General features: G+C 65.5%; 53 protein-coding genes, 1 pseudogene and 1 riboswitch (2 of these 55 cut by a window edge). Of the genes and pseudogenes, 21 read left to right on the top strand and 33 right to left on the bottom strand.

Annotation, left to right across the window (positions count from 1 at the left end):
• From rplM to erpA, 3 genes are all read left to right on the top strand, one after another.
• Positions 1-163, top strand: the 3' end of a protein-coding gene (gene rplM / locus HDG32_RS11335; protein WP_013090508.1) for a 50S ribosomal protein L13. The gene continues 266 nt to the left of window position 1, outside the view; the window shows 163 of its 429 coding nt (coding positions 267-429); the start codon falls outside the window, past its left edge; it ends in the stop codon at positions 161-163.
• A gap of 11 nt (positions 164-174) precedes the next feature.
• The gene (gene rpsI / locus HDG32_RS11330) at positions 175-567 is read left to right on the top strand and encodes a 30S ribosomal protein S9 (RefSeq protein ID WP_184066716.1); all 393 of its coding nucleotides are present in this window, start codon (positions 175-177) and stop codon (positions 565-567) included.
• Positions 568-801: 234 nt separating this feature from the next.
• Positions 802-1167: an iron-sulfur cluster insertion protein ErpA gene (erpA, locus tag HDG32_RS11325; protein ID WP_027198818.1), complete on the top strand. Its 366-nt coding sequence runs from the start codon at positions 802-804 to the stop codon at positions 1165-1167.
• 121 nt (positions 1168-1288) lie between these two features.
• On the opposite strand, the gene HDG32_RS11320 is transcribed toward erpA, so the two are convergent.
• Positions 1289-2419, bottom strand: coding sequence for an anhydro-N-acetylmuramic acid kinase (locus HDG32_RS11320; protein ID WP_184051084.1), 1131 nt, complete (start codon positions 2417-2419; stop codon positions 1289-1291).
• Between the two features lie 179 nt (positions 2420-2598).
• Between HDG32_RS11320 and tyrS the strand changes: the two genes are divergently transcribed.
• From tyrS to HDG32_RS11305, 3 genes are all read left to right on the top strand, one after another.
• On the top strand, positions 2599-3849 hold the full coding sequence (gene tyrS / locus HDG32_RS11315; RefSeq protein ID WP_184066713.1) for a tyrosine--tRNA ligase: 1251 nt from the start codon (positions 2599-2601) through the stop codon (positions 3847-3849).
• Entirely contained in the window at positions 3846-4304 is a 459-nt protein-coding gene (gene dtd / locus HDG32_RS11310; protein WP_184066710.1) for a D-aminoacyl-tRNA deacylase, read from the top strand. Before tyrS ends, dtd begins: the two co-directional genes overlap by 4 nt.
• 102 nt (positions 4305-4406) lie before the next feature.
• Positions 4407-5075: a histidine phosphatase family protein gene (locus HDG32_RS11305; protein WP_184066707.1), complete on the top strand. Its 669-nt coding sequence runs from the start codon at positions 4407-4409 to the stop codon at positions 5073-5075.
• A gap of 36 nt (positions 5076-5111) precedes the next feature.
• Here HDG32_RS11305 and HDG32_RS11300 read toward each other — a convergent pair whose 3' ends face one another.
• The 4 genes from HDG32_RS11300 to ruvC all read right to left on the bottom strand — a co-directional run bounded on the left by HDG32_RS11300 (position 5112) and on the right by ruvC (position 8405).
• Positions 5112-6089, bottom strand: a complete 978-nt coding sequence (locus HDG32_RS11300) for an oxygenase MpaB family protein (RefSeq protein WP_184066704.1) — start codon at positions 6087-6089, stop codon at positions 5112-5114.
• 23 nt (positions 6090-6112) lie between these two features.
• A complete protein-coding gene (ruvB, locus tag HDG32_RS11295; RefSeq protein WP_184066701.1) occupies positions 6113-7174 on the bottom strand; it encodes a Holliday junction branch migration DNA helicase RuvB in 1062 nt (353 codons plus the stop codon).
• Positions 7175-7204: 30 nt separating this feature from the next.
• A complete protein-coding gene (gene ruvA / locus HDG32_RS11290; RefSeq protein ID WP_184066698.1) occupies positions 7205-7786 on the bottom strand; it encodes a Holliday junction branch migration protein RuvA in 582 nt (193 codons plus the stop codon).
• A gap of 76 nt (positions 7787-7862) precedes the next feature.
• Positions 7863-8405: a crossover junction endodeoxyribonuclease RuvC gene (ruvC, locus tag HDG32_RS11285; RefSeq protein WP_184006515.1), complete on the bottom strand. Its 543-nt coding sequence runs from the start codon at positions 8403-8405 to the stop codon at positions 7863-7865.
• A gap of 131 nt (positions 8406-8536) precedes the next feature.
• On the opposite strand from ruvC, the gene HDG32_RS11280 reads away from it, so the two are divergent.
• The gene (locus HDG32_RS11280) at positions 8537-8776 is read left to right on the top strand and encodes a hypothetical protein (protein WP_018421774.1); all 240 of its coding nucleotides are present in this window, start codon (positions 8537-8539) and stop codon (positions 8774-8776) included.
• Between the two features lie 74 nt (positions 8777-8850).
• On the opposite strand, the gene purH is transcribed toward HDG32_RS11280, so the two are convergent.
• The 5 genes from purH to HDG32_RS11255 form a co-directional block, all read right to left on the bottom strand.
• A complete protein-coding gene (gene purH / locus HDG32_RS11275; protein ID WP_184066695.1) occupies positions 8851-10416 on the bottom strand; it encodes a bifunctional phosphoribosylaminoimidazolecarboxamide formyltransferase/IMP cyclohydrolase in 1566 nt (521 codons plus the stop codon).
• 55 nt (positions 10417-10471) lie between these two features.
• Positions 10472-10705 (bottom strand): Fis family transcriptional regulator, encoded by a 234-nt coding sequence (locus HDG32_RS11270; RefSeq protein ID WP_008919619.1) that lies wholly within the window; start codon positions 10703-10705, stop codon positions 10472-10474.
• Complete coding sequence (dusB, locus tag HDG32_RS11265) at positions 10702-11778, bottom strand: tRNA dihydrouridine synthase DusB (protein ID WP_184066692.1); 1077 nt, start codon at positions 11776-11778, stop codon at positions 10702-10704. The genes HDG32_RS11270 and dusB overlap by 4 nt, the downstream gene beginning before the upstream one ends.
• Positions 11779-11966: 188 nt before the next feature.
• The gene (locus HDG32_RS11260; RefSeq protein WP_184066688.1) at positions 11967-13238 is read right to left on the bottom strand and encodes a UbiH/UbiF/VisC/COQ6 family ubiquinone biosynthesis hydroxylase; all 1272 of its coding nucleotides are present in this window, start codon (positions 13236-13238) and stop codon (positions 11967-11969) included.
• Positions 13239-13244: 6 nt separating this feature from the next.
• Positions 13245-14663 (bottom strand): aminopeptidase P N-terminal domain-containing protein, encoded by a 1419-nt coding sequence (locus HDG32_RS11255; RefSeq protein ID WP_184066685.1) that lies wholly within the window; start codon positions 14661-14663, stop codon positions 13245-13247.
• A 211-nt stretch (positions 14664-14874) separates the two neighbouring features.
• Between HDG32_RS11255 and HDG32_RS11250 the strand changes: the two genes are divergently transcribed.
• Positions 14875-15489 (top strand): glutathione S-transferase C-terminal domain-containing protein, encoded by a 615-nt coding sequence (locus HDG32_RS11250; RefSeq protein ID WP_184022950.1) that lies wholly within the window; start codon positions 14875-14877, stop codon positions 15487-15489.
• An 83-nt stretch (positions 15490-15572) separates the two neighbouring features.
• Here HDG32_RS11250 and lnt read toward each other — a convergent pair whose 3' ends face one another.
• The 7 genes from lnt to HDG32_RS11215 all read right to left on the bottom strand — a co-directional run bounded on the left by lnt (position 15573) and on the right by HDG32_RS11215 (position 23441).
• On the bottom strand, positions 15573-17330 hold the full coding sequence (lnt, locus tag HDG32_RS11245; RefSeq protein WP_184066682.1) for an apolipoprotein N-acyltransferase: 1758 nt from the start codon (positions 17328-17330) through the stop codon (positions 15573-15575).
• A 131-nt stretch (positions 17331-17461) separates the two neighbouring features.
• Complete coding sequence (locus tag HDG32_RS11240) at positions 17462-18367, bottom strand: HlyC/CorC family transporter (protein WP_090801803.1); 906 nt, start codon at positions 18365-18367, stop codon at positions 17462-17464.
• A 218-nt stretch (positions 18368-18585) separates the two neighbouring features.
• Positions 18586-19245 carry a gamma-glutamylcyclotransferase gene (locus HDG32_RS11235; RefSeq protein WP_184066679.1) on the bottom strand — a complete coding sequence of 220 codons (660 nt, stop codon included), beginning with the start codon at positions 19243-19245 and terminating at the stop codon, positions 18586-18588.
• Between the two features lie 41 nt (positions 19246-19286).
• Positions 19287-19748, bottom strand: coding sequence for an rRNA maturation RNase YbeY (gene ybeY, locus HDG32_RS11230; protein ID WP_184066676.1), 462 nt, complete (start codon positions 19746-19748; stop codon positions 19287-19289).
• Positions 19749-19831: 83 nt separating this feature from the next.
• A complete protein-coding gene (locus HDG32_RS11225; protein WP_184066673.1) occupies positions 19832-20914 on the bottom strand; it encodes a PhoH family protein in 1083 nt (360 codons plus the stop codon).
• Positions 20915-20957: 43 nt separating this feature from the next.
• Complete coding sequence (gene miaB, locus HDG32_RS11220; RefSeq protein ID WP_184066669.1) at positions 20958-22343, bottom strand: tRNA (N6-isopentenyl adenosine(37)-C2)-methylthiotransferase MiaB; 1386 nt, start codon at positions 22341-22343, stop codon at positions 20958-20960.
• 132 nt (positions 22344-22475) lie between these two features.
• Entirely contained in the window at positions 22476-23441 is a 966-nt protein-coding gene (locus tag HDG32_RS11215; protein WP_184066666.1) for a LysR family transcriptional regulator, read from the bottom strand.
• Between the two features lie 110 nt (positions 23442-23551).
• Here HDG32_RS11215 and HDG32_RS11210 point away from each other — a divergent pair.
• The 4 genes and pseudogenes from HDG32_RS11210 (at position 23552) to ribB (ending at position 27179) form a co-directional block, all read left to right on the top strand.
• Positions 23552-23959 (top strand): annotated as a pseudogene (locus HDG32_RS11210) (VOC family protein).
• Positions 23960-23985: 26 nt separating this feature from the next.
• Positions 23986-25152 carry an MFS transporter gene (locus HDG32_RS11205; protein WP_184066663.1) on the top strand — a complete coding sequence of 389 codons (1167 nt, stop codon included), beginning with the start codon at positions 23986-23988 and terminating at the stop codon, positions 25150-25152.
• Between the two features lie 130 nt (positions 25153-25282).
• On the top strand, positions 25283-25990 hold the full coding sequence (locus HDG32_RS11200) for a helix-turn-helix domain-containing protein (protein WP_184066660.1): 708 nt from the start codon (positions 25283-25285) through the stop codon (positions 25988-25990).
• A gap of 138 nt (positions 25991-26128) precedes the next feature.
• Positions 26129-26312, top strand: a riboswitch (FMN riboswitch).
• A gap of 147 nt (positions 26313-26459) precedes the next feature.
• Positions 26460-27179 carry a 3,4-dihydroxy-2-butanone-4-phosphate synthase gene (ribB, locus tag HDG32_RS11195; protein ID WP_184066657.1) on the top strand — a complete coding sequence of 240 codons (720 nt, stop codon included), beginning with the start codon at positions 26460-26462 and terminating at the stop codon, positions 27177-27179.
• A 95-nt stretch (positions 27180-27274) separates the two neighbouring features.
• Here ribB and HDG32_RS11190 read toward each other — a convergent pair whose 3' ends face one another.
• The 3 genes from HDG32_RS11190 to glpD all read right to left on the bottom strand — a co-directional run bounded on the left by HDG32_RS11190 (position 27275) and on the right by glpD (position 31372).
• Positions 27275-27961, bottom strand: a complete 687-nt coding sequence (locus HDG32_RS11190) for an HAD family phosphatase (protein ID WP_184058398.1) — start codon at positions 27959-27961, stop codon at positions 27275-27277.
• Between the two features lie 123 nt (positions 27962-28084).
• Positions 28085-29584, bottom strand: a complete 1500-nt coding sequence (gene glpK, locus HDG32_RS11185; protein WP_184066654.1) for a glycerol kinase GlpK — start codon at positions 29582-29584, stop codon at positions 28085-28087.
• Between the two features lie 258 nt (positions 29585-29842).
• On the bottom strand, positions 29843-31372 hold the full coding sequence (gene glpD / locus HDG32_RS11180) for a glycerol-3-phosphate dehydrogenase (RefSeq protein ID WP_184066652.1): 1530 nt from the start codon (positions 31370-31372) through the stop codon (positions 29843-29845).
• A gap of 199 nt (positions 31373-31571) precedes the next feature.
• Here glpD and HDG32_RS11175 point away from each other — a divergent pair, with 199 nt between their 5' ends.
• Positions 31572-31946 (top strand): hypothetical protein, encoded by a 375-nt coding sequence (locus HDG32_RS11175; RefSeq protein ID WP_184050855.1) that lies wholly within the window; start codon positions 31572-31574, stop codon positions 31944-31946.
• 28 nt (positions 31947-31974) lie between these two features.
• Here the strand turns inward: HDG32_RS11175 and HDG32_RS11170 are convergent, their stop codons facing one another.
• The 3 genes from HDG32_RS11170 to HDG32_RS11160 form a co-directional block, all read right to left on the bottom strand.
• Complete coding sequence (locus HDG32_RS11170) at positions 31975-32628, bottom strand: TetR/AcrR family transcriptional regulator (protein ID WP_184066650.1); 654 nt, start codon at positions 32626-32628, stop codon at positions 31975-31977.
• A gap of 193 nt (positions 32629-32821) precedes the next feature.
• Complete coding sequence (locus HDG32_RS11165; protein ID WP_167368606.1) at positions 32822-33019, bottom strand: hypothetical protein; 198 nt, start codon at positions 33017-33019, stop codon at positions 32822-32824.
• Between the two features lie 306 nt (positions 33020-33325).
• Entirely contained in the window at positions 33326-34105 is a 780-nt protein-coding gene (locus tag HDG32_RS11160; RefSeq protein WP_184066648.1) for a DeoR/GlpR family DNA-binding transcription regulator, read from the bottom strand.
• Between the two features lie 326 nt (positions 34106-34431).
• Here HDG32_RS11160 and HDG32_RS11155 point away from each other — a divergent pair, with 326 nt between their 5' ends.
• From HDG32_RS11155 to HDG32_RS11140, 4 genes are all read left to right on the top strand, one after another.
• The gene (locus HDG32_RS11155) at positions 34432-36072 is read left to right on the top strand and encodes a gamma-glutamyltransferase family protein (protein WP_184066646.1); all 1641 of its coding nucleotides are present in this window, start codon (positions 34432-34434) and stop codon (positions 36070-36072) included.
• 184 nt (positions 36073-36256) lie between these two features.
• On the top strand, positions 36257-37627 hold the full coding sequence (locus HDG32_RS11150) for an MFS transporter (RefSeq protein WP_184066644.1): 1371 nt from the start codon (positions 36257-36259) through the stop codon (positions 37625-37627).
• Positions 37628-38020: 393 nt separating this feature from the next.
• The gene (locus tag HDG32_RS11145; protein WP_026226031.1) at positions 38021-38848 is read left to right on the top strand and encodes a ferritin-like domain-containing protein; all 828 of its coding nucleotides are present in this window, start codon (positions 38021-38023) and stop codon (positions 38846-38848) included.
• A gap of 138 nt (positions 38849-38986) precedes the next feature.
• Complete coding sequence (locus tag HDG32_RS11140) at positions 38987-39520, top strand: hypothetical protein (RefSeq protein WP_184066641.1); 534 nt, start codon at positions 38987-38989, stop codon at positions 39518-39520.
• 59 nt (positions 39521-39579) lie between these two features.
• Here the strand turns inward: HDG32_RS11140 and HDG32_RS11135 are convergent, their stop codons facing one another.
• The 4 genes from HDG32_RS11135 to HDG32_RS11120 all read right to left on the bottom strand — a co-directional run bounded on the left by HDG32_RS11135 (position 39580) and on the right by HDG32_RS11120 (position 44193).
• Positions 39580-41160, bottom strand: a complete 1581-nt coding sequence (locus HDG32_RS11135) for a DEAD/DEAH box helicase (protein WP_184066638.1) — start codon at positions 41158-41160, stop codon at positions 39580-39582.
• Between the two features lie 225 nt (positions 41161-41385).
• Positions 41386-42006 (bottom strand): PAQR family membrane homeostasis protein TrhA, encoded by a 621-nt coding sequence (trhA, locus tag HDG32_RS11130; RefSeq protein ID WP_184066635.1) that lies wholly within the window; start codon positions 42004-42006, stop codon positions 41386-41388.
• 132 nt (positions 42007-42138) lie between these two features.
• The gene (locus HDG32_RS11125) at positions 42139-43440 is read right to left on the bottom strand and encodes a cytochrome c (RefSeq protein WP_184066632.1); all 1302 of its coding nucleotides are present in this window, start codon (positions 43438-43440) and stop codon (positions 42139-42141) included.
• 21 nt (positions 43441-43461) lie between these two features.
• A complete protein-coding gene (locus HDG32_RS11120; protein ID WP_184022971.1) occupies positions 43462-44193 on the bottom strand; it encodes a c-type cytochrome in 732 nt (243 codons plus the stop codon).
• 394 nt (positions 44194-44587) lie between these two features.
• On the opposite strand from HDG32_RS11120, the gene copC reads away from it, so the two are divergent.
• Together copC and HDG32_RS11110 are read left to right on the top strand one after the other, a co-directional pair.
• Complete coding sequence (gene copC, locus HDG32_RS11115) at positions 44588-44965, top strand: copper homeostasis periplasmic binding protein CopC (protein ID WP_090801770.1); 378 nt, start codon at positions 44588-44590, stop codon at positions 44963-44965.
• Complete coding sequence (locus tag HDG32_RS11110) at positions 44962-45891, top strand: CopD family protein (RefSeq protein ID WP_184066629.1); 930 nt, start codon at positions 44962-44964, stop codon at positions 45889-45891. Before copC ends, HDG32_RS11110 begins: the two co-directional genes overlap by 4 nt.
• Before the next feature lie 133 nt (positions 45892-46024).
• Here HDG32_RS11110 and HDG32_RS11105 read toward each other — a convergent pair whose 3' ends face one another.
• On the bottom strand, positions 46025-46327 hold the full coding sequence (locus HDG32_RS11105; RefSeq protein ID WP_184066626.1) for a hypothetical protein: 303 nt from the start codon (positions 46325-46327) through the stop codon (positions 46025-46027).
• 247 nt (positions 46328-46574) lie between these two features.
• Positions 46575-47723: a galactonate dehydratase gene (gene dgoD / locus HDG32_RS11100; RefSeq protein ID WP_090801766.1), complete on the bottom strand. Its 1149-nt coding sequence runs from the start codon at positions 47721-47723 to the stop codon at positions 46575-46577.
• A gap of 180 nt (positions 47724-47903) precedes the next feature.
• Here dgoD and HDG32_RS11095 point away from each other — a divergent pair, with 180 nt between their 5' ends.
• Positions 47904-48617 (top strand): FadR/GntR family transcriptional regulator, encoded by a 714-nt coding sequence (locus HDG32_RS11095; protein ID WP_184022974.1) that lies wholly within the window; start codon positions 47904-47906, stop codon positions 48615-48617.
• Between the two features lie 23 nt (positions 48618-48640).
• On the opposite strand, the gene HDG32_RS11090 is transcribed toward HDG32_RS11095, so the two are convergent.
• Positions 48641-50110: a DHA2 family efflux MFS transporter permease subunit gene (locus tag HDG32_RS11090; protein WP_260336435.1), complete on the bottom strand. Its 1470-nt coding sequence runs from the start codon at positions 50108-50110 to the stop codon at positions 48641-48643.
• A gap of 205 nt (positions 50111-50315) precedes the next feature.
• On the opposite strand from HDG32_RS11090, the gene HDG32_RS11085 reads away from it, so the two are divergent.
• Positions 50316-50759 carry a MarR family winged helix-turn-helix transcriptional regulator gene (locus HDG32_RS11085; protein WP_184066623.1) on the top strand — a complete coding sequence of 148 codons (444 nt, stop codon included), beginning with the start codon at positions 50316-50318 and terminating at the stop codon, positions 50757-50759.
• A gap of 76 nt (positions 50760-50835) precedes the next feature.
• Here HDG32_RS11085 and HDG32_RS11080 read toward each other — a convergent pair whose 3' ends face one another.
• The 3 genes from HDG32_RS11080 to uca form a co-directional block, all read right to left on the bottom strand.
• Positions 50836-51174: a hypothetical protein gene (locus HDG32_RS11080; protein ID WP_184066583.1), complete on the bottom strand. Its 339-nt coding sequence runs from the start codon at positions 51172-51174 to the stop codon at positions 50836-50838.
• Positions 51175-51288: 114 nt separating this feature from the next.
• Entirely contained in the window at positions 51289-53121 is a 1833-nt protein-coding gene (gene atzF / locus HDG32_RS11075; RefSeq protein WP_184066580.1) for an allophanate hydrolase, read from the bottom strand.
• 17 nt (positions 53122-53138) lie between these two features.
• A protein-coding gene (uca, locus tag HDG32_RS11070) for an urea carboxylase (RefSeq protein WP_184066577.1) crosses the window boundary here: on the bottom strand, positions 53139-55396 show its 3' portion. It continues 1342 nt past the right edge of the window; only the last 2258 of its 3600 coding nucleotides appear in the window; its start codon lies beyond the right edge, outside the window — the gene reads right to left on this strand; the stop codon is at positions 53139-53141.

Below are 55396 nucleotides of genomic sequence, written 5' to 3'. Positions count from 1 at the left end.
CGGCAAGATGCAGGAACGCTTCCCGGGCCGTGCGCTCGAGAAAGCGGTCAAGGGCATGCTGCCGAAGGGTCCGCTCGGCTACGCGATGATCAAGAAGCTGAAGGTCTACGCTGACGCAACGCATCCGCATTCGGCACAACAGCCGAAGGCGCTCGAGATCTAAGGGGAGCCCACATGATCGGTAACTGGAATTACGGCACGGGCCGCCGCAAGAGTGCCGTCGCTCGCGTGTTCATCAAGGCAGGCAAGGGCGACATCGTTGTGAACGGCAAGCCCATCGCCGACTACTTCTCGCGCGAAACGTCGCTGATGATCGTGCGTCAACCGCTGGAGCTCACGAACCACGGTGTCACGTTCGACATCAAGGTCAACGTGACCGGCGGCGGTGAAACGGGGCAAGCCGGTGCGGTTCGCCACGGCATCACCCGCGCGCTGATGGACTACGACGCAACGCTGAAGCCGCAACTGTCGAAGGCTGGCTTCGTCACGCGTGACGCTCGTGAAGTCGAACGTAAGAAGGTCGGCTTCCACAAGGCGCGTCGCCGCAAGCAATTCTCGAAGCGTTAATCGTTTCGGGCGCGAACCGGCCTTCACGCCGGTTTGCAGCAAAAGCCGCCAACGCCACGCGCGAAGGCGGCTTTTTTTATGGTTCGCCGGGGTTCGCGGGCCGGTCTCGTTCGCCCAAGCGGCATCGGCTCGCCTTGCATCGACCTTGCAGCAAGAACCCATTGATTTTGTGGGCTTCAGCACGATATCCGGAACAGCCCTACAATATCGGCTAAAGCTATTTGGAGAGTTCGAATGAACGCAGTCACCGACACCCCCGTGACCGAGATGCCGGCCCCCTTCGTCTTCACCGACGCAGCGGCTGACAAGGTCAAGCAACTGATCGATGAGGAAGGTAACCCGGAGCTCAAGCTGCGCGTGTTCGTGCAGGGCGGCGGCTGCTCGGGCTTCCAGTACGGCTTCACGTTTGATGAAGCGATCAACGAAGACGACACCGTGATGAACAAGAGCGGCGTCCAGCTGCTGATCGACTCGATGAGCTACCAGTACCTGGTCGGCGCAGAGATCGACTACAAGGACGACATCAACGGCGCGCAGTTCGTCATCAAAAACCCGAACGCGAGCACGACCTGCGGTTGCGGTTCGTCGTTCTCGGTCTGAGCGGACAGGCTCTTCGTGCCACAGTGAAAACGGTGCCTCGGCGCCGTTTTTTTATTGTTTTCGCGCCGCAGAGGCAACCCGCGACATCAAGAGGCGTGGGTTTGTTCGCATCTGCCTTTTCTCAGCGCGGATAAATAGCCCCCAACACCCGCTCCGCGGATGCCCCGGTCACGCTTGGCAGACTGCCCGGCAGACGCGCGATGCAGCGCATCGCGAGCCACGCGAACGCGAGCGGCTCGACCTGGCTCGGCGGCACGCCGAGCGCGTCGGTCGTCATCACGGGCACGCCGCTTACGCCGCTGTCTTCGAGCGCCTGCTGCAACGCCTTCATGATCTCCGGATTGCGCGCGCCGCCGCCGCACACGTACACGGCCCGCGCATCGGATGCATGCCGCTCAATCTCGCGCGCGACCGTCACCGCGGTCAGCGCGACGAGCGTCGCCTGTACGTCGGCTGGTGCGAGCGCGGAGAACGGCTCGAGCTTCGCATCGAGCCATGCGGTGTTGAACAGATCGCGGCCGGTGCTCTTGGGCGGCTGCTCCGCGAAGAATGGTTCGTCGAGCAACGCGTTCAGCAGCTTGCGATCGACCTGGCCACTCGCCGCGAAATGACCGTTTTCGTCGAATGGCTTGCCGAGCTGGCGCTCGGCCCACGCGTCGAGCAGCGCGTTCGCCGGCCCGCAGTCGAAGCCGCGCACGCCGCCGGTCGCGTTCAGGATCGTGATGTTGCTGATTCCGCCAAGATTGCAGACGACGCGCGTTTCGTCCTTCGCACCGAAGATTGTCGCGTGAAAAGCGGGCACGAGCGGCGCACCCTGGCCGCCTGCCGCGACGTCGCGGCTGCGGAAATCGGCGACCACGTCGATATGGAGCATTTCCGCGAGCAGCGCCGGGTTGTTGATCTGTCGCGTATACCCCTTTTCCGGCCGATGCCGCACGGTCTGCCCATGCACGCCGATCGCACGGACGTCATCGGCCGATACGCGGCTGTCGCGCAGCAGATCGTGGCAGCACACCGTGTAGCGCGTCGCGAGCGCGTTGGCGGCGAGCGCCTCGCGCTCGATCTCGTTGTCCCCCGGCTGTTGCAGCGCGAACAGCGCTTCGCGGATGCCGGCCGAAAAGCCGACGAACGCCTCGGCCAGCACCTCGGGCGGCTTCCCATTGGCAAACCGGACGGCCACGCCGTCCACACCGTCCATGCTGGTTCCCGACATCAGTCCGAAATAGATGCCGTCTGCGGGATCTTGCGCCACGTCGCTGCTCCTGTCGATGTTCATTCCGATTCGTTGTAGCAGATTATCGGCGCAAACGGCGAAGGTGACGCGAGCCGCAACGAATTGGCCCGTCGCGGGGCCGTGCGGGGCGCGTGAGTGGGCGCGGCGGCGCGCATCTATGGGACAATCCTGTTTTTTCGCGACTTCACGTTTCCAGCATGAGCACCGAGTCCACCCAGCCCAATCCCGCTTCCGCCTTCCCGATCACCGACGAAGTCCGTCACGCGCTCGCCGTGACCAGGCGCGGCGTCGACGAACTGCTGATCGAAGACGAATTCGCGCAAAAGCTCGCGCGCAGCGCGGCGACGGCCAAGCCGCTGCGCATCAAGCTCGGGCTCGATCCGACTGCACCCGACATCCACATCGGCCACACGGTCGTGCTGAACAAGATGCGCCAGTTGCAGGACCTCGGCCACACGGTGATTTTCCTGATCGGCGACTTCACGTCGCTGATCGGCGACCCGTCCGGGCGCAACGCGACCCGCCCGCCGCTCACGCGCGAGCAGATCGAATCGAACGCGAAGACCTATTTCGAGCAAGCCGCGCTCGTGCTCGATCGCGACAAGACCGAGATTCGCTACAACAGTGAATGGTCGATGCCGCTAGGCGCCGACGGCATGATCAAGCTTGCGTCGCGCTACACGGTCGCTCGCATTCTCGAGCGCGAGGACTTCACGAAGCGCTTCCAGGGCGGCGTGCCGATCTCGATCCACGAATTCCTGTACCCGCTGATGCAGGGCTACGACTCGGTCGCGCTGAACGCGGACCTGGAGCTCGGCGGCACGGATCAGAAGTTCAACCTGCTGGTTGGTCGCGAGTTGCAGAAGCAGTACGGCCAGGAGCAGCAGTGCATCCTGACGATGCCGCTGCTCGAAGGGCTCGACGGCGTCGAGAAGATGTCGAAGTCGAAGAACAACTACATCGGCATCAGCGAAAAGCCGACCGACATGTTCGGCAAGCTGATGAGCATCTCCGACACGCTGATGTGGCGGTACTTCGAACTGCTGTCGTTCCGTCCGATGGACGAAATCGCCGGCTTCAGGCGCGAGGCCGACGCGGGCCGTAATCCGCGCGATTTCAAGGTGATGCTCGGCCAGGAGATCGTCGCGCGTTTCCACTCGCAGGCGGACGCCGAACGCGCGCTCGAGGACTTCAACCATCGCGCGAAGGGCGGCGTGCCCGACGACATCCCGGCCGTGACGCTCGCGGGCGCACCGCTCGCGATCGGCCAGTTGCTGAAGCAGGCGAACCTCGTACCGTCGACGAGCGAGGCGCTGCGCAACATCGAGCAAGGCGGCGTGAAGATCGACGGCGCCGCGGTGTCCGACAAGGGCCTGAAGGTCGAAGCGGGCGAGTACGTCGTGCAGGTCGGCAAGCGCCGTTTCGCGCGCGTGACGCTGACGGCGTGATCGCGCTGATCCAACGCGTGCGGCGCGCCGAAGTGCGCGTCGCCGATCGCGTGACCGGCGCGATCGACGCGGGCCTGCTCGCGCTCGTCTGCGCGGAGCGCGGCGACACCGAGGCCACGGCCGACAAGCTGCTCGCCAAGGTGCTCGGTTACCGCGTGTTCAGCGACGCGGCCGGCAAGATGAACCTGTCGGTGCAGAATCTCGACGGCGCCGGACGCGCGGGCGGCCTGCTGCTCGTGTCGCAGTTCACGCTCGCGGCCGATACCAACAGCGGCCTGCGCCCGAGCTTCACGCCAGCCGCGCCGCCCGACGAGGGCAAGCGCCTGTTCGGCTACTTCGTCGCGGCCGCGCGCGCGAAGCATCCGATCGTCGAGACTGGCGAGTTCGGCGCGGATATGCAGGTGTCGCTCGTCAACGACGGGCCGGTCACGTTCTGGTTGCAGACCAACGCGTAAAAGAACGCAAACGTTCGAGCATGCCGTCGCCGCAGGCGAGCCGTGCCGCTGCTTTTTGCGACAATAGTCGCTCGACACAACCGCGAACGGCACCTCTCTCTCATGACGACGCAGATCCTGTTTATCCGGCACGGCGAGACCGACTGGAACCGCATCAAGCGCATTCAAGGCCACATCGACATTCCGCTTGCGACGACCGGCGTCGCGCAGGCGCGACGTCTCGCGCAGCGCCTCGCCGACGAGGCGAAGCAGGGCGCGCGGCTCGACGCGATCTATTCGAGCGACTTGCAGCGCGCGCAGCAGACCGCGCAGCCGATCGGCGAGGCGCTTGGCCTGCCGCTGCAGTCGCGCGAGAACTTGCGCGAGCGCTCGTACGGCGCGTTCCAGGGCCATGACAGCGACGAGATCGCGCTGCGTTTCCCCGACGAATACGCGCAGTGGCAAACCCGCGATCCCGGCTTCGCGCCGCCCGAGGGCGAGTCGCATCGCGTGTTCTACCACCGCATCGTGCATGCGATCGAGCCGCTCGTCGCCGCGCATCCGGGCGGGCGCATCGCCTGTGTCACGCATGGCGGCGTGCTCGACTGCGTGCGCCGCTTTGCAACCGGCATGCGGCTCGACGCACCGCGCGACTACCCGCTGCTGAACACCAGCCTGAACGTCGTCGATTACGGGGACGGTCGCGCGACGATCGTGTCATGGGCGGACGTAGCGCATCTCGACGCGGGCAGCGCCGACGATGATGGTTTCAGGAAGGGACCGGGGCGGTAAGCAAAGCCGGGCAATGGCCCGAGACGCGTGGCGCAATCAATCCTGCTCCCGCACCGCCGCCGCCGCGCGCCGCCGAGCCCGCTTCGATACTCCATTGACCAGCGCCCAGCGGATCACCGGCGCGACGACCCGCACGGCAGGCCGCGCGAAGATTCGACGCAGCGCCGCGTGGCGATTCAAGCCGAGCATCGTCTGCGCCCAGTCGGGCAACAGATCGACCCCCGCGTTGAGCATCAGCGTGCCGGCGGGTCGCATCGCGAAGCTCGGTGCCGGCGCGTTCATCAGAATCCTCACGACTTCGCGCGTGCGCTCGCTCGCGACGAGCGCGGGCCGCATCGCGAGCAGGTACGCCTCGATCTCGGCGCGCGAGCGCGGAATATCGACGGCGCCGAGCATTTCCGCGATGCGTGCGGTTTCCGCGAAGTATTGATCCTGCGCCGCGACGGACAGCACCGGATTCACATAGCGCAGATGCGCGGTCATGAAGCTCGACACTTCCGCGACGTGCACCCACGTCAGCAGCGCGGGCTCGCTCGCGCGATACGACTGGCCGTCCGGTGCGACGCCGGTCACGTCGAGATGAATGCGCTTCACGCGCTCGATCAGCGCGAGCGCATCGTTCTTGCTGCCGTACGTCGTGCCGGCGATGAACGTCGCCGTGCGACGCAGCCGGCCCAGGATGTCGGTGCGAAAGCTCGAGTGATCCCAGACGCCCGCGAGCGCGAGCGGATGCAGCGCCTGAAGCAGCAGCGCGCTGATGCCGCCGGTCATCATCGACGTGAAGTCGGCGTGGACCTTCCAGCAGACGGAGTCCGGCCCGAACAGACCGGGGTCGCCCGGCGGCGACGAGTAGTCGAGCACCGGTCCGCTGCCGGTCGTCAGATGCGTGACGCCGGAGGCGAGCTTCGAGCGCAGGCGGTGGGTGAGGCGCTGCGTGAAATTGCCGGACGGGTCGCCGGCGGGATTGACAGGTGAACGATTGGAAGGGCCGGGTTGCTGGGTCTGGTCTGACATCCTGGTCGGCCTCGTCGCGTGACTCAGTTCGTGGAATCCCACAGACCCGGCCGCGCGCTCGCCGAATCCGGCGCGGCCAGTCCGAAATGCCGGTACGTGAGCAGCGTGGCGATGCGGCCGCGCGGCGTGCGCTGCAGGAAGCCCTGCTGGATCAGATACGGCTCGAGCACGTCTTCGATCGTGTCGCGCTCCTCGCCGATTGCCGCCGCGAGATTGTCGACACCAACCGGGCCGCCGTCGAACTTGTACAGGATCGCTTCGAGCAGCTTGCGGTCCATCAGGTCGAAGCCGACCGCGTCGACGTCGAGCATGCTGAGCGCGGCGTCGGCCACCTGCGCGGTGATGTTGCCGTCGGCCTTCACTTCGGCGAAGTCGCGCACGCGCCGCAGCAGGCGGTTCGCGATACGCGGCGTGCCGCGCGCGCGACGGGCGATTTCGAACGCGCCGTCCGGATGGATCTGCGCGCCGAGCAGCGCGGCCGAACGCGTGACGATGCGCGTGAGCTCCTCGGCGTTATAGAACTCGAGTCGCGCGACGATGCCGAAGCGGTCGCGCAGCGGATTGGTCAGCATACCCGCGCGCGTGGTCGCGCCGACCAGCGTGAACGGCTGCAGATCGAGCTTCACGCTGCGCGCGGCCGGCCCTTCGCCGATCATGATGTCGATCTGATAATCCTCGAGCGCTGGATACAGGATTTCCTCGACGACCGGCGAGAGCCGGTGGATTTCGTCGATGAACAGCACGTCGTTGGCTTCGAGATTGGTCAGCAGCGCGGCGAGGTCGCCGGCGCGTTCGAGCACCGGCCCCGACGTTTGCCGCAGATTGACGCCCATCTCGCGCGCGATGATGTGCGCGAGCGTGGTCTTGCCGAGGCCCGGCGGCCCGAACAGCAGCACGTGGTCCAGCGATTCGGAACGGCGCTTCGCGGCCTCGATGAAGATTTCGAGCTGGCCGCGCACTTTCTCCTGCCCGACATATTCGTCGAGCTGACGCGGGCGCAGCGCGCGCTCGAACGCTTCTTCGTTCGGCGACACGGGCGTGGCCGTGATGATGCGCTCGGCGGCGAGTTTGTCGGTTTCGATCATGCGGTCATTGTACCGCGCGCGGCTTGGCGCTTAGCCCTTCGACAGTGCCTTCAACGCGAGCTTGATGCCCTCGGACACGCCCGTACCGGCCGGCACGTTCTTGATCGCCGCGAGCGCTTCTTTTTCCGAGTAGCCGAGCGCGAGCAGCGCATTGAGGATGTCGGACGCGTGGTCGGATGGCGACGCGGCGCCCGCCATCGCGCCGAGGTCGGCGCCGAGCTTGCCCTTCAGTTCGAGCAGCAGCCGCTCGGCGGTCTTCTTGCCGATGCCCGGTACACGCGTGAGGCGCGCGGCGTCCTGCATCGTGACGGTCTGCGCGAGCTCTGAGACGCTCATGCCCGACAGCACCGCGAGCGCCATGCGCGCGCCGATGCCGGAAATCTTCAGCAGCTCGCGGAACGTCGAGCGTTCCTGCGCGGTGCCGAAGCCGTACAGCAGATGCGCGTCCTCGCGCACGATCATCTGCGTGAGCAGCACGATGCGCTCGCCGGTCGACGGCAGGTTGTAGAAGGTGCTCATCGGCACGTCTACTTCATAGCCGATGCCGTTGCAGTCGACGAGCAGATGCGGCGGATTTTTTTCCAGCAGAACGCCGGCGATGCGACCGATCATGGCGGATTAGTTTTCAGAGTCGGATGGGAAAGCGCGAGTGTAGCGCAGCGGATCGGCGGCGCGGGGCATAGTTGCGCTAGCCGACCAGACGGCCGCGCCGCACTCGCAACCCCTTCTTCGCGAGCGCCGGCGCGATGCCGCCGAGCGTGCTCAGTGTCGAGCCGCCGTGCGCGTGGCAGATGGCCATGCCGAGCGCGTCGGCGGCGTCCGTGCCGGGCACGCCCGACAGGCTCAGCAGCCGCACGACCATCTGCTGCATTTGCTCCTTGGTCGCACGGCCATAGCCGACCACCGACTGCTTCAGCTGCAGCGCGGTGTATTCGGCGACCGGCACGCCGCCCGCGACGAGCCCGCAGATCGCGGCGCCGCGCGCCTGGCCGAGCAGCAGCGTCGACTGCGGATTGACGTTGACGAAGACTTTTTCGATGGCCGCCTGATCCGGCGCGTGCTCGCGAATCAGCGTCGAGATGCCCGCGAAGATGGTGCCGAGCCGCGACGGCAGATCGGCGTCGGCGGTGCGGATCACGCCGCTCGCGACGTAGCTCAGTGTGTGGCCGTGTTGTTCGATCACGCCGAAGCCGGTCACGCGCAGGCCGGGGTCGATGCCGAGAATTCTCATGAGGTGCCGCACAAGCGATAAAAACCAGGTGCCTGCGATACTACATCGAACGCGGCGCGCGGCGGTCCGCTGGCAGCATGCTTAGCGGAATAAAAGCTGCTAAAGGCTTTGCGCAGGGAGGGCGATCGAGAATGGAGCGCTACCGCAATCTCAGTGGCGACTCGGGTGTCGACGCTTACGAAATCGGCGACGATTTCATCAAGGTGCGCTTTCGGCCGGGCGTCGTGTATTGGTACACAGAGGCGAGTGTCGGCGCCGAACATGTCGCGGTGCTGAAGCGTCTCGCGCGGCGGGGCCGGGGTTTGGGTACGTACATCAGCCAGCATGCGCAGGTGCGGGACGGTTACGCGCGCAAAGAGCCGGACGATTGAACGCGTCGCCGCGAAACAAAAGGCCCAGCGGACAACCCGCCGGGCCTGTCTTGCGGCTACCGAACTTCAGCCGATCAATGACGGAAGTGACGCACGCCAGTCAGCACCATCGCGATGTTGTGCTCGTCGGCGGCGCTGACCACTTCGTCGTCGCGCACCGAGCCGCCCGGCTGGATCACGCAGGTCGCGCCTGCCGCGACGACCACGTCGAGACCGTCGCGGAACGGGAAGAACGCGTCCGATGCGACCGCCGAACCGGCCAACGTCAGACCGGCGTTCTGCGCCTTGATGCTCGCGATGCGCGCCGAATCCACGCGGCTCATCTGGCCCGCGCCGACGCCGAGCGTCATACCGTTCGCGCAGAACACGATCGCGTTCGACTTCACGTACTTCGCGACTCGCCATGCGAACAGCAGGTCGTCCATTTCCTTCGGCGTCGGATGACGCTTCGTGACGACGCGCAGTTCGCGCGGCTGCACGTTCTTCGAGTCGAGCGACTGCACGAGCAGGCCGCCGCCGACGCGCTTCAGATCGAACGTGTTATGGCCTTCGCCCAGCGTGATTTCGAGCAGACGCACGTTCTGCTTCGCCGCGAACACCTGACGCGCTTCGGCGCTGAACGACGGCGCGATCAGCACTTCGACGAACTGCTTCGCCACCGCTTGCGCGGTCGCTTCGTCGACTTCACGGTTGAACGCGATGATGCCGCCGAACGCCGAGGTCGGATCGGTCTGGAATGCCTTCGAATACGCTTCGTGAGCGTCCGCGCCGAGCGCGACGCCGCACGGATTCGCGTGTTTGACGATCACGCAGGCCGGCACGTCGAAGGTCTTCACGCATTCCCACGCCGCGTCGGAGTCGGCGATGTTGTTGTACGACAGTTCCTTGCCCTGCAACTGGTTGTAATTCGCGAGCGCGCCGGCCGGCACCGCCAGGTCGCGGTAGAACGCCGCGCTCTGATGCGGGTTTTCGCCGTAGCGCAGGTCCTGCACCTTGTCGAACGCCATGTTGAAGGTGGCCGGGTACTCGTTGCGCGACGAATGCCGCAACTCGTCGGTCAGGCTCGTCAGGTAGTTCGTGATCGCGCCGTCGTATTGCGCGGTGTGCGCGTACACCTTGGTCGCGAGGTGGAAGTTCGTCTTGTACGACACCGTGTTGCCGTTCGAGCGCATTTCGTCGAGCACGACCGCGTAGTCGGCCGGATCGACCACCACCGTCACGTCGCGGTGATTCTTCGCGGCCGAGCGCAGCATCGTCGGGCCGCCGATGTCGATGTTCTCGATCGCGTCCTCGAGCGAGCATTCTTCCTTCGACACGGTCTGCACGAACGGGTACAGGTTCACGACCAGCAGGTCGATGGTCGGAATGTCGTGCTTCTCGAGCGCGGCCATGTGCTCGGGCAGATCGCGGCGCGCGAGGATGCCGCCGTGCACCTTCGGATGCAGCGTTTTCACGCGCCCGTCGAGCATTTCCGGGAAACCCGTGTAGTCGGCGACTTCGGTGACGGACAGGCCCGCGTCCGCGAGCAGTTTCGCGGTGCCGCCGGTCGACAGGATCTTGATGCCGAGGTCCGACAGCGATTTGGCGAAGTCGACGATGCCGGACTTGTCGGAAACGGAGATGAGCGCTTGCTTGATCATGATGAAGACGAAAAGCCGAAGGGAAACGTGGCAGGGCGCGAGAAACTACGACGCGCTACAGCAAACCGTGTTGTTGCAGCTTCTTGCGCAGCGTATTGCGGTTGATGCCGAGATACTCGGCGGCCAGCGACTGATTGCCGCCGGCCTGCTCGAGCACCACTTCGAGCAAGGGTTTTTCCACGCATGAAATGACCATGTCGTAGACGTCGTGCGGATTGGAGCCGTCGAGATCCTGGAAATACACGTCCAGGCTGTCGCGGACAGATTGTTCGATGTTGTTCTTGCTCATGCTGCTAGTCGGTCGGAGTTGTCCTCGCTCTCGCTGTCGAGCCCGAGGTTGCCGGGCGCTTCGTCGACGTAGACGAGGCGGTCTGAGATCGCCTTTTGCGCGTCAAAGAACTCGTTGACGGCGAGGAGTTGTTCGCGCGTGGTGTCCAGCGTATTCATGCGATGCCGGAACAGGTTGGCGCCGGAAAGGCCGCGAGTGTACCAGCCGATGTGCTTGCGCGCAGTGCGGACACCGGTAAATTCCCCGTAAAAAGCGTAGTGATCTTCGAGATGTTCGTTCATCACCTGCTGGATTTCGTCGATTCGCGGCGGCGGCAGCAGCTCGCCCGTTTGCAGGAAATGCTCGATCTCGCGAAAGAGCCACGGACGCCCCTGCGCGGCGCGCCCGATCATGATCGCGTCCGCGCCGGTCGCGGCGAGCACCTCGCGCGCCTTTTGCGGCGACGTGATGTCGCCGTTCGCGACGACCGGAATGCGCACCGCCGCCTTTACCGCGGCGATGGTTTCGTACTCGGCGTCGCCGTGGTACAGGTCCGCGCGCGTGCGGCCGTGCACGGTCAGCATCGAAATGCCCGCTGCTTGCGCGAGACGCGCGACGTTCAGCGCGTTTTTGTTCTCGCGATTCCAGCCGGTACGGATTTTCAGCGTGACGGGCACCGCGTCGGGCCCGACGCCGACCGCGTTCACGACGGCCTCGACGATGCGCTGCACGAGCGGTTCGTTTTGCAGCAGCGCCGAGCCGGCCGCGACGTTGCAGACCTTCTTGGCGGGGCAGCCCATGTTGATGTCGATGATCTGCGCGCCGTTCGCGACGTTGTAGCGGGCGGCTTCGGCCATCATCTCCGGGTCCGCGCCGGCGATCTGCACCGCGATCGGCTCGACCTCGCCTTCGTGGTTCGCGCGGCGCATGGTCTTTTCGCTCCTCCACAGCTGCGCGTTCGACGCGACCATTTCCGACACCGCATAGCCCGCGCCGAGCCGTTTGCACAGCTGGCGGAACGGTCGGTCGGTCACGCCGGCCATCGGGGCGACGAACAGGTTGTTACGCAGATTGTGGGGGCCGAGAGGGGGCATGGCGTGAGCGCGCGCCGACGACGGGCCAGGATTTGACAATCGTGACAGCCGGCGCAGCGCGAAATGCGAGGGAAAACGACTATTTTAGCGTTAACGGGTTGCCGGGACTCGCGAACCGAGTCTCGTAACCCGTTAAATCTTCTATGAAAGTCGCCCGGCTCATAGAACCGCGCAGCGATTTCTCGCGCTTAACGGCGCTGGCCGAACATCATCTGCCGGGCGAGCGCGGCTTTGACCGGCGGCACGAATTCGAGTGCGGTCAGGGCGAGGCCGCGCAGTACCGCGAGCGGCGCGAAGTCGACGGTAAAGAGGCGCGCGAGCGTGTCGGTCGAGCCGATCGTCAGGCGCCGGTCGAGCGCGCGGCGTTGCGCGAAGGTGGCGAGCGCGAGCGGGGTCGGGCCTTCGGCCGACAGCGCGTCGACGAGCGCGTGCGCATCGCGCAAGCCCAGATTGAGGCCCTGGCCGGCTACCGGATGCAACGTCTGCGCCGCATTGCCGATCGCGACGATGTGGCCGTTCACCAGCGTGTCGACCGTGTTGAGACCGAGCGGGAACGACGCACGACCCTTGATGTGCGTAAAGCGGCCCATGCGGTTGCCGAACGCGGCGTCGAGCTCGCGCAGGAACGCTTCGTCGGAAAGCTGCGCGCGGCGCGCGGCTTCGTCGGGCGCGCAGCACCAGACGAGCGCGTAGTCGGCGCCACGCACGCCACCCATCGGCAGTAGCGCGACCGGACCTTGCGAGGTGAAGCGCTCCCATGCGACGTGCGGCTGCGGCGCGGACACGGTGACCGTGCCGACCAGCGCGGTCTGGCCGTAGTCGCGCGAGCCGGCGTTGTTTTTACCGATGTCGCGTGCGCCGGCGTATTCGTCCGTGGCGCGGCTCGGACTTTTCGCTTGCTTCTGGTCGCCGAACAGGCCGCCCTCGGCGTTGACCAGAATCCGCGTGCGCAACTGGCGCGCGACGCCCGCGGTTTCGATCGGCAGCGTGACGCCGTCGAGCTCCTGAACCGGCGCGCCGGCCGAGGTCGAGCGGAACCAGTGGACCGGCGTCGCATGCACGGCGTCGGCGAGGCCATGCACGATCGAGCCATAGCGCAGCACGTAGCCGAGCGCGGGCAGGCCGTGCTCGCGATGATCGATCAGCGTGCGGCCGAAATGACCGCGTTGCGACACGTGGATGCGCTCGATCGCGGTGGCGTCGGCGGGCCAGCGCAGCGGCTCGAGGATCATCCGGCTGCCGTGCGAGACCGCGATCGCGCGCGGATCGGCGATCGAGTCTTCCGGCTCGCGCGCGTCGACGAGCGCGATCTTCAGCTCGCGCGTCACGCTGCGGCGCGCGAGCCAGCCGGCGAGCGCGAGGCCGACCGGCCCGGCGCCGACGATCGTCACGTCGAAATCGAACCCCTGCTGGTGGGAGGCGGGCCTCAGGATCACCGCCGAGGGAGATGCTTCGTTCATCGCGGATCAGGTCCTCTGTTGATGCGACGCTTGATGGAGGGCTCGTGCTTCCTGCATCAGCGCCTCGATCTCGTCGGCGGCGACCGGCACGTCGCGCGTGATCAGCTCACAGCCGGTCGGCGTCACGACCGCGTCGTCCTCGATGCGGATGCCGATATTCCAGTAGCGTTCGGGCACACCCTCGGCCGGGCGGACGTACAAGCCCGGCTCGATCGTCAGCGTCATCGACGCGCGCAGCGTGCGCCACGGCAGCACGCCCGCTTCGTCGCGCGGCGCGCCGCGCTCGCGGTAGTCGCCGCAGTCGTGCACGTCCATGCCGAGCCAGTGGCCGGTGCGGTGCATGTAGAACGGCACGTAGGCGCGCTCGGCGATCACGTCGTCGATCGAGGCGAACTTCGCGCGCGGCACGATGCCGGTGTCGAGCAGCCCCTGCGACAGCACGCGCAGCGCGGCCTGATGCGGATCGTCGAAGCTCGCACCGGCGCGCGTCGCGTCGACGGCGGCCTGCTGCGCTGCCAGCACGATGTCGTACAGCTCGCGCTGCGCCGGTGTGAAACGCCCGCTCGCCGGAAACGTGCGCGTGATGTCGGACGCGTAGCCGTCGAGTTCGCAGGCCGCGTCGATCAGGATCAGGTCGCCGTCGCGCGCGATCGCGTTGCCGGCCGGGTAGTGCAGCACGCACGCGTTCGCGCCAGCCGCGACGATCGACGTATAGGCCGGCGCCTGCGCGCCAAACTTGCGGAATGTGTAGAGCAGTTCGGCTTCGAGTTCGTACTCGCGGATACCGGGCCGGCACACCGCCATCGAGCGACGATGCGCGGCCGCCGAAATCTGTCCGGCGCGGCGCATGATCGCGAGCTCATGGTCGTCCTTGACGAGCCGCATCTCGTCGAGCAACGGCAGCAGGTCGCGCGCGGCCGTGGGCGCAACGGTGCCGCCGCGGCTTTGCGCGCGCACCGCGTCGAGCCAGCCGCGCACCTGCTCGTCGAAATGCGCCGAGGTGCCGAACGCGTAGTGCAGCGCCGGCTTGTCGGCGATGATGCGCGGCAACTGCGTGTCGAGTTCGCCGATCGGGAACGCGGCGTCGAGCCCGAATGCTTCGCGCGCGCCGTCGGGGCCGAAGCGGAAGCCTTCCCATGTCTCGCGCTCGACGCTTTTCTCGCGGCAGAACAGCATCGACGCGGGCGCGCCGGGCGCGGCGCTGGCATCGAGCACCAGCAGCGCTTCGGGCTCGGTGAAGCCGGTCAGATAATAGAAGTAGCTGTCGTGGCGGTACGGGTAGTCAGTGTCGCGGTTGCGCAGCGCTTCCGGCGCGGTCGGGACGATGGCGACGCCGCCGCCCGCGGCGCGCAGCGCGGCGAGAACGCGCTCGCGGCGCGTGCGGTAGACGTCGATGGCGATGGTGGGTTCGGTCGGCTGGTTCATCGTGCGATTGTAGCGCCGCGATTCTCCTGGCCCCATTCTCCGCGCACGACATTGACTCGCTTTGTGCGGCTCCGGACGGCGCGGCGGCCGCCGTCATGTTGCAATCCGTCCACAGCGGCTCGGCGGGCGGTTCGCGAAGATGCCGCCAGCACGCTCGCGGAAGCCTTAGACCACTTATACTTTCGCCGGATTCAGAAAAAGGCAGAAGGTCATGATGAAACTCATCGGTTCGTTCGGCAGCCCGTTCGTGCGCAAAGCACGCATCGTGCTCGCCGATAAGAAGATCGACTACGAACTGGTGCCCGAGAACGTCTGGGCGCCGGATACCCGGATTCACACCTTCAATCCGCTCGGCAAGGTGCCGTGCCTCGTGATGGAAGACGGCGAGGCCGTGTTCGATTCACGCGTGATCTGCGAGTACGTCGATACGCTGTCGCCGGTCGGCAAGCTGATTCCGCCGTCGGGGCGCGAGCGCGTCGCAGTGCGCTGCTGGGAAGCGCTCGCCGACGGCCTGCTCGACGCGGCCGTGCTGATCCGTCTCGAAGGCACGCAGCGCGCGCCCGAGCAGCGCGTGGACGCGTGGCTCGCGCGGCAGCAGCGCAAGATCGACGAAGCGCTGATCGCGATGTCGCAAGGGCTCGGCAGCAAGCCGTGGTGCGCGAGCAATCACTACACGCTGGCCGACATCGCGGTGGGCTGCGCGCTCGGCTATCTGGACTTCCGTATGCCGGAACTGAACTGGCGCGAATCGCATCCGAACCTGGACAAGCATTTCCAGAAGCTGTCGCTGCGGCAGTCGTTCATCGATACGGTGCCGAAGGATTGATGAAGCTCGAACGAGCATGAAAAAAATGCGCCTGCAATGTCAGGCGCATTTTTTTTGCGGGTGTCGTGCCTTTGACGTCGGCGTTACCGCTTGCCGTTGCGTCGCCGCGCGAGCCCCGGTCCGAACGCGAAACCGAACGCGAGCAGCAGCGCCGACACCGCGAGCACCGTGTTGTTGCCGCTCGTCACGTAAGGCGTGTTGCCTGAGGTGCCTTGCACGCGCACGTCGAGCGAACCTACTGTGTAGGGCGTCAGGCGCCCGATCACGCGGCCGTTCGCGTCGATCGCGGCGGTGATGCCGGTGTTGGTTGCGCGCAGCATCGGCCGGCCGGTTTCGAGCGAGCGCATGCGCGCGATCTGCAGATGCTGGTCGAGCGCGATCGTGTCGCCGAACCACGCGAGATTGGTCGAGTTGATCAGCACGCCGGCGGGCGTCGCATTCTCGCGCAGCGTGCGCGCGATCTCCTCGCCGAAGATGTCCTCGTAGCAGATGTTCACCGCGACCGGCTGGTTATGCACCATGAACGGCTTTTGTACCGGCGGGCCGGGGAAGAAATCGCCGAGCGGAATGTTCATCAGGTTCACGAACCAGCGGAAGCCCCACGGCACGAATTCGCCGAACGGTACCAGATGGTGCTTGTCGTAGCGATAAATCTCGTGCGAGCCGGGCGTGACGCCGAACAGGCTGTTGGTGTAGTCGACCACCCGGCCGTCCGGCGTGATCGTGCCGCCGATCGCGCCGAACAGCAGCGCGCTGCCGGTCGAATCCGTGAAATGGCGGATCGCGGCCGCGAAGTTCGGCGGAAGCTGCTGCGCGAGCACGGGGATCGCGGTTTCCGGCGTGACGATCAGATCGGCCGGCTTCGACGTGATCATCTGCTGATACTCGTCGACCGCCGCGCGCAAGCCGGCTTCCTCGAACTTCATCTCCTGCTTCACGTTGCCTTGCAACAGCCGCACCGACAGCGGCGCGTTGGCGGGCGTAGTCCACTGCACGAGCGGCAGCAGCAGGCCGATCACGAGCAGCGCGAGCGCGACGCCAGCAGGCACGACAATGGGGGCGACGCGCGTGCCGCGGCCCCGCGCGGCGCGACCGCCGGCGTCATCAGCGGCGCTGGCGTTCGGCTCGAGCGATTCATTCGCCCGCCCGGAGCGCCACGACGGCAGCAGCGCCAGCAACGCCTGCACGATCAACGCGGCCGTCAGCGCAACCATCCAACCGACGCCATATACGCCGACCACCGGCGCAAACCCCGCCAACGGGCCGTCGACCTGCGCATAACCGGTGGCGAGCCACGGAAAGCCGGTGAACACCGTGCCGCGCAGCCATTCGCCGATCGCCCACGCGCTTGCAAAGGCGAGCGCGCCGTGCCAGCTCGGCGAGAATGGCGCGCGCTCGTCGGCCGCGCCGTTGCGCGCATGGCCCGCGCAGAACGACCACACCCCCGCGGCGAGCGCCGGATAGACCGCGAGATACAGGGAGAACAGCACGAGCGCCGTGCCGGCGAGCGGCGCCGGCATGCCACCGTAGTAGTGCATGCTCACATACAGCCACCAGACCCCGCTCACGAAGTTGCCGAAGCCGAACGCGCCGCCCGTCAGCGCGGCGCTTTTCCAGCCGGTGCTGCGCGTGAGCCACGCGAAGAAGAACACGAAGATCGCGAGTTGCAGCCAGCCGCCATGCGGCGTCGGCGCGAACGACAGCGTATTGGCCGCGCCCGCGGCCAGTGCGACGAGGTAGTGCCAGCGCGGCAGCGCGCGGCTGCGCGTGCCGTCTTCGGTGGAAGCGGGAGCGGGGGCGCTCACGCCGCGGTGCGAACGGGAAGTGATCGGGTCGGCCATTGTCGCGCGGTCGGCGTCGGTAGTTGAAAGGGCAACTCAGTAGGCAAACGAGTTGGCAAATGGAGTTGGCAAATGCGCCGGCAATGAAAGCGCGCGGGCGCTCAGGCCGTGCATCGGCCCGAGCCGCCGGCTCAGGTCTGCGCGTGCTGTGACTCGCGCTCGCGCTCGCCCGCGAGCGGGTCGCGGCGCACCAGCAGCATGTGGATCTGGCGGGCGTCGCCGCGCAGGATCTCGAAGATCAGGTCGTCGAGGCGGACTTTCTCGCCCCGATGCGGCACCCGGCCGAAATGATGCGTGACCAGCCCGCCGATCGTGTCGACCTCGTCGTCCGAATAGTGCGTGCCGAAGGTGTCGTTGAACTGCTCGATCTCGGTCAGCGCGCGCACGCGGAAGCGTCCGTCCGGCGAAGCGATGATGTTGCCGCTCTCCTCGTCGAAATCGTATTCGTCCTCGATGTCGCCGACGATCTGCTCCAGTACGTCTTCGATCGTGATCAGGCCCGCGACGCCGCCGTACTCGTCGACGACCACCGCGAGGTGGTTGCGGTTCACGCGGAAGTCGTGCAGCAGCACGTTCAGCCGCTTCGACTCGGGGATGAACACGGCAGGGCGCAGCATGCCGCGCACGTCGAACTCTTCTTCGGCGTAGTAGCGGAGCAGATCTTTCGCGAGCAGCACGCCGATGATGTTGTCGCGATTGCCCTCGTAGACCGGATAGCGCGAATGCGCCTTGTCCAGCACGTAGGGGATGAATTCAGCGGGATTGTCCGCGATGTTGATCGCGTCCATTTGCGCGCGCGGCACCATGATGTCGCGTGCGCTCAGTTCCGACACCTGGAACACGCCTTCGATCATCGACAGCGAGTCGGCGTCGATCAGGTTGCGTTCGTGCGCGTCCTGCAGAATTTCCAGAAGTTCGGCGCGCGAGTCGGGCTCGGGCGAGATGAAGTCGGTCAGGCGCTCGAGCAGCGTGCGCTTTTCCTGCGGTTTGTCGAGTTGACGTCCGGTATGGCGTCGACTGGGATACGTGTCGTTCATGGTAGTGCGCCCGGCGAGACTGGGCGCGCTGTTGCAGAGCGTTAAGGATACACCAGGCGCATGGCGGAACCGTGTCCCGCCGGGCCCGGCGATGAGCGAAGCCAGGGTGAAACGGCCCCGCCGCGACGGCGGAGCGTGGAATCATCCTAACCGATTACGCGGGCAAAAGCGCTCGCCGGCAAAAAAGTCGCGGGTGGGGTTTTGCCGAGATGCCGCGGTCACACGGCCGGCTTGCAACGCGCGAGCAGCGCTTCGAGCGCGCGGTCCGGCATGCCGCTCTCGCGCAGCGCGTGCACGGTCCGGCTCACGTAATCGAAGGTCGTGCCGTAGCGGCCGCTCGCGCAGCCCAGCACGGTCTGGATGATGTCGTCGCGCAACTTGCCGGTGTAGCTCGGCACGTCGCGGCGCATCACGAATGCGAGCGCGTCGACGCGCCGGCCGTCCGCGAGCACGCACGGCAGCCACGCGGGACGGTACGAGCCCATCGGCATTTCGCGGCGCCACAGTGCTTCGAGATGCGGCCGCGAGCCATCGGCCGCGAGCCGGAAGGCCATGCCGGTGCACGAGCCGCCGCGATCGAGCGCGAGCACGAGGCCGGGCTGCTCTGGCGTGCCGCGATTGACTCGCGACCACAGATAGAGGCCGCGGTGATAGCCGTGCACCTTCGAGCGCATCGCCTCGACGGTCGGCAGGCCCGGGTTCCAGATCAGCGAGCCATAGCCGAACAGCCACAGATCGCTTTGGCGGTCCCAGCCGCGCAACGTGGATTCGAGCGACGCGTGCAGTTCGTCGTCCGTCAGAAGCCGCGAGTCGCCGAGCACCGGCGGGTAGTCCGGACAGCGCACGGGGATATCGGCTTCGGGGGACGGAGTGCTCACGGTGGGTTCGGGCGGGCTGGCGTCGAGGAGGGGCGGAACGCCTATTGGTAAGGGTCCGGAAAGCCGAGCTTGCCGAGGATTTCGGTTTCGATCGCTTCCATTTCCTCGGCTTCTTCTTCGACCTCGTGGTCGTAGCCCTGTGCATGCAGCGTGCCGTGCACGAGCAGGTGCGCGTAATGCGCGGCGAGCGGCTTGCCCTGCTCGGCGGCTTCCTTCTCGACCACCGGGCAGCACAGAATCAGATCGCCCGTGACCGGATCATCTTCCGATTCGGCATAGGCGAAGGTCAGCACGTTGGTCGCGTAATCCTTGCCGCGATAGGTGCGATTCAGCGTGCGGCCTTCTTTGGCGTCGACGAACCGAACCGTCAGTTGGCCGTCCGCGAACAGCGCCGCCTTGATCCAGCCGGCCACCGTCGCGCGCGGCAGCAGCACCTTGTGTTCCGGCCAGGCTTTGGCGGCGGGGAATTGCAGGCTCAACGTCAGTTTCGGGGTGCGGCTCATGCGGTTTCTATGCGTGGCATTCCTGGCTCAGTCTTTTTTTTGCGGCGAGGCGACGCGGGCCTCGCGCTGCGAAGCGCATCGCTTTAGCGCGGATCGACCGCGGCCGGCGACTTCTGCGCATGCGCATCGTACGCCTCCACAATTCGCGCGACCAGCGGATGCCGCACCACGTCCGCGCTCGTGAAACGCGTGAGCGCGATGCCGCGCACGTTCGCGAGCACCTGCTGCGCTTCGATCAGCCCGCTCTTCTGGCCGCGCGGCAGATCGACCTGGGTCGTGTCGCCGGTGACGACCGCCTTCGAGCCGAAGCCGATTCGCGTGAGGAACATCTTCATCTGCTCGGGCGTGGTGTTCTGCGCCTCGTCGAGGATGATGAACGCGTGATTCAGCGTGCGGCCGCGCATGTATGCGAGCGGCGCGATTTCGATCATCTGCCGCTCGAACATCTTCGCGGTTTTGTCGAAACCGAGCAGGTCGTACAGCGCGTCGTAGAGCGGGCGCAGATACGGATCGACTTTCTGCGCGAGATCGCCCGGCAAAAAGCCGAGCCGCTCGCCCGCCTCGACGGCCGGGCGCGTCAGGACGATGCGTTTGACCTGGTCGCGCTCGAGCGCGTCGACCGCGCAGGCCACCGCGAGATAGGTCTTGCCGGTGCCGGCGGGGCCGACGCCGAACGTGACGTCGTGCGACACGATCTGCTTCAGGTACTCGCGCTGCGCCGGCGTGCGGCCGCGCAGATCCGCGCGTCGCGTGTACAGCTTCGGGCCGTATTCCTCGAAGTCGTCCTCGCTCGCATTGGCGTCGGCGGGCTGGTCGAACGGGTGATCGGGATTGCCGGCGAAGTGCGCGTCGACGGGGTCGCCATTGCCATTGCCGTTGCCATTCGAACGATGACGCACCGGATGACGCACTTCGACGAGCGCGAGCTGGATGTCGTCGACCGACAAAGGCTCGCGCGCGTTGTTGTAGAAGTTTTCGAGCGCGGTGAGCGCGAGTTTCGCGCCGCGCCCGCGGATCGCGATACGGTGGCCGCGGCGCTGCAGGGTCACGTCGAGCGCCTGCTCGATCTGCCGCAGATTTTCGTCGAGCGGTCCGCAGAGGTTGGCGAGCCGCGCATTATCTTCGCGCGGTGCGGTGAATTCCAGAGGCTGCTGAGTGGTCTTCAAGGCGGTGAGTCGATCCTGTCGGTTGCGGTACTCGGAATGTCGTTCAATGCGTCGTCGCGGCGCTGTCGTCGTGAACCATCACGAGTTCACCACGCAGCGAGTGTGGATACGCGTGCACGATCTTCACGTCGACCATCTGACCGATCAGCCGTGCATGCGACGCGACCGGCGCCGGGAAATTGACGACGCGGTTGTTCCCGGTGCGGCCCGCGAGCTCGTTCGGGTCCTTGCGCGCCGGGCGCTCGACCAGAATGCGTTCGACCTTGCCGACCATCGCGTCGCTGATGCGCTGCACGTTCTCTTCGATCGTGGCCTGCAGATGTTGCAGGCGCTTGAGCTTCACCTCGCGCGGCGTGTCGTCGTGCAGGTTCGCGGCAGGCGTACCGGGACGCGGGCTGTAGATGAACGAGAAGCTCGTGTCGTACTTCATCTCTTCGACGAGCGCCATCATCTTCGCGAAGTCTTCCTCGGTCTCGCCGGGGAAGCCGACGATCATGTCCGTCGACAGCGACAGGTCCGGGCGAATCGCGCGCAGCTTGCGGATCACCGACTTGTACTCGAGCACGGTGTAGCCGCGCTTCATCGCCATCAGGATGCGGTCGGAGCCGTGCTGCACCGGCAGATGCAGGTGGCTGACGAGCTTCGGCACCTTCGCATAGGTGTCGATCAGGCGCTGCGTGAACTCCTTCGGATGCGACGTCGTGTAGCGGATCCGTTCGATGCCGGGGATGTCCGCGACGTATTCGATCAGCGTCGCGAAGTCGGCGATCTCGGTCGAACCCACGGTCAGCGCGCCGCCGAATTTTCCACGATAAGCGTTCACGTTCTGGCCGAGCAGCGTGACTTCGCGCACGCCCTGGTCGGCGAGGCCGGCGATTTCGGTCAGCACGTCGTCGAGCGGACGCGACACTTCCTCGCCGCGCGTGTACGGCACGACGCAGTAGCTGCAGTACTTGCTGCAGCCTTCCATGATCGACACGAACGCGCTCGGACCTTCGACGCGCGCCGGCGGCAGGTGATCGAACTTCTCGATTTCGGGAAACGAAATATCGACCTGCGCGCGGCCGCTCGCGCGGCGCTCGTCGATCATCTGCGGCAGGCGGTGCAGCGTTTGCGGACCGAACACGATATCGACGTACGGCGCGCGCGCGATGATCGATGCGCCTTCCTGACTCGCGACGCAGCCACCCACGCCAATGATCAGATTCGGATTCGCGTCCTTCAGCTCGCGTACACGGCCGAGGTCGGAGAAGACTTTTTCCTGCGCTTTTTCGCGCACCGAGCAGGTATTGAACAGGATCACGTCGGCGTCTTCCGGCGTGTCGGTCTTGACGAGTCCTTCAGCGGCACCGAGCACGTCGACCATCTTGTCGGAGTCGTACTCGTTCATCTGGCAGCCAAAGGTCTTTACATAAACTTTCTTGGTCATCGAATTTCGCCGGTCGCAGTGGTTAACCTGGGGGCGTCGTAAAAAGGTGAAGGAGGCCGCGGCGCGGGGCAGCGCGGAGCGTGATGGCCGGCTTGCGCGTGTCTTTGCAGCGTAACTGCATATTATAGCCCTTCACACAACGGGGGTTTCGGCGCTCATTGGCCGGTCCGGCGGCAGTCCCAGCAGGCTTTCCAGTTCATCCGACACCTGCGCGAAGCGCTCGGCGAGGAAATCGAGCAGCACGCGCACGCGCGGCGCCATGAAGCGATTGCGGTGATACAGCGCGTGCAGCGGGGCATCGGGGTAGCGCCATTCCGGCAGCAGGATCTTCAGGCGACCGGCGCGCAGGTCCGCTTCCACGTCCCACATCGATTTGATCGCGATGCCGTAGCCGCGCAGCGCCCATTCGCGCGCGACCGCGCCGTCGTTGGTTTCGCGCGCCGCTTCGAACGGCACGCTGTAGTGCTGCACCTCGTCACCGCGCGTGAAGCGCCATTCGCTGGCCGGCCCCGATGCGGTGCCGAGCACGATGCAGTCGAAATTGGCGAGGTCGAGCGGGTCCTTCGGCTCGCCGCGACGCCCGACGTATTCCGGTGATGCGCACAGCACCCGCCGGTTCGGCGCGAGCCGGCGCGCGACCAGCGAGCTGTCCTGCGGCACGCCGAAGCGGATCGCCAGATCGATCTCCTCCTGCACGAGATTGGCCAGCGCATCCGACAGCGTCAACGCGAACGTCACGTCCGGGTACAGCGCGTTGAATTCGTCGAGCCAGTGCATCAGGAGGTTGCGGCCGAAATCCGAGGTCGCCGACACCCGCACCTTGCCGCGCACGACGCCCTGGCCCGCTTGCAGCGCGGCTTCGGCGTCGTCCAGCGATTGCAGCGCCTGGCGGCAGCAGTTCAGGTAGAGGCGGCCTTCGTCGGTGAGCCGTAGCTGCCGCGTGGTGCGCTCGAACAGGCGCGCTTTGAGCCTCGCTTCCAGTTTCGCGAGCCGCGCGCTCGCCGCGGCGGGTGTCAGGCCCATCTTGCGGCCCGCCGCCGACAGGCTGCCTTGCTGCGCCGCTTCGACGAAGAGGCGGATGTCGCCGAGGTTATCCATCGCTGGCTTTCAAGCAGAATTTGAAAATGCTTCAAATGCTACGCCAATTATCAAATTGGCGTCACGCCGCGACAATGCAGCCGTCGAAACCTCCGCTGCTGTCCTTCGTCATGCAACTCGGTCACGCGACCATCGTCACCGCCGACCTCGATTCCGCCCGACGTTTCTTCGTCGACATTGCCGGGTTCACCGAAGGCGCGCGCCTGCCCGTTTTCCGTCGACGGCTACTGGCTGAACGCAAGCGGCCGCCCGGTAGTGCATCTGATCGCCGCGCCGGCTTCCGGCGCGGCGGGCCGCGTCATGCCGCGCATCGATCACATCGCCTTTCGGCTCGATAGCGCCGGCGAACGGCAAGCGTTGCTCGAGCGGCTCGACGCGCACGACATCGGCTATCAGACCGCCAGGTGCCGGCGAGCGCCGTGCAACCGGAGCAGCGGCAGCTGTTCGTCGCGCTCGCGCCGGGCGTCGTCATCGAATTCGTGACGGCGGCGCGCCAGGCCCTTCAACCCAAACCCTGATCCCACCTCATTCCCGGAGCGGAAAAATGCCCATTCCATTAATCGCGCTCGCGATTAGCGCATTCGCCATCGGTACGACCGAATTCGTCATCATGGGCCTGTTGCCCGAAGTGGCGCGCGATCTGGCCGTGTCGATCCCGTCCGCGGGCCTGCTCGTCAGCGGCTATGCGCTCGGCGTCGCGGTCGGCGCGCCACTGCTCGCGGTAGTCACGAGCAGGATGTCGCGCAAGTTCGCGCTGCAGCTGCTGATGGGCGTGTTCATCGTCGGCAATGTGTTGTGCGCGGTGGCGCCGGGCTATTCGGTGCTGATGATCGCGCGCGTGGTGACCTCGTTCGCGCACGGCTCGTTCTTCGGCATCGGCGCGGTGGTCGCGGCCTCGCTCGTGCCGGCCGAAAAGCGCGCGAGCGCGATCGCGCTGATGTTCACGGGCCTAACGCTCGCGAATGTGCTCGGCGTGCCGTTCGGCACCTTCATCGGCCAGCAGTTCGGCTGGCGCGCGGCGTTCTGGATCGTCAGCGGCTTCGGCGTGCTGTCGCTCGCGGGCATCAGCGCGCTGGTGCCGAACCGCCACGACACCGGCCCCGCCGGCCTCGCCCACGAAGTGCGCGTGCTGCAAGACCCGCAAGTGTGGAGCGCCCTCGCGATGACGGTGCTCGGCTTCGGGGGCGTGTTCGTCGTGTTCACCTATATCGCGCCGATCCTCGAGCAGGTGAGCGGTTTTTCGCCGCGCGGCGTGACGCTGATCCTCGTGCTGTTCGGCGTGGGCCTGACGGTCGGCAACATGGTCGGCGGCAAGCTTGCGGACCGCGCGCTGATGCCGTCGCTGATGGGCATTCTCGCCGCGCTCGCGGTCGTGATGGCGATCTTCGCGCGCACCAGCCATTCGCAAGCGGCTGCCGCGATCACCGTGTTCGTGTGGGGCATCGCGGCGTTCGCGACGGTGCCGCCGTTGCAGATGCGCGTGGTCGAGAAGGCGGCCGCCGCGCCGAATCTCGCGTCGACGCTGAACATCGGCGCGTTCAACGTCGGCAATGCGGCGGGTGCGTGGCTAGGCGGTCTCGTGATCAATCACGGCCACGCGCTCGATACCTTGCCGTGGGTCGCGGCCGCGGTCAGCGTCGCCGCGCTGCTGCTGACGTGGTTCGCGGCGCGCATGGATGCGCCGGCGCGCTCGCTCGCGCAAAGCGCGTGAGTCGTCAGTTGCTTGCCTCCGCAATGCTGATAACAGTGTGAAGATAACTTCGTTGGGCGCGGCCAAAGCCGATGCTATCTTGCTTCCACTTACTGCTCTTGCGCCGCCTGGCGGCGCTCTGGAGGCCAATATGCATTCCCCGCTCGCGCTGGTCCGCGATCCCTCTGCCGATGCCGACACCGACGCGGCGCCGCGCTCCGCCGAACCCTTCGATGCGCTCGAACAGCTGGTCGGCGTGAATCTGGCGCGGCTGCGCGCCGAACGGCAGCTTTCGCTCGATGCGCTGGCGCGCGCGTCAGGCGTGTCGCGCGCCATGCTCGCGCAGATCGAATCGGCGCGCAGCGTGCCGTCGATCAAGGTGCTGTGCAAGGTGGCGGCGGCGCTGAAGGTGTCGGTGGCGGCGTTCCTGCGGCGTCACGCGACCAACGGCTTCGAGCATCTGCCGGCCGAGCGCTCGGCCCGCGTGGTCAGCGCGAACGGTCGCTACTCGGTGCGCCCGCTCTATCCCGACGACGAGTCGATCGCCGCCGAGTTTCACGAACTGCGGATCGCCCCGCTGCATACCGAAGCGGGCGTGCGCCGCGCGCCTGGCACGACGGTGAATCTGGTGGTCAGCGACGGTACGCTCGAAGTCAGCGTGCACGACCGGCGTCAACTGCTCGCGACCGGCGACGCGATCGTGTTCGACGCCGACCAGCCGCACAGCCTGCGCAATCCCGGCGACACCGAGGCGCGCGCGTTTCGCGTGACGCTGCGGGCTGAGACGCCGCCGCGCTGGGAAGTGCCGGCCGCGGGCGCCGCACGCGACGAAGCCGCACGCGAAGGTGTGCCGGGTTGAGAATCGACGGCGTCCGAGGTTCAAGCGCGGGTCAGGGCGTCGATGCAGGTCAAATGCAGTGAGTAGGGTCTTTGTTCGTCGCGCTGCAGCGCTCGCGCGACTGTTGTATGCTTCGCCCGCCGGTCGAACCGGCAATCAGTGCGTCTTCAGGGCGGGGTGAAATTCCCCACCGGCGGTGGGCCGGCAGCGCGACAGCGCGAGCCGGCAAGCCCGCGAGCGCCCGCATCGCTTAGCCTTCGGCATAGCGGAGACAGGAGCGGGGTCAGCAGATCTGGTCAGAAGCCAGAGCCGACGGTCATAGTCCGGATGGAAGAAGATGTGCAGATAGTCATGTGCGTTCCGTGACGCCGCCCGTGGTTCTGGCGGCGCATGTGCGCCCGCTTTTGCGGGACGCTCGACGGCGCGTGCCAGTCTGTTTGCAATGCCCTGAAACGTTTCTCGCCCAACTTTTGCGATGAGCGTTTCAACCATGCCCTTTGCTACTTTTCCTGCTCCGTCGACGATTGCAGACGATGCCTTCGCCGATCTCCCGCTGCTTGCCACCGAAGCCGTTCCGCCGCGTATCGCCGCCGCCTTGCAGGCGCTGCGCGAGGGCCGTGCCGTGGTGCTGCAGGACGACCACGACCGCGAGAACGAAGCCGATCTGATCGTCGCGGCCGAGCGCCTGTCGGTCGAAACGATGGCGCTGCTGATCCGGGAATGCAGCGGCATCGTCTGCCTGTGCCTGCCCGACGACAAGATCCGCGCGCTCGAACTGCCGCCGATGGCCGTCAACAACGAAAGCCGTCACGGCACCGCGTTCACGGTGTCGATCGAAGCGCGCGAAGGCGTCAGCACCGGCGTGTCCGCGCAGGATCGCGTGACCACGATCCGCGCCGCGATCGCCGATAGGGCCAAACCCGCCGACATCGTGCGCCCCGGCCACGTGTTCCCGCTGCGCGCGATGCCGGGCGGCGTGCTGGCGCGGCGCGGCCACACCGAAGGCACCGTCGATCTGGCGATTCTCGCGGGCCTGAAGCCGGCCGGCGTGCTGTGCGAACTGATGAACGCCGACGGCACGATGACGCGCGGCGCGGACGTCGAGCGCTTCGCCGCGCAACATGATCTGCCGATGCTGACGATCGCCGAGCTGGTCGAGTTTCGCGAGTCGCTCGCGCAGGTGCGCGAGGGCGCGATGGCCGAGGCTTGACGGGCCATCCATCGAGCGGCACGCGACGCCATGACGCAAAAAAGCCGGTTCTTCTTCCGAAGAACCGGCTTTTTTATCGGCGTTGCGCAAAACCGCTACGACTGCACGTCGCCGAATTCGCCGCGCACGCCCGCCTCGATGAGCGCCGGCAGTTCATCCATATGCTTGATGATTCGCGTGATACCCATCGCGCGCAGCGCATCCGCGTAGCCGTCCGGAATATGGCTCGCGCCGACGAACGCGATCGTCTTCATGCCGGCCGCGCGTGCCGCGTTCAAACCCGCGACGCTGTCCTCGACGACGAGGCAACGCGCCGGCACGACGCCAAGCGTCGTGGCCGCGAACAGATAGACGTCCGGATACGGCTTCGGCCGCGCGACCTGCTCGGCGCTGAACACGCGCTCGCCGAAAATCTGCTGCAGACCCGCGCGCCGTACCGATGCGGCGACGCGCGACATACGGCTGTTCGACACGACCGCAGCCGGCAGCGTCACGCGTTGCAGCGCGTCGCGCACGCCGTGGATCGGACCGAGCGACGCGGCGAGCGCGAGCTCGACATGGTGCTCGATCGTGTCGAGGAAGTTCACCGGCAGCGTGATGTCGAACCGCGTTTCGAGGCCGGCGAGAAAGCGCGAGGTTTGCTGGCCGAACGCGGTTTTGACGACGGGGGCGAAATCGATGCCGGGGAAGGTGGCCGTCAGCGTGTCGAACATCACGCGATCGGCGATGACTTCACTGTCGACGAGCACGCCGTCGCAGTCACAGATGAGGTGGTCGATCATGCCTGAAAAACGGTAAGCGCAAAGCGCGCGGGCGGCGGGTTGCGGGCCCGCGCGCCGGGATGAAAAGCGTCATCATACGTACTTTCGGACCGCGTCCTTTTGGCGTTCTGCGCGCCCGCGACCTTACGGCGTATCGGCCCAGGCCTTCGCCGCGCGGATCGCGCGCTGCCAGCCATCGAGGCAGGTCCTGACCTCCGCATGCGGTAGCGCCGGCGTGAAGCGGTGCTCGAGCTTCCACTGGCTTTTCAACTCGTCGATGTCCTTCCAGTAGCCCACCGCAAGACCGGCCAGATAGGCTGCGCCGAGTGCGGTGGTCTCGGACACCTGGGGGCGCACCGTGTCGACGCCGAGGATGTCGGCCTGGAACTGCATCAGCAGATTGTTCGCGCAGGCGCCGCCATCCACGCGCAACTCGCCGATGCGAATGCCCGAGTCGGCTTCCATCGCCTTCAGCACGTCGAGCGATTGATAGGCGATCGAATCGAGCGCCGCGCGCGCGATATGCGCGGAGGTCGTGCCGCGCGTGACGCCGAACAGCGTGCCGCGCGCATGCGCGTTCCAGTGCGGCGCGCCGAGGCCGGCGAACGCGGGCACGAGATACACGCCGTCGCAATGCGGCACGCCGCGCGCGAGCGTTTCGATTTCCGCCGCGTTCCTGATGATGCCGAGGCCGTCGCGCAGCCACTGCACCACGGCGCCGCCGATGAAGATGCTGCCTTCGAGCGCGTAGTCGATACGCTCGCCGATCTGCCAGGCGATCGTCGTGACGAGATTGTTGTTCGATTCGATCGGTTTGGCGCCCGTGTTCATCACGAGGAAGCAGCCGGTGCCGTAGGTGTTCTTGACCATGCCGGACTCGGTGCACATCTGGCCGAACAGCGCGGCGTGCTGATCGCCGGCGATGCCCGCGAGTGGAATCTTCGACGCAAACACGGTGGTCACCGTCGGTCCATACACCTCCGACGACGGCCGTACTTCCGGCAGCATGCTGCGCGCAATGTCGAGCGCGGCGAGCAGTTCGTCGTCCCACTTCAGGGTGTGGATGTTGAACAGCATCGTGCGCGACGCGTTGGTCACGTCGGTGACGTGCAGCGCGCCCTTCGTGAAATTCCACATCAGCCAGCTGTCGACGGTGCCGAACGCGAGCCGGCCCTGACGCGCTTTTTCGCGCGCGCCCTCGACGTTGTCGAGAATCCAGCGGATTTTGGTCGCCGAGAAATACGAGTCGATCGGCAAGCCGGTCTTCGCGCGCACGCTCGCTTCGAGACCCTGCGCTTTCAGGTCGTCGCAGAAGTCGGCGGTGCGGCGGTCCTGCCAGACGATCGCGTTGTAGATCGGGTGGCCGGTTTCGCGATCCCACACGATCGTGGTTTCGCGCTGGTTCGTGATGCCGATCGCCGCGATCGACGTGCCGTTCATGCCGGCTCGCGTGACCGCTTCGGCGGCGACGCCGGCCTGCGTCGACCAGATTTCCTGCGGATCGTGCTCGACCCAGCCCGGGTGCGGGTAGATCTGCTGGAATTCCTTTTGTGCGGTCGACACGACGTTGCCGCGCCGGTCGAACAGCATCGCGCGCGAGCTGGTGGTGCCTTGGTCAAGCGCGAGAACGTACTGATCCAGCATTGTCTCTTCTCCATGCATGTTACGGATCGCCGGATTGCTGGCCGGCGACGCGAGCGGCGTGTTGTCGTAAGCGGGCCGCCATAGTGTGAGGGCGCGTGCCGGTGTCGTCCAGCCGAAGCTGCGGTGGGGCCGGCCCGGACGCGCGGATGGTGTGCGCCGTTTCTACGGGCTCGCGCCGTTTGCTTCACCCGGCATTGGCGCCGCGTTGTGTTTGCCGCCGCTTTTGTCGGGGCATGCCAGTTTGCCCGGCCGGGCCGCCTACGCGTTCTGCCGGGCCGGTTCGCGCGCGAACCACGCGTCGATATCGCGCGTAACCTCATCGAGCGTGCCCGGCTCGACGTGCAGGCCGAGCTTCGAGCGCCGCCACAGCACGTCCTGCGCGGTGCGCGCCCATTCGGTATCGCGCAGATAAACCAGCTCGGCTTCGTGCAGTCCCGGCGCGAACTCGCGACCGAGCTCGGCGCGCGAGCGCGCGAGGCCGATCACGCGATTCGCGCGCGTGCCATACGCGCGCGCGAGCCGATGCGCGAGCGACGCCGGCAGCCACGCATGCTCGCGCGAGAACTCACCGAGGAAGCGATTGAAGTTCGCCTGTGCGATGTCGCCGCCCGGCAGCGGCGCGTCGACGGTCCACGCGGACCCGCCGTGGCGCAGCGCGTCGGTGAGCGTATCGACGGCCTGCTCGGCGAGCTTGCGAAACGTCGTGATCTTGCCGCCGAACACCGACAGCAGCGGCGCCTGTTCCGCGGGCGCGTCGAGTTCGAGCGAGTAGTCGCGCGTGACCGCCGACGGATTGTCCGCGTTCTCGTCCTCCAGCAGCGGGCGTACGCCCGAATAGCTCCAGCGCACGTCGGCCGGCGAGATCTTCTGCCTGAAGTAGCGGTTGATCGAATCGCACAGATACTGCGTTTCGTTGGCGTCGATCGCGACTTGCGACGGGTCGCCGCGATATTCGAGGTCGGTGGTGCCGATCAGCGTGTAGTCGTGCTCGTAGGGAATCGCGAAGATGATCCGCTTATCGGCGTTCTGGAAGATGTACGCGTGGTCGTGCTCGAACAGGCGCCGCGTGACGATGTGGCTGCCCTTGACGAGCCGCACGCTATGCGACGATGGCCGGCCGAGCGCGCCCTTCAGCAGCTCGCCGACCCACGGGCCCGCCGCGTTCGCGATCGCGGCGGCGCGCACGTCGAGCGTCGTGCCGTCCGCGCGTTGCAGTTGCGCGCACCACTCGCCGCCGGCGCGCTCTGCGTTGACCAGCTTCGTGCGCGTGAGGATCGTCGCGCCGCGCTCGTGCGCGTCGAGCGCGTTCAGGACGACGAGGCGCGCGTCGTTGACCCAGCCGTCCGAATAAACGAAGCCGCGCTTGATCGTTTCGACGAGCGGCGCGCCGGCCGGATGCCGGCTCATCACGATGCCGCGCGAGCCCGGCAGCAGCTCACGTTTGGCCAGATGGTCGTACAGGAACAGACCCGCGCGGATCAGCCAGGCGGGGCGCAGATCCGGCATATGCGGCATCACGAAGCGCAGCGGCCAGATGATGTGCGGCGCCGCGCGCAGCAGCGTCTCGCGCTCCTGCAGCGCCTTGCGCACGAGCCCGAACTCGCGGTACTCGAGGTAGCGCAGGCCGCCGTGGATCAGCTTGGTACTCGCCGACGAGGTGTGCGCGGCCAGATCGTCCTGCTCGCACAGCAGCACCGCCAGGCCGCGGCCGGCCGCGTCGCGGGCGATGCCGGCGCCGTTGATCCCGCCACCGACGACGAGCAAATCGTATTTCGTGCCTTGCGTCACCTGGTGAGCCTCTGCATCGAATCTGGGAGTCAGTTGGAAAGCTAATTGAACCAATCATGTTCGTTTTCGAACTTTAATGAACATATTCGAAAAAGTAAAGTTCGCTTCGACCCGAGCGAGCCTGGGTCGAATGGCACGGGAGTGGCACAACGCGCGGCCGCGGACGATACTCCCGGTAGCAGCCATTTCGAGGTGATGTATGCGTGGACTTTTGATGATCGGCGCGGCGGCGCTGCTGGCGGGATGCGTGAGTACGCCGAGTCTGGAAGGGACGAGGGGCGCAACGTCGTTCGAGGCGTTGCAGAAGATGTGCTCGCCGCAAACCGTCGACTACGGCAGCGACGCGCAGAACGTCTATGAGACGTTCTTCGATGCCTATGTGGCGAACCGGCGCGGCCGGCTGTCGAACGACGACTTCTGCGCGTTCCAGGCATCGATCGCGCAGCGCCATGCGAGCGAGGCGACGAGCAGCGATCCGAAGGTGCGCAACCAGTGGGTCGAGTTCTTCAACGAGCAGCGCGCAAGGGCGATCAGCTGGCGTGCGAGTGCCGATCCGACCTTGCGTAACGGGTAAGCAGCAGCGGGTTGACCGGCGAGCCGGTTCACTTGTGCGGCGCCGACGCTCCGCGCCACAGCATGCGCAAAAGCTGCGCGAACACGGCTTCACGTGATGGCTGCGGCGCTCCGTCGCCGGCGGAATCGGCCTGTTGCGCCGCCGACGGCGGTAGCTGGTTCGCGAACGCAAGCATCGTGAAGCCGTGCAGGCTCGTCCAGTACGCATAGCCGATCAGGCGCGGATCGCCTTCGAGAATACCCGCCTCGACGAGCCGCTCGAAGTGCGCTTCCAGCAGACGCCACGCGCGCTGCGACGCCGCGGCCAGTTCAGGGTAAGCGCCTTGCTGTTGCGGCGTCTGATCGAACATCAAGCGGTAGGCGTGCGGTTCATCGAGCGCGAAGTCGACGTAGGCCCGGCCGACGGCGCTGTGATCGATGGCGGGGGCGTTCGCGGGGATGCCGCGCGCGGCCGCTTCGAGGCGCGCGGCGAAGCGGTTGAACGCGGCGGCGCGGACCATCGCCAGAATTTCTTCCTTGTCGCGGAAATAGCGATACGGTGTCATCGCGCTGCAGCCGAGCTCCTTCGCCAGCTCGCGCATCGTCACGCCTTGCGCGCCGCGGGTCGCAAATGCGTTTTCGGCGACGCGTCGCATGGCTTCGCGAAACTGCTGGATGTCGTCGGTGGAGAGCGTCTTGGGCATGCGCGAGGGCGGGGAAGTCCGTCGCGTGAATTTACTGTGTAAATGAGATGCGCACAACAAAGCGCCGCGAAGGCGGCCCGCTGTCAGGGAATGAACGATACGAGCCCGGCAGTCGCGAGCGAAGCGCGCGGCGCATCCGCCAGGGCGGCGCGGATACGCCGCCAACGGCTATCGGATCGAACGACAGGGAATCTCAGGAAAAACGTTTGATGGCCCGCAATGCGGTGTCGCCGGTTTCGGTCACGCGCCATTCTTCGTTGCCCGATGCGAGGCGTTCGAGTTGCACCAGTTGGCGTTCGAGCAACGCATCGAGTTCTTCTCGGTCCATTTCGACCTGGTTGGGGGCGTCCTTGACGAGTAACAACGTGGCGAATTCATGCGGACTCAGCATCGTTCTCTCCATGTCAGCAAATTGCGGACAGCCTTGCAGTCGACCGGCAGGCCGGGGCGGGGTCCGCTAAGGATCAGGGCGGGAGGTACGGCTTACACGACAGATTCACAAACCGACGCCGTGCGAGACTCGCAACGCACGTTGGGGAACTGGAGTGTAGGCGAGCACCGATGAAACGCCAACCTGGTCCCCGTAAATTTTCCATTTGACAATTGGGCGCGCGATAGGCGGTCCGGCCCCGCAGCCAGATTCTTGATTTCACGCGAGGTTTTGCGTGCACCGCAGCATGGCGGAGATCGCCTGGAATTATCCGGCGATATAGATTTGACAATTCGCGGCGTTCAGCGCTTCGGCCATGTCGGCGGCCGGCGCGGCGTCGGTGAACAATGCGTCGATCTGCTCCAGATGTCCCTGGCGAACTAGCGCCGGGCGGCCAAACTTGGAGTGATCCGCGGCGAGGAACACGGTGCGTGCGTGCTCGATGATCGCCTCGGCGACACGCACTTCGCGCGTGTCGAAATCGCGCAGCGTACCGTCCGTTTCGATGCTCGACGTGCCGATGATCGCGAAATCGACTTTGAACTGCCGGATGAAGTCGATCGCCAGTTCACCGACGATGCCCTTATCCCACGGCCGCACGATGCCCCCCGTCACCAGCACTTCGCAATCCGGGTAGCCGCTCATCATGCTCGCGACGTTCAGATTGTTCGTGATCACGCGCAGTCCACGGTGGCGGTTCAGCGCGCGTGCCACTTCCTCGGTGGTCGTGCCGAGGTTGATGAAGAGCGATGCCTGATCGGGAATGTGAGTGGCGACTAGCGCCGCGATGCGTCTTTTCTCTTCATGAAACATGCGCTGGCGCGCGGTGTAGGAGACGTTCTCGGAACTGGTCGGCAGACTGGCGCCGCCGTGATAGCGGCGCAGCAGATTCACATCGGCGAGCCAGTTGACGTCGCGGCGGATCGTCTGCGGGGTGACGTCGAAGTGGCTCGCGAGGTCGTCCACGGTCACGAAGCCGTCGCGTTGCACCCACTCCAGCAATTCCTGTTGCCGGGCGTTGAGAGTCAGGCGGGGGTCTCGTGTCATGTGTCTCGGGTGGTGGCTGTCGTGTCGGCGTGGTCCGTCGCGATCATCGAGCGGCTGGCAGGAGGCCCGCCGTCGACGAACGCGATTGCGGCTATTGTAAAACCATCGCGCCCCTTGTCCCTTGTCCGCCAACTCGCCGCGAACGCTCCGGACCTGCTCGAACCTTCATTCAGGTGCAAGACGCATTTATTCATTTGATAAATGAATTTGTTTTTTGGCGCGCTTCGCGATGCAATCCTGCGTTCCGCGATTTACCTGCTTTACAACCTTTCCCATGATGTCCGGCGACTTTTTCGTGCCGGCCCGCGCTTTCGAGAGTGTTCGACATGACTGGCTTCAGCAACTGGCAAAACCCTTATCCGACGCAACGTCTGCCCGTATTCGCACGCAATATCGTTTCGACCTCGCATCCGCTCGCGGCGCAGGCCGGGCTGCGCATGTTGTGGAAGGGCGGCAATGCCGTCGACGCGGCCATCGCGGCCGCCGCAGCGATCACAGTGGTCGAGCCGGTGTCGTGCGGCCTGGGCGGCGACGCGTTCGCGCTCGTGTGGGACGGCAAGAAGCTGCATGGTCTGAACGCGTCGGGCGTGTCGCCGGCTGCGTGGAACGTCGATTACTTCAAGCGCAAATACGGCGAGGAAAACGGCTTCGCGAAACAGCCGAAGCGTGGCTGGGACGCCGTCACGGTGCCGGGCGTGATCGCCGGTTGGGAAGCGCTGCACCAGAAGTTCGGCAAGCTGCCGTTCGCCGACCTGATGGAGCCGGCCATCGAGATCGCCGAGCGCGGTCACGCGGTGGCGAGCATCGTCGCGTACAAATGGGCGGCCGCGGTGCCGGAACTGAAGGATCAGCCGGGCTTCGCGCAGACCTTCATGCCGCGCGGCCGCGCGCCTGAGGTCAGCGAGCTGGTGCGCTTGCCCGGTCACGCGAAGACGCTGCGCCTGATCGCCGAGCAGGGCCCGCGCGCGTACTACGAAGGCGAGATCGCCGAGCGGATCGCCGCGTTCGCACGCGAAGGCGGCGCCGCGCTGAGCGCCGACGATCTCCGCAACTACCGCCCGGACTGGGTCGAGCCGATCGGCAAGGACTATCGCGGCTACACCGTGCATGAGATTCCGCCGAACGGCCAGGGCATCGCGGCGCTGGTTGCGCTCGGCATCCTCGAGAAGTTCGACGTGAAGTCGCTGAAGGTCGACGGCGTCGAGTCGCAGCATCTGCAGATCGAAGCGATGAAGCTCGCGTTTGCCGACCTGTATCGCTATGTGGCCGATCCGCGGTCGATGGAAGTCACGCCCGAGCAGATGCTCGACGACGCGTACCTGAGCTCGCGCGCGAAGCTGATCGATCCGAAGCGGGCGACGCACTTCGACTTCGGCATGCCGAAGGCGGGCGGCACCATCTACATGTCGGCCGCGGACGAGAGCGGCATGATGGTCAGCTTCATCCAGTCGAACTACATGGGCTTCGGCTCGGGTGTGGTGGTGCCGGACAGCGGCATCGCGCTGCAGAACCGCGGCTGCGGCTTCTCGATGGATCCGAAGTCGCCGAACGTCGTCGAGGGCGGCAAGCGGCCGTTCCACACGATCATCCCGGCGTTCCTCACGCAGCAGGTGAACGGTCAGCAGGAAGCGGTGATGAGCTTCGGCGTGATGGGCGGCGACATGCAGCCGCAAGGCCATCTGCAAACGGTGGTGCGCATGCTCGACTACGCTCAGCAGCCGCAGGCCGCGTGCGACGCGCCGCGCTGGAAGGTCAACCGCGACTTCACGGTCGATATCGAGTCGACGCTCGATCCGAAGACCACCGAGGGCCTGCAGAAGCTCGGCCACACGATCAAGTCGGTCGACGATCCGTACATGGACTTCGGCTCCGGCCAGTTCATCTGGCAACTCGATCGCAACGAGCCGGAGCGCGGCTACGTGGCGGCCAGCGACAGCCGCCGCGACGGTCTCGCCGCCGGCTTCTAGGCCACAACGAGGCAACGCCCGGGGCCGAGGTCCGCACCGGGACTCAGGTCCGACACCCGGTAACACGTAACGAACGCGCGGCATGCCGTATGCCGCGCTATTGCGCGCCCGCCAGCCGCCTCGCTGACCCAGGCGGTGCCGCACCCACCACAGCTATCACGCAGCAGACAGGCAGGAGACCATCATGAACACCCCCGCGTCGCACTCGACGACCGCTTCCCCCCACGCCGCGCCGCTTTCGAAAGCGATGGTGCGGCGGATCGTTTTCTCGTCGTCGATCGGTAACGCGCTCGAGTGGTTCGACTTCCTGGTCTACGGCTACTTCGCGACGATCATCGCGAAACAGTTCTTCCCGATGCAGGACGAGTGGCTGTCGACGCTGCTCGCGATCGCCACTTTCGGCCTCTCGTTCCTGATGCGCCCGCTCGGCGCGATCGTGCTCGGCGTGTACGGCGACCGCAAGGGCCGCAAGGCGGCGCTCACGCTCGCGATCGCGCTGATGATGGTCGGTACTTTCACGATGGCCGTGATGCCGCCGTTTTCGACGATCGGTCTCGCGGCGCCGCTGCTGGTGCTGCTGGCGCGGCTCGTGCAGGGCTTCGCGGTCGGCGGCGAGTTCGGCAGCGCGACCGCGTTCATGGTCGAGCACAGCGCGACTCGGCGCGGCTACTACGCGAGCTGGCAGTTCGCGAGCCAGGGTCTCGCGGCGATCACCGCGGCGGCCTTCGGTTCGCTGCTGACCGCGTGGCTGCCGGCCGAGCATCTGAACAGCTGGGGCTGGCGTGTGCCGTTCGTGTTCGGTCTGCTGGTCGGGCCGGTCGGCTACTACATCCGCTCGCATCTCGACGAGACGCCCGAATTTCTCGCATTGCGTGAAGAACGCGCGGCTCGCGAGGCGGCTGGCGAGCACAAGGTCGTCAGCGGAACGAAGGACGCGTCGTTCTCGAATCAGTGGGTCAACCTGCTGCTCGCGATCGGCATGGTTGCGCAGTCGACGGTCGGCGTGTACGTGCTGCAGCTCTACATGCCGCTTTACGCGGTCAAGCAGCTGCATATGGCGGCGGCCGCGTCGTTCGGCGTGGTCGTGCTGAACGGCGGCATGCAGTTCATCTTCTCGCCGATCATGGGCGCGCTGTCCGATCGCATCGGCCGAATTCGCATCATGCTGAGCACGTCGATCCTGATGGGCCTGCTGATCTATCCGATGTTCGCATGGCTGCAGACACATCCGACGATTGGCTGGCTGCTCGTGCTGCAAGGCGTCGCCGGTATTTTCAAGGCCTCATACTCGGGGCCGATGCCCGCGCTGATGTCGGAGATCTTCCCGACCCACGTGCGCTCGACTGGCCTTTCAATCGGTTACAGCATCGGTGTGACGATCTTCGGCGGCTTCGCGCCGACCATCGTCGAAACCTTCATTCATTTGACCGGCGACAAACTCGCGCCAAGTTATTACGTCCTGCTTGCGGCGGTACTTTCGGGCGTATCGCTGATCATCGTCGCGCTGCGCATGCGTCGCGTGCGTCCCATCCCGGGCGACGTCCAACCTGCCTGAGAAAGAGGGGGCCCGCCTAGGGGGGCCCGCCTAGGGGGGCCCGCCTAGGGGGGCCCGCCTAGGGGGGCCCGCCTAGGGCGCCCGCCCGTGTCCCCAACCCCGCCGGGTCTGATGTCTGTCCGAAAAGCCAGCCTTTTGGGCTGGCTTTTTTTGCCTTGCGCACATCGTTTTAACACGTTGGAAGATTTCGACTATCTTGAAATCGGAACTGCGTCGATGCGGCATGGTCTGTGCTGTGTGATCTGCATGGTCGGATATCTCCGGCTAAGATGCAGAGTACAAGGGCCCAACTCTAATTCACGGCGTTGTATCCGACACGCAGAAACATCACTGCGAGCGCGGTGGCAGTTGCGAAGAACTCCACGGGTCGGTACAGCATGGGAGCAAGATACGATGCACACAGAGCTGAACCATGTCATGCCCTGGCGGATCGAAGACATCGATCTGACGCGCATTGACCGTCAGAAGGCCGCGGCCAACGAGGACCTGCTGCTGTTGTTGTGCGCGGCTTCGTTCATCGAAAGCGGCACCGATCTCTACACCAGCAATCTGAGTACGTTTTTCAACGACGATCCCGAGGTCTCGGCCTGGCTCAACCACGAGTGGGAGCCCGAGGAAATGCAGCACGGCCGGGCGCTGAAGACCTATATCGCGTATGTATGGCCCGAGTTCGACTGGGACACCGCGTTCCGCAATTTCATGGGCGAGTATTCGCTCACGTGCTCGGTCGAGGATTTCGAAAAGACCCGCGCGCTGGAGATGGTCGCGCGTTGCGTAGTCGAAACGGGTACCGCGACGCTGTACCGCGCGATCAACGAGTGCTCGGACGAAGCGGTCCTCAAGCAGATCACCGACAACATTCGTACCGACGAAGTCCGTCACTACAAGCACTTTTTCAGGTACTTCAAGAAGTACAACCGGATCGAGGGCAACGGTCGGCTCGCGGTGCTCGGCGCGTTGATGCGTCGCGTGATGGAAATCAAGAACGAAGATTCGGAGATCGCGTTGCGGCACGTGTTCGCGATTCGCTATCCGGAGCGCGTGCACGACTCCGCGTATAACCGCGAGCGCGCGGCGCGCATCAACAAGCTGGTGCGCCGCAATCTGTCCGCCGACATGTGCGTGAAGATGCTGCTCAAGCCGCTCGATCTGCCGGCGCGCATTCAGCCGGGTGTGCATTATCCGCTCGCGAAGATCACGCAGCACGTATTCTTCCGCTGAGCTATCGAACGTTGCGCGAGACATCGGCTGAATGCAGCTGCAACGACCTGACGAAACGAACCGGAGCCCGCTCATGCGGGCTTTGGTTTTTTCGAGGCATGATGGAGCTTTACCGACTACTTCGACTGGATCGATGGCATGAGCGCTTCCTCCTCCGCATCTACGTCCGCGCGTCCGCTCGAACAGATCGTGTTCGACGAATGGCCGGCCAACGTGCGCGCGTTGTTCGACGGTTCGTCGCTTGCGGACAAGCAGGGCTTCACCGCGTCGCTACTGACCGTCGACGCGAACGGCCACGTGCGCACATCTCTGCTGAGCGTCGGCGAACTCTATGCGCCCGACTCGCGCACGCTGTGCATCGCGCTATGGCCGCAGGCGCGCGCGACGCGCGCGATCGCGCAAAGCGGGCGCGCGGCGCTGAGCTTCGTCTGCGGTGCGGCGTTCTATCAGGTGCAGTTGCGTGTCGCGCCGCTGCCCGGTGTTGCTGGCGACGACAGCGGCCTCGTCTATCTGCTCGGCTCGATCGACACAGCGGAAGCGCAAAGCGTCCGTTATGCGCGCCTGACGGGCGGCATCACGTTCGAATTGCAAGGAGAGGGGAGTGTGGTGCTCGAGCGATGGGAACGGCAGGTCGAGCATTTGAAGCAGGCTGCCGCCGCGAGCCGCCGTTAGTCTTCGAGCAGGGAAGCGCTAACGGCTGATGCGCGGGCAGCCTTTAGGCCGCGCGACGCTTAACGGCCACGGTCGCCGTTGCGCGACGGTTGCGCACCACGCGGCGCATCGTTGCGCTTCGCGCCGCCGCCGAGCAACGCGCCCGGATTGCCGTTGTGCGAACGATTGCCCTGCGGCTTGCGCGGCGCATGGTGCGCGGGAGCGCCATCATGCGCGGCGGTACGCGGCCGATCGTCGTTACGCTGCGTATCGCGACGCGGCTGACTGCCATTGCCGGCCGGCTTCGCACCTTGTGGCCGCGGCGTGGGCTGAGCGTTCGACGCACGCTGGCCCGAACGCTGACCCGTGCCTTGTCCCGAACGCTGACCGGAGCCTTGAGCCGGCTTGGCCGGTGCGCCACCACCAGCACCGCCGTCACGACGCACCGCACCTTGTCCCTGGCGCGGCGAGCGCCCGCCACCGCCCTGCCCGCGTCGCAGGATCGGCTCCGGCTTCGCGGTCGGGTCCGGCTCGAAACCGGCGATCACTTCCTGCGGGACCGGACGCTTGATCAGCTTCTCGATGTCCTTCAGCAACTGCAGTTCATCGACGCACACGAGCGACACCGCCTCGCCGGTCGCACCCGCGCGACCCGTGCGGCCGATGCGATGCACGTAGTCTTCCGGCACGTTCGGCAGATCGAAGTTGACCACGTGCGGCAACTGATCGATATCGATGCCGCGTGCGGCGATGTCGGTCGCCACCAGCACCTGCAGCGTACCGTCCTTGAACTCGGCGAGCGCGCGCGTGCGTGCCGACTGGCTCTTGTTGCCGTGAATCGCGAGCGCGCTGATGCCGTCCTTCGTCAGCTGCTCGGCGAGGCGATTCGCGCCGTGCTTGGTGCGCGTGAACACGAGCACCTGGAACCAGCTGTGCTGACGGATCAGATGCGTGAGCAACTCGCGCTTGCGGTCGCGATCGACCGGGTGAATCTTCTGCGCGACCGTTTCGGCCGTCGTGTTGCGGCGCGCGACTTCGATCAGCGCCGGCGAGTCGAGCAGGCCATCGGCGAGTGTCTTGATCTCGTCGGAGAAGGTCGCCGAGAACAGCAGGTTCTGGCGCTTCGGCGGCAGCTTCGCGAGCACGCGCTTGATGTCGTGGATGAAGCCCATGTCGAGCATGCGGTCCGCTTCGTCGAGCACGAGGATCTCGAGATGCGACAGGTCGATGGTCTTCTGCTGCATGTGATCGAGCAGACGGCCCGGCGTCGCGACGACGATATCGATGCCGCGCCTGAGCGCATCGATCTGCGGATTGATGCCGACGCCGCCGAACATCACGGTCGACTTCAGCTTCAGATACTTGCCGTAGGCGCGCACACTTTCTTCGACCTGCGCGGCAAGTTCGCGCGTCGGCGTGAGGATCAGCGCGCGCACCACGCGCTTGCCGCCGGCGGCCGGCGGCATCGAATTCAGGCGCTGCAGGATCGGCAGCGTGAAGCCGGCGGTCTTGCCGGTGCCGGTTTGCGCGCCGGCGAGCAGATCGCCGCCGTTGAGCACGGCCGGGATCGCCTGAGTCTGGATCGGAGTCGGGCTGGTGTAGCCGAGTTCATTGACAGCGCGGACCAGCGGTTCGGACAAGCCGAGGGAATCAAAAGACATAAAAGCTCTTTGCAATGCAGTGTCGCGAACGGCCCCGCTGGGCCCAAAGGACCCCAACGCGGAAAAACCAGCGCGGCATCGACACGCCCGCATGGCGTGTTCGAGGCCGAGGCCCGGTTCCGTTCACGGAGAAATCGGCGGCACGCTCACAGATGTGCCGAATGTTTCAACGCGCTATGCAGACACGTCGACTGGCCTTAAGTTGCAATTCGTCGCCGTGGAATGTCACGCGACATAGCGCGCGACACTGACGAATTGACACAGACTGCCCGCCAGTACGAACAGGTGCCAGATACCATGTCCGTGGCGGATGCGCTCGTCGTTGATGAAGAAATAGATGCCGACGCTATAGATGACGCCGCCGGCCACGAGCCACGCGGTCCCCGCGGCCGGCAACGCCTGCACCAGCGGGTGGACGGCTACGAGCGCGAGCCATCCCATCAACACATACAGCACCATCGACACGCTGCGGGTGCGTCGCCCGAGCGTGAGTTCCTGCACGATGCCGAGGGCAGCGAGCCCCCAGCTCACGCCGAATAACGACCAGCCCCACGGTCCACGCAACGTGACGAGCGTGAACGGCGTGTAGCTGCCGGCGATCAGCAGGTAGATCGCCGAATGATCGCATTTCTGCAGAATCGCCTTCAGACGCGGATGGCTGACGCCGTGATACAGCGTCGAGATCGCATACAGCACAAACAGCATCGCACCATATACGGCGAAGCTGACGACCTTGTACGCGTCGCCGGCGAGCGCGCCCATCGTGACGAGCGTCGCCAGCCCCACCACCGACAGCACGGCGCCGACGAGATGGGTGATGCTGTTCAAACGCTCACCGAAGGGCACAACTCTTTCCTCCTGCACGGTCCCACGAGGGCAACCTCCAACACAAATAGCCCTACATGATACCGGTCCTGAAAGAACGAAGGGCGCGGCCGCGAATTTCGCAGGCCGCGCCCGGGGTGCGTCGAACCCTGCTTAGTCGAGCGGCGCCGAACGCAGGTCGGCCACTTGCTGCGGCGACACGGCCGTGCCGTGGTTGCCCCAGGACATACGGATGTACGTCACGACCGCTGCGACTTCCTGATTCGACAGAGCTTGCGCGAACGGCGGCATGCCATACGGACGCGGGTTCCCTTCCGTGCTCGGCGGATAACCACCGTTCAGCACCATGCGGATCGGGTTGACCGCGGACGGCATCTGGATCGACTGGTTGTTCGCGAGCGGCGGGAATGCCGGCGGCCGGCCGAGACCGTTATCCTCGTGGCACTTCGCGCAGTTGTCAGCGTAGATCTTCTGACCTTGCTTCAGCAGTTCGCCGCCGAATTTTTCCGAGGTTTCGAGCTGCAGCGGTTCCGGTGCTTCGCTCTTCTGCGGAATCGTCTTCAGGTACGTCGCCATCGCGTTGATGTCTTCGGTCGACAGATACTGCAGGCTGTTGTGAACCACTTCAGCCATCGGACCGAACACCGCACCGCGGCTCGACACGCCGGTCTTGAGCAGGTCGGCGATGTCCTTGAGGTCCCAGTCGCCGAGGCCGGCTTCGCGGTTCGACGTCAGCGACGGCGCATACCAGTTCTGCAGCGGAATCAGGCCGCCCGCGAACGCGGCCGAGTTGACCGGGGCGCCCATCGCATTGATCGACGTGTGGCACATGCCGCAGTGACCAAGGCCTTCGACCAGATACGCACCGCGGTTCCATTCGACCGACTTGGTCGGATCCGGCTTGAACTCGCCTTCACGGAAGAACAGCGTGCGCCAGCCGATCAGCATGTTGCGCTGGTTGAACGGGAATTTCAGTTCGTGCGGACGGCTCGGCACGTTGACCGGCGCGACCGAGCGCAGGTACGCGTAGATCGCGTCCGAGTCGGCGCGCGTGACCTTCGTGTAGCTCGTGAACGGGAAGCCCGGATAAAGCAGGCTGCCGTCCTTCGAGCGGCCGGTGTGCATCGCGCGATAGAAGTCGTCCTGGGTCCACTTGCCGATGCCGTACTGGTCGTCCGGCGTGATGTTCGGCGTGAACATCGTGCCAAACGGCGTGGCCATCGGCAGGCCGCCGGCGAACTGCTTGCCGCCGCGCACCGTGTGGCAGGCGATACAGTCGCCGGCGCGGGCGAGGTACTCGCCCTTCTTGATCAGGTCGGCCTGGTCCGCGGGCGTTGCCGCCACGGCTGCGCCGCTGCTATGCAGATTGTCGCCGCCCGACCAGAGGACGGGAACGAGTGCGGCGGCCGCGACCACGACGACTGCCGAGAGGGCGAACAAAGACTTGTGTTTCATTTGAATGTCTCTCCCGGCGCCTTATTGCGGTTCGCTGCCGCAGGCAAGCGGAGTCTTCAAGGAGCGGGCCGGAGCCGGCACGGGGTTTGGCGGAGCCTGTTGCGTGGAAAGCCAGGCCGCGACGGCGTTCACGTCTTCGTCGCTGAGGCGCGTGGCGATGGTGTGCATGCAGTCCGGCGCGATCGCGTGACGCGTGCCCGAGCGCCATGAACCGAGCTGCGCGCTGATGTAGTCGGCGTGCAGACCGACGAGACCCGGAATCGCCGGTTCCATACCGGTCAGTGCCTTGCCGTGGCAGGCCGCGCAAGCGGGCACCTGCTTCGATGCATCACCGTGCAGCACGATCTGCTCACCGCGCGCGAGCGTGGCGGCCGAGACCGTCGGCTTGGCCGGCGTCGGATACGGCGGGCGCTGCTGCGAGAAGAACGTGGCGATCTGATGCAGGTAGTCGTCGGAGAGATACGTGACGAGGTAGTTCATCGGCGGGTACCTGCGGCGCCCTTCACGGAAGTTCTGCAACTGATTGAACAGATATTCCGCCGGCTTGCCGGCGAGGCGCGGGAAGTAGTCGTTGTCGGTACCTTGCCCATGCGAGCCATGGCAGGCCGTGCAGCCTTGCACGCGCGCTTCCATCGTGTCGGGGGCCTTCGGTTGAGTCTGCGCTTTCGCTGCGCTATAGACACCCGCGGTGCCGATCAACAGAAGGGCAAGCAACGGGCGGAAGAGGCGTCTTGAAGACACGCGTAACTCCATCAGAATCGGGGACCTGACCGAACTTCGGGCGGCTCGGTGTGAAGGACAGCCGTCGCCGCGGCGACGCAGCATTCTATCATCGAAGGGTAATGGTGACTATTTGCCGCATTAGAGACGGTTCCAGGTGTGACCGCCATGCGACAGTGTGTCGCGTTATGCCGGTTTCGGACTTTGGTTGCGTCACGGATCGTGGTCGACGTCTTTGCCTCAAAAATAATCACGGCGGCGTCGCCGCAAACGTGATGCCGTGTGACGCATTCGATCAAGCCAGGTTGAACCGATCCCCGCGCGCGCCATCGAAGCGTACACTTCCGGGCTCGCCGGCCGTCGTGCAGACGATGCGCCTCGCCGGCCCGCCTATGTTCCGTTCGTTCTCATCCGCTATCGGCCTTACATGAAGCTATTCGATTTCTCCTCGTCGACGCTGCGAGCGTTGATGTCCGGCGCGGTGGCGCTGGCCATGTCGTCCACCGCGTTCGCGCATGCGCATCTGATCTCGAGCGTGCCGGCCGCGAACGCCGACGCCGTCGCGCCTACCGACCTGACGATCCATTTCACCGAGCCGCTCGAGCCCGCATTCAGCAAGATCACACTCGCCGATGCAAGCGGCAAGCCCGCGACGCCGGGCGCGTCGACGGTCGATAGCGCGGACGCCCGCGTGATGCATCTCGCGCTGCCTCAGTTGACGAGCGGCCGCTATGCGGTGCACTGGATCGCGGTGGCCACCGACGGTCATCGTACCCATGGCGACTTCGCGTTCAACGTCAAATGAACTTCGACGGACTGTGGATCGGGCAGGTCGCAATGGCCGCGCTCATGAACGTCTCGTTCGGCTTCGCCGTCGGCTCGGCGCTACTCGGCGCATGGCTCGCGAGGGACGGGCTCCAGGGCACTTCACCGGCGCGTCCCGGCTGGATGCGCGCGCAACGCTCGATGCTCACGGCCACCATCGTGCTGGTGCTCGCGGATCTCGGCTGGCTCCTGTATCAGGCGGCGTCGATGAGCGGTGTCGCGTTGTCCGCGGCGTTCGGCGTGGTGCCGACGGTGCTGACGCAAACGCATGTCGGCTATGGCTGGAGCGTCGCGTTCGGCGGCGCGCTGGTGCTGCTCGGCACCGCGCTGAGCCATGGCACGGGCATGCTGCGCAATACGCTGCTGTGGCTCGCGGTGCTCGCGATCGCGGCGGGTAAGGCGTCGCTCGGTCATGCGGCCGATGCCGGCGTGGTGTCGGCCGCGATCGGCATGCAGACGCTGCACGTGCTCGCAACGAGCGTATGGGGCGGACTCGCGATGGCCTCCGGCCTGGCGGTGCTGCCGGCGCTCGGGGCATCCACTGCGCGGGGCATGCTGATCCGCACGGCGACCCAGGTGTCGAACGTGTCGATCGTCGCGGTCGCGTTGGTGTTGCTGTCGGGCGTCTTCAATGCGGTGCGCGACTCGGGCAGTTCGTTCGAAGCGATTCAGGCGAGCACGTGGGGTCATGTGCTGACGTTGAAGCTCGTGCTGGTCGCGCTCGCGCTGGTGCTCGGCGCGCTGAACCGCACATCGGCGCTGCCACGCCTGCGTCGCACCGCATCGACGATGGATGCGCACACCTTCGTCAACGTGATGTATCTGGAAGCGCTCCTGATGATCGGCGTGTTCGTCGTCGCGGCCGCGTTGTCATACACCGTGCCGGCGTTCGCTGCGCTCGGTTGAACGCGCGGCGCGGCATAGGCGATTGACCAATCGGCGATGGATGCGCGACGGCCGCGCGCGTCCATCGTGCGTCAGTTCTACGACAGCACCCGCGGATGCGCGCCGCATGAAAGCGCCGCACTGCGAAGCCCGCTTACTCGAAGCCGAGGCGATGACCGAGAATCGGCGCGCAGAACAACGCGATCGCGCAGCCCGCGGCCTTGCCTTCGAGTTCGGCGCCGGTCGCGTGCGAGCCGACCATCTGCGTGAGCAGATCGAAGACCTGCGGCAGGCAGTACAGCACCGCCGCGGCGATAAAGCATTTGCCGACTACCGAGATGTTCCATCCGCGCTCGTACGCGAGCATCGCGCCGATGATGCGCAGCACGCCGAAAGCAACCAGCGCGCCGACCGCCGCCTGTTCGCGGATCAGATAGTCAGGAAGGAATTCGCCCATGGTGCTCCTCGCTGCATGCGTTGTTGGCATGCATTTCAGCAAGGAGCAGGCCATACGTATGTCCGATACCGAACAAACGTCGCGAAAGCCAGGCGGGATAAGGCTCGGCGGGGAGTGATGCAGGTCGGGGCGGCAGCGCTCGAAGGCCGGTTCGAGCCGGCTGGTCCGGGATGTTACGTTACTGCGACGGCCCGCGCGTCACGTCGCCCGCCGGCGGCGTTCCGCCTGCTTCGCTCAGGTGTTCAGATCACCATTCGGCGACGCTGCCGTCCGCGTGACGCCACACCGGATTGCGCCAGCGGTGACCGACCTTCGCCATCTCGCGCACCTTCTCTTCGTTGACCTCGATGCCGAGTCCGGGGCCCTGAGGAATCGACACGAAGCCGTCTTCGTACTTGAAGACTTGCGGATTCTTGATGTAATCGAGCAGGTCATTGCCCTGGTTGTAGTGGATGCCGAGGCTCTGTTCCTGGATGAACGCGTTGTAGCTGACCGCGTCGATCTGCAGACAGGTTGCGAGCGCGATCGGGCCGAGCGGGCAATGCAGCGCGAGCGCGACGTCGTAGGCTTCCGCCATCGCGGCGATCTTGCGGCACTCGGTGATGCCGCCCGCGTGCGACGCGTCCGGCTGGATGATGTCGACGTAGCCGCCCGACAGGATGTGCTTGAAATCCCAGCGCGAATAGAGACGCTCGCCGAGCGCGATCGGCGTGTTGGTCTGATTGACGATGTCGCGCAGCGCCTCGGCGTTTTCCGACAGCACCGGCTCTTCGATGAACAGCAGCTTGTACGGGTCGAGTTCCTTGGCGAGCACCTTCGCCATCGGCTTATGCACGCGGCCGTGGAAGTCCACGCCGATTCCGATGTTCGGCCCGACCGCCTCGCGCACCGCCGCGACGTTGTTGATCACGCCTTGCACCTTGTCGAAGGTGTCGATGATCTGCAGCTCTTCCGAGCCGTTCATCTTGACGGCCTTGAAGCCGCGCTCGACCACCGCGCGTGCGTTGTTCGCGACATCGCTCGGACGGTCGCCGCCGATCCACGAGTACACCTTGATTTTGTCGCGCACCTGGCCGCCGAGCAGCGCATGCACCGGTACGCCGTGATGCTTGCCCTTGATGTCCCACAGCGCCTGATCGACGCCGGCGATCGCGCTCATCGTGATCGGGCCGCCGCGATAGAAGCCCGCGCGGTACATCACCTGCCAGTGATCCTCGATCAACAGCGGGTCCTTGCCGATCAGATAATCGGATAGTTCCTCGACGGCCGCGGCGACCGTATGCGCGCGGCCTTCCACCACCGGCTCTCCCCAACCGACGATGCCCTCGTCGGTCTCGATCTTGAGGAAGCACCAGCGCGGCGGGACGATGAAAGTTTCGAGCTTGGTGATTTTCATGGTGTGTGTCTCCGGTGTCGATCGGAGTTGGCACTTTGGCGCTTACTCCGAACCCATGCAAAGCAGGTCTGCGGGCATGCAAAATTTCGGGGAATTCCATGCTACAACAAAACTGCATTAAAATACTATTAATAGTACTATTTGCCACATAGTGGTGAGATCTGCCGACTTACCGCCACGTTGCGCGACGGGATCATCAACCGCGAGGAGAAAACCATTACGCACGATCTGCACGGGCGAGTCGCCCAACTGCTGGCGACCGCGATTCTGCGCGGCGACTATGCGCCGGAGTCGATCCTGCCTCGTGAAGCCGAGTTAATGGAGATGTTCGGCGTGAGCCGCACGGTGCTGCGCGAGGCGCTGCGCACGTTGACGTCGAAAGGGCTGATCGAATCGCGGCCGCGCGTGGGTACGCGCGTGCGGGTCAAGTCCGCGTGGAATCTGCTCGATGCCGATCTGCTCGACTGGTATTCGCGCGTCGCCGAGCCGATGGCGTTCGCGCTCAAGCTCCAGGAAATGCGCGAGATGATCGAGCCTTACGCCGCCGGCCTCGCGGCCGCCGCGCACACCGACGACACGTTGGGTGCGCTTGCGGCCGCGCATACCGCGATGGTGGCGGCGCGCAACGTCGACGAATGGGTGCGCGCGGATCTGCAGTTCCACCTGTGCGTGCTCACCGCGTGCAGCAACGAGCTGCTGATCCCGCTTGGCGCGCTGATCGAGCGCACGCTCGAGGCACAATTGCGGCTCAATGCGAAACGCGCCGATGTGTTCAACGCGTCGCTCGCCGAGCACACGGCGGTGTTCGACGCGATCCGCGCGCGCGATGCCGCCGCGGCGTACGCGGCGATGGCGTCATTGCTCGGCGTGACGCGCGGGCGAATCGAAGGCTGAGGCGGACGTCGGCGCATTCGGTCTCAATCCATTGCCGCATGCGCGATCGACGCATCCGGTGCCTTGTGCGACGGCCGGATCAGCAGCAACAGCGGGATGACCAGCAGCGTCGCCACGAACATCAGCTTGAAGTCGTTCAGATACGCGACCATCGCCGCCTGCTGCGTGATCGACGCGTTCAGCGCCGCGATGTCATAGTTCGAGCCGCTGTTGAGCATCGACTGGAGCGCCGGATTGAACGCGGTGACGTTCGCAGCGAGGTCCGCGTGCGAGATCTGCGTGTTGCGCGTCATCAGCGTCTGCACGATCGAAATGCCGATGCTGCTGCCGATGTTGCGCATCAGGCTATAAGTCGCGGTGCCGTCCGCGCGCAGCTCCGGCGACAGCGTCGAGAACGTCAGCGTGGACAGCGGCACGAACACGAGGCCGAGTCCGAAGCCCTGGATCACGCCGGGCCACACGATGTCCGATGCTGATAGCACGATCGTGTACTGCATCATCTGCCACAGTGCGAACGCCGATATCAGGAAACCGCAGAGCAGCAACAGCCGCGCATCGACGCGCTTGAGCAGCCGGCCGGCGATCAGCATCGCGACCATCGTGCCGGCGCCGCTCGGTGCGGTGACGAGGCCCGTGGTCGCGACCGGATAGCCCATCAGGTTTTGCAGCATCGGCGGCAGCAGCGCACGGGTCGCGTACATCACCGCGCCGATCACGAAGATGAACAACGTGCCGGTCGCGAAGTTCGGATCTTTCAGCAACTTGTACTTGAAAAACGAGCGCTCGCCGATCGTCGCCGTGTGCACGAGAAAGAACGCGAAGCTGATTGCCGCGACGAGCGCCTCGATCACGATCTCGGTCGACGAAAACCAGTCGAGCTGCTCGCCGCGATCGAGCATCGCCTGCAACGCGCCGATCGCGAGGCCGAGCGTGATGAAGCCGAACGCGTCGAACTTCACGTCGTGTTTCGGCTCGCGCGTCGGCAGGAAGCTCGCGACGCCGAACAGCGCGATCGCGCCGATCGGCACGTTGATGAAGAACACCCAGCGCCAGTTGTAGCTATCGGTGAGCCAGCCGCCGAGCGTCGGACCGAGGATCGGCCCGACCATCACGCCCATGCCCCACACGGCCATCGCCTGGCCCTGCTTTTCACGCGGGTTGATGTCGAGCAGGATCGACTGCGACAGCGGCACCAGCGACGCGCCGAAGATCCCTTGCAACAGACGCGACACGACGATCTGCGGCAGCGTCTCGGAGAGTCCGCACAACGCGGAAGACACGGTGAAGCCGCCGATCGCGATCAGCAGCAGCCGCTTCACGCTGAGGCGATCCGCCAGCCAGCCGGTGAGCGGCGTGGCGATCGCGGCGGCGACGATATAGGAGGTCAGCACCCACGTGATCTCGTCCTGCGACGCGGACAGCGTGCCTTGCATATGCGGCAGCGCCACGTTGGCGATCGTGCTGTCGAGGGTCTGGATCAGCGTCGCGAGCATGATCGAGATCGTGATCATCGGCCGGTTGAGCAGCTCAGTGGCGCTCGTCGACGTGGAGGCGGAAGACATGGACGGTGGGGAGGGTCGATATAGTAAGCATGCTTAGTATATCTTCTATACGGGTTGGCGCTATCCGGAGTTGTGCCGAGGATAGAACGCACACGCAGTCGCGCTGTACGCCGAAGTGCTTCCGTATAATTCGCGCATGAAAACCCAATTCGAAGAGCGCTTCGGCTTTCTGATCTACGACGTCGGCCGGCTGGCGGGCAAGCGGTTCGACGATCTCGCGAGGTCGTCGGTGGATCTGACGCGCGCGCAGTGTCGCGTGCTGGCCTATCTCGGCCACTACGGCGACATCAATCAGGCCCGGCTGGCGGATCTGCTCGAGGTCGCGCCGATCTCGGCGGGCCGGCTGCTCGACCGGATGGAGGAGGGCGGCTGGATCGAGCGGACCGCGAATCCGCAGGATCGCCGGGAGCGCCAGGTGCGCATGACGCCGAAGGCTGAGCGCACGCTCGGCAAGGCGCGCAAGGTCGGCGACGAGGTCGCGCTCGAAGCGCTCAATGGTTTCAGCGATGAAGAAGCGGCGCAGTTGATCGCGCTGCTGCAGCGGGTGCGCGGCAATCTGAGCCGGATCGTGGATCGCTGAAGCGTCGCGGTGTTGGCGCGACGCCGAAGTCTTTCGCGCGAGCCGGGGTTACGTTGAGCTCGCGCTTCAAATCACGTTATCTGGATTCCGACGCCGGCGTGGCGCCGCTCGGCGGGACCAGCTCGTAACAGCCCGGCGCCACCGACGTTTTTGCTTTTGCATCCGGTTGCTGCGGATCGATGCATTTGAACGCGCTCTGATCGCGCTGCACGAAGATCGTGTCGGCGGGACCGTTGTTGACCACGGCGACGATCTTGTAGCCGTCCTGCAGCAGCGTCGCGAGCATGGTGGAACTGGCGCGCCATTGACTGTCGGCGGTGCTCGGCGTTTGAGCTTGTGCGATGAGGGCGGCGGTCGTGCCGGCGAGCGTGAGCGCAGCGGTGGTTGCGGCGAGCGCGACGGTGCGGAGCGTCATTAAGGAGCCTCTCGAAGTTGCGACGGAATTGCGGAAGGAAGCCGGAGGTGCCAACCAAACCCGCGGCGCTTCACTGCCCATACCCTGCGACGCCGCTGCTCATCGTTCGTTCCATCAGAAACTCGCGCAACGCTCGCTGGCAAGCCATGCTCGCCATCCGCCAAACTCCGAGATATCGGTTCCCGACTGCACGCCATACGGCTCGCAGAGGAAACCGGTAACCCACGAACCGTCGACGAGTTCGACCTTCCCCAGAACCAGCGGAGACGGAACGGTCGAAATAAACGAGCCGAACTCCGCGCTGGGCATTTCCCACACTTCGACAGCAATTTTTGCGCCGCCATCGGTGACGCGCCACAGGCCTGGACGCCTCGTGCCGTCCGCCGACGCAGGCAGCGCCGACAACCGGTATTGCGCGGCAGTCTGAGTGGCCTGCAAGAGCCGCGCGCGTCGGGCAAGCAGATCGCGGTTGAGGGGCAACCCTTGCATGTGTGCGCCGCAGACCGCGATCCGCATGCGATCGTGGCTCGCCGCGCATCGTTCGCCGCGCGGCTCCGGCTCGACGGTTAGACCTCCGACGCAGTGCACGCCGCTCTTTCGTTGCAGCAGGTCGGCCACACCCAACAGATACTGGTCGGTGAACGCGCGGCCGAAGACGGTCACGCCCCAGGGCAGACCATTCTTCATGAAACCGGTCGGCGTAGCGACGGCGGCATAGTCCAGCAGATTCATGAAGTTGGTGTAATAGCCGAGCAGGGAGTTCGGACCAATGGGGTCGCGCTCCAACTCGTCGAGCGTCACGGCACGCGGATACGTCGGCGTCAGAACGAAATCGAGTGAATCGATCGACGCATCGCAGAGGGCCTTCAATTCCTGCAAGCGGTACTGCGCGCGAAACAGTTCGACCGCGCTCGCGCCGGGTGCCTTCGCCAACACATCGCGAATGACGGGCAAAACCGCAGCGGGTTTCTCCGTCATCAACTCGCCCGCCACGCTGTAACGCTCGGCCACCCACGGCCCCTGATAGAGCAGATTGGCGGTTTCGACAAACGGCGTGAAGTCGATTTCGACAGCTTCACCACCTGCTTCTTCGAGCAACGCGCGCACCTTCGCGAACAGCCCGGGGCTCTCGGAACAGCCGGCGAATTCCAGTTGCGCCGGCACGCCGAACTTGAACGCCGTGGGCTCGCCAAACGCGCGTGCCGTATTCCATTGCGGATTCGCGCGGCTGTATGCATCGCGAGGATCGGGGTGCGCGCTCAACGCAAGCAACTCGCTCGCTTCTTTCGCCGTCGCCGTGAAGAACGTCACGCAATCGAGCGTGCGGCACGCGGGCACCACACCCGCGGTGGACAGCAGGCCTTTAGTCGGCTTGAGACCGACGAGATTGTTCAGCGCGGCAGGCACGCGACCGGAACCGGCCGTGTCGGTCCCGAGCGCGAAACTGGCGACGCCGAGCGCGACCGCGAGTGACGACCCCGCGCTCGAGCCGCCCGACGGATAGTCGGGATGCACGCTATTGCGACACTTGCCATACGGCGACCGGGTGCCGTTCAGACCGGTCGCAAACTGGTCGAGATTGGCTTTGCCGAGCGGCACCGCGCCGAGCGCGATCAATTGTGCAACGACGCTCGCCGATCGCGACGGCGTGTACGCGAACGCGGGGCACGCGGCGGTTGTCTGAATGCCGGCGAGATCGATGTTGTCCTTGATCACGAACGGAACGCCATAGAGCGGCAGGCTTTCGACGTCCTGCGTGTCGAGCCAGTCGAGGTAGGGCGCGACTTCATCTTCGGTCAGAAGATGGATGAACAGATTGAACGATGGATTGAGCGCCGCAGCTTTTTCGAGCAGTTCAGCGACGAGCCTGCGCGGTGTGAGCGTTCCATCACGGTATGCGCAGCGAAGTGTCGGGAGGCGAAGATCGAATGACGAGAATGAAGACATGGTTTGCGTCCAGATAATTAGTGACGTTCGACGACGGCGACGCGTTGCCCCGCGCGCACGGGCGAACCCGGCGCCACGTAGATCTCGCCGACCGTTCCGGCGCACGGCGCACACACCGCGATTTCCATCTTCATCGACTCGATGATGAGCAGCACGTCGCCCGCGTCGACCGCGTCGCCGGTTTTCACCTTGACTTGCCAGAGGCTGCCGGCGATCTCGCTGTCCACGGCGACTTCGCCGTCGTGAAGCGGAGCTAACTGAGTGTCTTCGGTGACCGGCGTCTCGAACGTGACTTCCGAGGTGCCCGCTTCACGCCACCGCTCGCGCTCGGCCTGAAAGGCCGCCTGCTGTCTTGAACGGAACTGCTCGATGCTGGCGGATTCGCTAGCGAGAAACGCCTGATAGTCCGGCAACGAAAGCTCGGACTCTTCAATCCGCAACGGAAAACGCCCAAGCGGAAAGTCCGCGCGGATGCGCAACAGTTCGTCGGCCGATACTTCGTAGAAACGAATCTGGTCGAAGAAGCGCAGCAAATAATGCTGGCCGGCGAAATCCGCGACTTCGCGGTAGCGATTCCACATCTGCAACGTGCGGCCGACGAATTGATAGCCGCCAGGCCCTTCCATGCCATACACGCACAGATACGCGCCGCCGATGCCGACCGAGTTCTCCGCGGTCCACGTACGGGCCGGATTGTATTTCGTCGTGACCAGCCGGTGACGAGGGTCGAGCGGTGTCGCGACGGGTGCGCCGAGGTACACGTCGCCGAGGCCCATCACCAGATAGCTCGCCTCGAAGACGATTTGCCTGACCGCGTCGATGGAGTCGAGGTCATTGATGCGGCGAATGAATTCGAGGTTGCTCGGGCACCACGGCGCGTTCTTGCGCACGGTGGTCATATATTTTTCGATCGCGAGCTGGCACGCGGGGTCGTCCCATGACAGCGGCAGATGAACGACCCGCGACGGCACGCGCAGATCCTTCTGCAACAAGACCTCGTCCCACGCCCGCGCGACGATGTCGAGCAACCTGGCGAGCGGCAGATCCTCGGGCCGGTAGTGGATCTGCAGCGAACGGATGCCCGGCGTGAGATCGATGACGCCAGTCAGATGCTGCGCTTCGAGGGACTGCATCAGCGCATGTCCGCGAAACCGTGCCACGAGGTCGAGCTCCGCTGGACCGATTTCGAGCAGCAGATGTGTGTCGCCGGATACACGTGCGACGAGTCTGTCGCGGTCCGCGCCGGTATCGAGCACGATCGGCGACGTCAGCGATGCTCTTCTTTCGCTCGGCGCACCCGGTGCAATCTCGAGGCTCTCCAGTTCCCGACGACGCTCACGCGCAGCCTCACGCGCTTCTTCGACTTCGACGGGCGCGAAGCGGATCCTGTCGCCTGCTTTCAACTGGCCGATCTGCCAGAGGTCCGCCTCGATGATCGTCACCGGACAGACGAAGCCGCCGAGACTCGGGCCGTCGGGTCCGAGAATTACGGGCATGTCGCCGGTAAAGTCGACGGCGCCGACCGCGTACGGATTATCGTGAATGTTCGACGGATGCAGTCCAGCCTCGCCGCCGTCCTCGCGCGCCCACTCGGGTTTCGGTCCGATCAGGCGCACGCCGGTACGGCTGGAGTTGAAGTGAACCTCCCACTCGGTGTCGAGCAGCTGCGCGATATAGCGGGCGCTGAAGTATTCAGGTGCGCCGTGCGGGCCATAGATCACGCGAACGGTGCGCACGCCGTCGAGCGTCGGCGCGTCGACGAGCGCCGCGCCGGCCTGTGCATCGTCGAGCGGATAAAGATGCAGCACGTCGCCCGCGCGGATCGCGCGGCCGCCATGTCCGCCGAACTGGCCGAGCGTAAAGGTGCTGCGGCTGCCGAGATACAGTGCGACGTCGAAGCCGCCGCGCACGCACAGATAAGCGCGCGCGCCCGCGCCGCGTATCGTGCCGAGCGCGAGCGTCGAACCCGCCGGCACATGGAGGCTCGTGTTCAGCGGCTGAGCGACATCGTCGAGCAGCACCGGAATCTGCGCGCCGGTGATGGCGACCACGGCATCCCTGTTGAAGCGCAGCGTCGGCCCGCTCATCGTGACTTCGAGAGCGGCGGCGTCGGCCGCATTGCCGAGCAGGCGATTGCCGAGCCGCATCGCCCGGTCATCCATCGGCCCCGACGGCGGGATGCCGACTGCCCAGTAGCCCAGGCGGCCGGGATAGTCCTGCACCGTCGTCTGCGTGCCGCCGCTGACGACTTCGACCGTGCTGGCCCGATACCTGA

The organism is Paraburkholderia sp. CI2, assembly GCF_014201055.1.
In the GTDB taxonomy this organism is placed as follows: domain Bacteria; phylum Pseudomonadota; class Gammaproteobacteria; order Burkholderiales; family Burkholderiaceae; genus Paraburkholderia; species Paraburkholderia tuberum.
The sequence above is the reverse complement of the archived record's forward strand: the minus strand, read 5'-3'. Positions and strand labels throughout refer to the sequence as shown.

What these genes read in the sequence shown, in the direction of transcription:
- rpsI (WP_184066716.1), top strand. Translation starts at nt 175, where the DNA reads ATGATCGGTAACTGGAATTACGGCACGGGCCGCCGCAAGAGTGCCGTC.
- erpA (WP_027198818.1), top strand. Translation starts at nt 802, where the DNA reads ATGAACGCAGTCACCGACACCCCCGTGACCGAGATGCCGGCCCCCTTC.
- tyrS (WP_184066713.1), top strand. Translation starts at nt 2,599, where the DNA reads ATGAGCACCGAGTCCACCCAGCCCAATCCCGCTTCCGCCTTCCCGATC.
- HDG32_RS11305 (WP_184066707.1), top strand. Translation starts at nt 4,407, where the DNA reads ATGACGACGCAGATCCTGTTTATCCGGCACGGCGAGACCGACTGGAAC.
- HDG32_RS11300 (WP_184066704.1), bottom strand. Translation starts at nt 6,089, where the DNA reads ATGTCAGACCAGACCCAGCAACCCGGCCCTTCCAATCGTTCACCTGTC.
- ruvB (WP_184066701.1), bottom strand. Translation starts at nt 7,174, where the DNA reads ATGATCGAAACCGACAAACTCGCCGCCGAGCGCATCATCACGGCCACG.
- ruvA (WP_184066698.1), bottom strand. Translation starts at nt 7,786, where the DNA reads ATGATCGGTCGCATCGCCGGCGTTCTGCTGGAAAAAAATCCGCCGCAT.
- ruvC (WP_184006515.1), bottom strand. Translation starts at nt 8,405, where the DNA reads ATGAGAATTCTCGGCATCGACCCCGGCCTGCGCGTGACCGGCTTCGGC.
- HDG32_RS11280 (WP_018421774.1), top strand. Translation starts at nt 8,537, where the DNA reads ATGGAGCGCTACCGCAATCTCAGTGGCGACTCGGGTGTCGACGCTTAC.
- purH (WP_184066695.1), bottom strand. Translation starts at nt 10,416, where the DNA reads ATGATCAAGCAAGCGCTCATCTCCGTTTCCGACAAGTCCGGCATCGTC.
- HDG32_RS11270 (WP_008919619.1), bottom strand. Translation starts at nt 10,705, where the DNA reads ATGAGCAAGAACAACATCGAACAATCTGTCCGCGACAGCCTGGACGTG.
- dusB (WP_184066692.1), bottom strand. Translation starts at nt 11,778, where the DNA reads ATGCCCCCTCTCGGCCCCCACAATCTGCGTAACAACCTGTTCGTCGCC.
- HDG32_RS11260 (WP_184066688.1), bottom strand. Translation starts at nt 13,238, where the DNA reads ATGAACGAAGCATCTCCCTCGGCGGTGATCCTGAGGCCCGCCTCCCAC.
- HDG32_RS11255 (WP_184066685.1), bottom strand. Translation starts at nt 14,663, where the DNA reads ATGAACCAGCCGACCGAACCCACCATCGCCATCGACGTCTACCGCACG.
- HDG32_RS11250 (WP_184022950.1), top strand. Translation starts at nt 14,875, where the DNA reads ATGATGAAACTCATCGGTTCGTTCGGCAGCCCGTTCGTGCGCAAAGCA.
- lnt (WP_184066682.1), bottom strand. Translation starts at nt 17,330, where the DNA reads ATGGCCGACCCGATCACTTCCCGTTCGCACCGCGGCGTGAGCGCCCCC.
- HDG32_RS11240 (WP_090801803.1), bottom strand. Translation starts at nt 18,367, where the DNA reads ATGAACGACACGTATCCCAGTCGACGCCATACCGGACGTCAACTCGAC.
- ybeY (WP_184066676.1), bottom strand. Translation starts at nt 19,748, where the DNA reads ATGAGCCGCACCCCGAAACTGACGTTGAGCCTGCAATTCCCCGCCGCC.
- miaB (WP_184066669.1), bottom strand. Translation starts at nt 22,343, where the DNA reads ATGACCAAGAAAGTTTATGTAAAGACCTTTGGCTGCCAGATGAACGAG.
- HDG32_RS11215 (WP_184066666.1), bottom strand. Translation starts at nt 23,441, where the DNA reads ATGGATAACCTCGGCGACATCCGCCTCTTCGTCGAAGCGGCGCAGCAA.
- HDG32_RS11205 (WP_184066663.1), top strand. Translation starts at nt 23,986, where the DNA reads ATGCCCATTCCATTAATCGCGCTCGCGATTAGCGCATTCGCCATCGGT.
- HDG32_RS11200 (WP_184066660.1), top strand. Translation starts at nt 25,283, where the DNA reads ATGCATTCCCCGCTCGCGCTGGTCCGCGATCCCTCTGCCGATGCCGAC.
- ribB (WP_184066657.1), top strand. Translation starts at nt 26,460, where the DNA reads ATGCCCTTTGCTACTTTTCCTGCTCCGTCGACGATTGCAGACGATGCC.
- HDG32_RS11190 (WP_184058398.1), bottom strand. Translation starts at nt 27,961, where the DNA reads ATGATCGACCACCTCATCTGTGACTGCGACGGCGTGCTCGTCGACAGT.
- glpK (WP_184066654.1), bottom strand. Translation starts at nt 29,584, where the DNA reads ATGCTGGATCAGTACGTTCTCGCGCTTGACCAAGGCACCACCAGCTCG.
- HDG32_RS11175 (WP_184050855.1), top strand. Translation starts at nt 31,572, where the DNA reads ATGCGTGGACTTTTGATGATCGGCGCGGCGGCGCTGCTGGCGGGATGC.
- HDG32_RS11170 (WP_184066650.1), bottom strand. Translation starts at nt 32,628, where the DNA reads ATGCCCAAGACGCTCTCCACCGACGACATCCAGCAGTTTCGCGAAGCC.
- HDG32_RS11165 (WP_167368606.1), bottom strand. Translation starts at nt 33,019, where the DNA reads ATGCTGAGTCCGCATGAATTCGCCACGTTGTTACTCGTCAAGGACGCC.
- HDG32_RS11160 (WP_184066648.1), bottom strand. Translation starts at nt 34,105, where the DNA reads ATGACACGAGACCCCCGCCTGACTCTCAACGCCCGGCAACAGGAATTG.
- HDG32_RS11155 (WP_184066646.1), top strand. Translation starts at nt 34,432, where the DNA reads ATGACTGGCTTCAGCAACTGGCAAAACCCTTATCCGACGCAACGTCTG.
- HDG32_RS11150 (WP_184066644.1), top strand. Translation starts at nt 36,257, where the DNA reads ATGAACACCCCCGCGTCGCACTCGACGACCGCTTCCCCCCACGCCGCG.
- HDG32_RS11145 (WP_026226031.1), top strand. Translation starts at nt 38,021, where the DNA reads ATGCACACAGAGCTGAACCATGTCATGCCCTGGCGGATCGAAGACATC.
- HDG32_RS11140 (WP_184066641.1), top strand. Translation starts at nt 38,987, where the DNA reads ATGAGCGCTTCCTCCTCCGCATCTACGTCCGCGCGTCCGCTCGAACAG.
- HDG32_RS11135 (WP_184066638.1), bottom strand. Translation starts at nt 41,160, where the DNA reads ATGTCTTTTGATTCCCTCGGCTTGTCCGAACCGCTGGTCCGCGCTGTC.
- HDG32_RS11125 (WP_184066632.1), bottom strand. Translation starts at nt 43,440, where the DNA reads ATGAAACACAAGTCTTTGTTCGCCCTCTCGGCAGTCGTCGTGGTCGCG.
- HDG32_RS11120 (WP_184022971.1), bottom strand. Translation starts at nt 44,193, where the DNA reads ATGGAGTTACGCGTGTCTTCAAGACGCCTCTTCCGCCCGTTGCTTGCC.
- copC (WP_090801770.1), top strand. Translation starts at nt 44,588, where the DNA reads ATGAAGCTATTCGATTTCTCCTCGTCGACGCTGCGAGCGTTGATGTCC.
- HDG32_RS11110 (WP_184066629.1), top strand. Translation starts at nt 44,962, where the DNA reads ATGAACTTCGACGGACTGTGGATCGGGCAGGTCGCAATGGCCGCGCTC.
- HDG32_RS11105 (WP_184066626.1), bottom strand. Translation starts at nt 46,327, where the DNA reads ATGGGCGAATTCCTTCCTGACTATCTGATCCGCGAACAGGCGGCGGTC.
- dgoD (WP_090801766.1), bottom strand. Translation starts at nt 47,723, where the DNA reads ATGAAAATCACCAAGCTCGAAACTTTCATCGTCCCGCCGCGCTGGTGC.
- HDG32_RS11090 (WP_260336435.1), bottom strand. Translation starts at nt 50,110, where the DNA reads ATGCTCGCGACGCTGATCCAGACCCTCGACAGCACGATCGCCAACGTG.
- HDG32_RS11085 (WP_184066623.1), top strand. Translation starts at nt 50,316, where the DNA reads ATGAAAACCCAATTCGAAGAGCGCTTCGGCTTTCTGATCTACGACGTC.
- HDG32_RS11080 (WP_184066583.1), bottom strand. Translation starts at nt 51,174, where the DNA reads ATGACGCTCCGCACCGTCGCGCTCGCCGCAACCACCGCTGCGCTCACG.
- atzF (WP_184066580.1), bottom strand. Translation starts at nt 53,121, where the DNA reads ATGTCTTCATTCTCGTCATTCGATCTTCGCCTCCCGACACTTCGCTGC.